Here is a 50,283-nt window from a genome sequence, read left to right as displayed (position 1 = left end):
AAATTCAGTTGAATGGTTCCTATCGTCATTTGCAAAAGTTGCGCGCTCGTTGTGAGCATGTGTTTGCCGAAAGCAAAGTCGTACATGGCTTGGATCGAGCTCGGAGCCGTGGGTTGGACTGCATGCAGGAACAGGCGATACTTACGGCAACGGTTCAGAATCTGAAAAAACTATGCCGGTTTAAGAAAAAACGACCTCAAACCGGTATTTCGGCATGCGAAAAACCGAAATCCGTGATAACGGAGGTAGTGTCAGGCCTGCTAGTTCCAGCGCTCGCTGGGTTGTTCTTCTCATTTTGCACGCCGGTTAGACGGCAAGAACTGACTTAATTCACCGGACTTCTAAATGAGTAGGCCTTTTATCCCGCTCAATAAATCCCAAGTTCAAACGGACTGTCGTTCTCAAGATCCAAGCCCGACTCCTCGTTATATGCGCTCTCGATTAACGCCAATACTTTTTCCGTCGAGCAGACTTACCACCCCGCCGTTCCGCGCCAATTGATCCCGTTCATAAGGGAACAAATTAACCGTGTATTGCTGGGCCGTCCGCAACAAACGAGATAACCCCTCGATCGAATCGTCTTCGCTCAGCTTCGCAATGATCTCTTTGCCCTTTTTCCCATAGGGGACAATAACCGCTGTCGTCAGCTCCTCAATCACCTTAAAATGCTCCGCAGCCGTTCGATGGCTGTCCATCAGGAACAGTGGGAGTTCCTCCTGCGTTCTGCTTGCGTAATCCGTAAAGTACGGATGGCTTCTTCTCGGCATCATTAGCAGATCGAGCATATTCTTTCGCAACTTCGGAATCCAGTAGTTCAGGTTTGTATCGAATTTGCCATACAGCTCCTGAAAATACCGTTCCATAGCCTACCGAGACAATATGTGTCCTCCGTGACTGTTAGGATTTTTCCGAAGATCGATGAAGATCTTTCTGGAAATCTCTTTTCCCTTCTTAATCTCAGGCAAATGGGTTAGGCTCTCCTCCGCGTGATCGATCACATAGACCTGCCGGATTACCGACCTCCCGTGACGGTTGCATCTGCCCGCAGCCTGAGCAATGGAATCGAGACCGGCAAGTGAGCGAACGACACAGTCGAAGCTTATATCCACCCCTGCCTCAATTAACTGTGTGCTGACACAGACCACTTTCTCTTCTTTATCGAGATGTCTTTTGACTTCTTCCAGAATATGCTTCCGGTGCGCCGGGCACATCGAAGTGCTTAAATGATAAAACGGAACGCCGCATGACTCCAATCGGCGATATAATTTCTTGACCACTGTCTTGGTGTTCAGTACGACAAGCACACTCTGAACCTCGTCAAGCTTATCTATGACAAAGTCGGCCAGCTTCTCGGTATCGAATACTTCTTGCGTCGCTCTGTCTACGATTTCCACTCGTTTGAACGCTTCGATCACGTCATCAAGACGTTCGATGATTTCAGCGTTCGACTTAATCTCCAGCTTATGCTCGACAAAATCTAACGCGGGCTGAGTTGCCGTGCATAGAATCAGGCTCGATTGACCGAAGTCGTGAAGGAAGTTCAGCGCGTGATTGAACAGCGAAACACAACGAACGGGTACCTTCTGCACTTCATCGAAAATGATGACCGACTCGCTCAAGTTATGAAGTCTTCTGATATTTCGGCCACCTTTAGCATAGAAAGCATTCAAGAACTGCACCATCGTCGTGAAAATAATCGGCGCATCCCAGTTGTCCCGTGCCAGCTTCCACTTCTGTTGAAGACTCATTGTGCCGTCCTGATTCTCGTCGTCATCGTCCGCATCATCGATTACGTTCGAATGGTGCTCCAAAACATTCTCCTCATCCGACAAAATCTTGCGGACTTCTTCCGCGTTCTGCTCAATAATGGTCGTGTACGGGACGACGTAAACGATTCGCTTCTTGCCGTACTCAAGGGCGTGCCGAAGCGCATATCGCAAGCTCGCCAACGTTTTGCCCCCGCCGGTCGGAATCGAGAGCGAATAGATGCCCGACGGATTCTCCGCATATTGCTCGCATCTGTTCGACATTTCCCTCCTTAGCCGATTGATCGGCGATTGCGCCTCTTCCTCTGCCTGGAAGGAGTCGAGCTTATCCATCAATTTTCGATAATAAGATGTGAACAACTCGTTACGATCCCGCTCCGGTTCGCTGGGCTTATTCTCCTCAAAGAGGCGGGTGTTCGTCCGATCGGCGTCAATTAAGGCGCTGAACACAAATATACTTGATTATCACGGCAAGCGTCTTTAGCAAAGTGCGTTTACATAAGAAAAAGGGACTCGTAAGAAGGTACGTTTTGTAAACGTGTTCTACTTGCGGGTCCGATGGTTGGGAAGTGAGGCATGGGCTAGCAAGCTTTTGACTTCTTCGCTTTCAGCGGGTGTTTCGCTAATAGGTGGCGCTGTAAGAAGACAGCGGTCAGAGGGTATTTGAATCACGCATCCTTGAGGGATGCGACTTAAGGTGACGGTGTACATGACTCACGCATCCCATGCGGGATTCGACAGCGATCCTGTATGAGCCCGAAATGACCTGCTCAGGATAAAAAACACGCAAAAACAAACAAATTACCAACAAAATCAAGTATAAACGCAAACTTTAAAGGCAAACAACCGTTTTTTTCCGGTGTGAATGTCCCAGGAACATCCTGTGCGCTTCACATTCGCACCATACATTCGCCCTGTTAGCCGACATCTGCGGCTTACAGTACGCATTTCGCCGCGACGCAGCCGGGAAGAAGAGGCACTCGTTCCGGAGGCTTCCCGGTTCGTCGACTTCCGGCGCGGCAAATTGGACGTATAGGGGAAAAGGACGGGCCTCATTCGGCCCGTCCCTTTCTTTTTGCCGGCATTCCGTTCTAATTCAGAAATCCCTCCAGCGCGATCGTCGGCTTCATGTCGGCCTGCCAGGCGCCCATGTTGTAGCCGCCGTTGTAGCCCGGCGTCGCTTCCGGCTCCCAATAGAAAACCCCGAGCCCCTTGCCCCCGGACAAATTGCGGATCTTCGTCTTGATGTCGGACACGAAGCTCTTGGCTGCGGACGGCTGATTGTAGTCCATGCCGATCTCGGTGACCATGACCGGCTTGCCGTACCGGGAGATCATGTCGTTCGCGTTGGCGATCGTCTGCGTCACCTTCGACGACCAATCGGACGCGCTAGGATAAAGCGACATGCCGATGATGTCGAACGTGGCACCGTTGGCGATCAAACCGCCGATATTCCAGACGAAGAGCGAATTGTCGTAGCCGTTGGAAAGGTGCACGATCGTTTTCGTGCCGCTGCTGACCGATTTGACCGCGTTGTTCCCTGTGTTGACCAGCCAAGCGTAGTTTTGCATGCTGAGCGATGCCTTGCCGTCGTCCCACAGCATGCCGTTGTTCGTCTCGTTGCCGATTTGCACCCAATCCGGCGTTACGCCGTACGACTGCATCGTCGTCATGACGTCGCGGGTCCAGTTCCACACGGCATCCATCAGCTGCTGGAACGTGTACCCGGCCCACGCCGCCGGCTTCGTCTGCTTGCCGGGGTCCGCCCAGCTGTCGCTGTAATGAAGCGTCAGCATGACGCTCAGTCCCGCATCCTTGGCCCGCTTCGCCAGCGCGGCGGCACGTTCCTTGTTCATGTAGCCGTTCGTATAGCTGCTCGAGGGATTGACCCAAACCCGAATGCGCACCGAGTTGATCTGGTAGTCGTTCTTGAGAATGTCCAGAATGTCCCGCTGCACGCCGTTCTTGTCCTTCCACTTGTACCCTTGCGCTTCCATTCCCGGCACCCAGCTGATGTCGGCGCCCTTGGCGAACGACGGCGCCGCGGCCGCCTTATGGGGCTGAGCCGACGGCGACAGCACGAGGACGAGAACGATGATCAGAGCGAACAATCCCGTTGCCGCTTTCCGCAACATGCGTTCGAACCTCCTTTGATTGAAATGGGAGACGGCTGTCTCCGTTTCAAATTGTAAGCGTATTCCAAGCCCGGGTGATATGGCGGGATTCGAACGATCTTTATGTTTTGGCAACATTCTTCGCTTCGGCCGAAGCCGGAGGGCGATGGGACCGCTTCGAGAGGATGAGCGCCGGCGGGCCGTTGCGGCTACCGCCGTGCCGTCCGCGTCAGCACCCTCGCTCCGTTGGCCGGCAGGTTCAGCCGGGACTCCTCCACCGGCTCGCCGGTTTCAGCGTCGCGATAGGCCCGCCCGTCCAGCGGGACGCTCGTCTCCGCTCCGCTGAAGTTGAGAATAAACACGTAATCCGTCTCCCCGTCCGTCCGCACCTGCGCGGTGACGCCCTCCGGCAAATCCGCTTCGATCGCCCGCGGGATCCCCAAATCTTCTACCAATCTCCCGTATAGAAAATCATAGAACGGCGCTTCGGCGCGCGTCGCCAAGTAATAGGCCTGCCCTTGCCCGAAGCGGTGCCGCGTCAACGCCGGGCGTCCGGCGTAGAAATCTGAACGGTAGACGGCCAGCGCCTCCGCGCCTTCGAGATGGACGAGCTCGCACAGCTCGCCGGAGTCGAATTCGCGCGCCAGACCCAGCGCGTTGTCCGGCACCGGAACGAGCCCGTTGCGCTCCCCGTCGTACAGCGCGTCGATCTCCTCCGCCCAGACGCCGAGCGTCTTGCGCAGCGGACCGGGGAAGCCGCCCAAGTGGCACAGATCGTGCTCGTCCACGACGCCGGACCAATACGTCGCCACCAGCGTTCCGCCGTCCCGCACGTACCGCTCCAGCTTGGCGCCCGCTTCCGCGCGGCACAGATACATCATCGGCGCAACGATGAGCTTGTATCGGCCGAAGTCGCGGTCGTCGTCCGAGCCGACGATGTCGACCGCTACGCCTAGCTCCCACAGCGCCTTGTAATGCTCCATCACCGTCTGCTCGTAATGGACGCCTGCGTTCCGCGGGCCTTGCGAATCCTTCACCGCCCAGCGGTTGTCCCAGTCGGCGATGATGGCGGCGCGGGCCCGGGTGGCGGTGCCGACGACGCCGGCCAGCGCCTTCAGCGTCGCGCCTAAATCCGCCACGTCGCAGAAGACGCGGGTATGCTCGTGGCCGACGTGATCGATGACGGCGCCGTGCAGCTTCTCGCTGGAGCCCCGGCTTTTGCGCCATTGGAAATATTGAACCGTATCAGCCCCGTGCGCGACGGCCTGCAGCGAGGACAGCCGGTGCATGCCCGGCTTCTTCAGCTTGCTGATCGGCTGCCAGTTCGTCAGGCTCGGCGTGCTCTCCATGAGCATGAACGGCTTGTCCTTGAGCGAGCGGAACAAGTCGTGGTTGAAAGCGAACCAGGCCGCCACCCGGCTGTCGTCCCGCGCCTCGTGCCAGGTCGGGTACGCATCCCAGGAGATCACGTCCAGCGCGTCCGCGAACTTGCGGTAATCGAGCCCTTCGTACCAGTCCATCATATTCGTCGTCACCGGCAATTCCGGGTTGACCGCCCGCAGCGGCGCGATCTCGTGCTTGCAGAAGTCCAGCGTCCGGTCGGTGACGAACCGCTTCCAGTCCAAATTGTGCGCGTGCACCATCGTCTCGCCGTGCGGAGCCGGCGATTCGAGCTGCGACCAGTCGGTGTACGTATGCGACCAGAACGACGTCCACCAGGCGGCGTTGAGCGCTTCGAGCGAGCCGTACTTGGCCCGCAGCCACTCGCGGAACGCCTCCTGGCAGTAGCCGCAATGGCATTCCCCGCCGTACTCGTTGGAGATGTGCCAGCCGACGACCGCCGGGTGGAACGCGTACCGCTCCGCCAGCTTCCGGTTGATCCGTTCAACCTTCTCCCGGTAGACGGGCGACGAATAGCAGTGATTGTGCCGATGCCCGTGCAAATTGCGCACGCGGTTCGGGCCGACGCGCAGCACCTCCGGATATTTCGCCGACAGCCAGGCCGGGCGCGCGCCGCTCGGCGTGGCGAGCCAAGCATAGATGCCGTTCGCCGCGAAGCGGTCGAGCACGCGGTCCAGCCATTCGAATTCGAAGCGCCCTTCCTCCGGCTCCAGCGCCGCCCAGGCGAAAATGCCGACGGCCATCACGTTGCAGCCGGCCAGCTTCATGAGCCGGATGTCTTCCTCCAGCACCGCGGGATCGTGGAGCCATTGATCCGGGTTGTAATCGGCTCCGTGCATAAAGCCCGGAATCCGGCTGCTGATCGGCGGAAATTTTGCGTGCATATTCGAAATCCTCCTTGATTTAGTCGAACCGAACGGTTCGGAGACGGCCTTCCGTCATTCCTTCACCGATCCCATCACAAGCCCTTTGACGAAAAACTTCTGCAGGAACGGATACACGATCAGCACCGGCAGCGCCCCGATGAAAATTTGCGCGGCGTTAATCGTCTTCTGGGACAGCAGATCGAACTCTTGCTTGGAGAAGCTCATCGAGCTCATGTCGCGGGAGACGATGACCGTCTGCAAATAAGTCGCCAGCGGATAGTCCTGCTTGTTGCTCAAATACAGAAGGCCGTCAAACCAGGAGTTCCAATGCCATACCATGGCGAAAAGGCCCAATGTAGCGAGCGCCGGCAGCGACACGGGCAAGTAGACGCGCGCGAGAATGCCCAGATGCCCCGCCCCGTCGATCAGCGCCGCTTCTTCCAGCTCCTTCGGAACGCCCCGGAAGAAGTTCATCAGCAGGATGATCAGCCAGACGTTCACGAGCCCGGGGAGAACGAGCACCCAGAACGAATCGATCAGGTGCAGGCTTTGGATGACAATGTAGAACGGCACGAGCCCTCCGTTGAAAATCATCGTGAACACGAACACCCAGGCGTAGACGGAGCGCCCGCGGAATTGCGCATTCTCCTTCGACAGCGGGTACGCCGCGAGGCACGCCACGACGAGAATGCCCGCCGTGCCGATGACCGTCCGTTTGACCGCCACCCACAGCGAATGGAGGAACACCGGGTTGTCGATCGTCTTCTCGTACGCGACGGTCGAGAAGTCCACCGGCCACAGCCCGACCAGATTGCCGTCCGCCGCGGATTTCGCGCTGAACGAGACGGCGAGCACGTGGATGAGCGGAATGACGCACATGAGCGCGACGGCTAGGAGAAAGCAAGTGTTGACGATATTGAAAATGCGGTAAGGTAACGTCTTGTGATACATCGCTGCCCCTCCTCAGAACACCCGGTAATTCGCCAGCTTGTAGGCCAACCGGTACGAGATGACGATCAGAACCATGCTGATGACCGATTTGAACAGGCCGACGGCGGTGGCGAATCCGAACTGGCCGTCGTTGATCGCCGTGCGGTAGACGAACGTGTCGATAATATCGCCCTTGTCCATGACAAGCGAATTGTACAGGTTGAAAATCTGGTCGAAGCCGGCGTTCAAAATGTTGCCGAGCGACAGCGTGCCGACGACGATGGCCATCGGAACGAGAGAGGGGATCGTAATGTGAAGCGTCTGCCGCCACCGGCTCGCTCCGTCCATCTCCGCCGCTTCGTAGAGCGACGGGTTGATGTTCGCGAGCGCCGCCAGGAACACGATCGTTCCGTAGCCGAATTCCTTCCACACCTCGGACACGACGACCGTGAACCGGAACCAGTTCCCGTCTCCGAGGAAGAAGATCGGCTTGATCCCGAACAACTCGTGCAGCACCCGGTTGACGAAGCCGCCGTCGGAAGAGAGGAATTCGACGAGAATGCCGCCGAGGATGACCCAGGACAGGAAGTGGGGCAAGTAGACAAGCGTCTGGATCGTCCGGCCGAGGAACCTCGCGCGCACCTCGTTGAGCAAAATCGCGAAGGCGAACGGCGTCAGCAGATTGAAGACGATCTTGAACACCGAGATGAGGAACGTGTTCCAGATGACCTGCAGGCTGTCCTCCCGTTCGAACAGCGCGCGGAAGTTGTCGAGGCCGATCCATTCGGAGCCGCTGATGTGCAGCCACGGCTTGTAATCCTGGAACGCCATGACGATGCCGCCCATCGGGATGTAATTGAAGACGATCAGCAGCGCAAGCGCCGGAAGAATCATCAGGTGAAAAGGCCAGGTCCGTCTCAAGTAGCGCATCTTGCAGCCTCCTTGTTCGATATACGGTGATTATAGCAACGGCTATCGCGGCGAAGTAGCGAGCAAACGCAACATTGATGGCATTATCGCAACCACTTTCGCGCGCAGCTGCCGGGCGAACGGGCAGAGGGCAGCCGGTGCCCCGGCTGCCCTCGATTGCCTTTTCCGATTACTGTGATTGCGTGCTCTTGTACCAGTCGTTCACTTCTTGCGTCATCTTGTCCCCGCCGGCGGCCTTCCAGTCCGATACGAACTTGTCGAACGCGGAGAGGTCTTTCTTGCCGTAGATGATCTCGTTGAACGTCTGCATCTCGATCTTCTTCAGGTAGTCCTGCTTGGACGTCATCGTCGGCGTCGCCGGACCGGTGAACATATCCTTGTAGGAGATGTCCGGCTGCGACAGCAGCACCTTGGCGGCGGCCGGCGTCTCCGGGCCGTAGTTGTTCTTGACTTCCTTCTCCAGCCGGGTCGTCGGCTCGTTGCCGTCGGCGAGCTTGAGCAGCGCCTTCATCTGCGCGTCCGGAATGCGCGCTCCGTCCTTCACGAGCCAATAGCGGTTGATGTTGACTTCGCCGCCCGGAATTTTGTCCAAGTACACCGGGTTGCCGTTCGCGTCCAGATCGTAGTCGTAGCCTTTGAAAACGCCGATGTCCCACTGGCTGCCCGGCTGCGGGTCGGCCAGGTTCTCGAACAGGTAGTTCTGGTACGTAAACAGCGCTTCGGGATGCTCCATGTTCTTGTTGATGAGCGTCACGCCGCTTGTGAAGTTCGTGCCGTGGCGTCCGGCCTTGCCGTCCGGTCCGGTCGGAATCGCGTAAGGCTTCCATACCGCGCCCGGAACGTTCTTCGCCGTGTCCTGCAGCGGCCAGCCGCTCATCCAGTAAGGGCCGGGGATGATGCCCGCCGTTCCCGCGACCGCGGGCTCGGACGTCTTGTTCTCGTCCCACAGCGCCGCTTCGCTCGGAATATAGCCCTTGTCGCGCCACTCCTTCAGCTTCTGCAGCGCCTGCTTCGCGGCCGGATTGATCGAGCCCCACTCGAGGCTGCCGTCCGCCGCCTTGTTCCATTGGTCCGGAATGGTGCCGTACGCGCCGAACACCCAGGAAGGATCGCCCATCCATGTGTTCATCGTCGTCTTGAAGCCGATGGACAGCGGAATGACTTGATTCGGCTTCAGGCCGTCCGGATTTTGATTTTTGAACGCGTCCATGACTTTCTCCAGCTCTTCCAGCGTTTTGGGCGCTTCGAGATGAAGCTTATCGAGCCAATCCTGGCGGATCCAGAGCAGGTAGTCGTGGTTGTAGGCGTAGTCGAGAACCGGGATGCCCATCCGCTTCCCGTCGCGGGTATACGGGTTCCAGACGTTCGGGTCGAGATTCATCGCCGCCTTCCACTTCTCGTTCGCGTATTGATCGAACAGGGAGCCGACCTCGCGGAACGCGCCCGTATCGATCAGATCCTGCGCCAGCTGGTCGTAATCGCCTCCGGTTCCGATCGTCACGACGTCGGGGAGCTTCTGGCTGGAAGACATGGCGAGCCGCATTTTCGTCACGAAGGCATTGTTCGTATCCGTGACGGACCAGAGCGAATCGATCTTGATGCCGAGCGTGTCGAGCGCCCATTTGGTGGCGACGTTGTTCTCGATCGTTTCGCCGTTTTTGAACTTGAGGGCCGGATCGACGCCCCACACGGTCGTGATCGTCACGGGCGGATCGTATTTGTCCTTGTAGGCGCTTTCGGTCGCGGACGCGGATGCGGACGCCGAAGCCGACGGGCTGCTCGCGGAAGACGGGCTCGAAGAACCTTCTTCGTCCTTGGAGCCCGAACAAGCCGCGAGGCCGGTGGCGGCCAACATCAGAGCGGCAGCTGCGAGCGCGCTTTTTCTGGTCATCGCTTTCATACTCTTCCCCCTAAGGCTTGGATGGCTTGCTAAGGCTAATTATAGGGAAGACCCGTTCGCCAACCTATGTCATTCATCGAAGATTTCTGCACCTTTGCCAACCATTGTCGCCGGAGCCCGGACCGCGAACCGCGCTCAATCCCGGTATTCGTTCGGCGTCATGCCGTAATGCTTCTTGAACATCTTGCTGAAATATTGCGGATTCTGGTAGCCCAGCTCCGCCGTAATCTCGTAAATCTTTTTATTCGTATGCTTAAGCAGATACAGCGCCCGCTCCATGCGAATCCGAATGATGTAGTCGCCCAGGCTTTCCCCGGTCTCGCTCTTGTAAATTTTGGACAAGTACACGGGGTGCAAATAGACCTTCTCCGCGATCGTCTTCACCGAGATGTCGAGCCCGATGTCGCGCGTCACCAGCTCCTGCACTTGCTTGATCAGATGCCCCCGCGCGTAATGATCGGAATCGGACAGCTCCGCCTTCAGCTTCGCGAGCGAATCCAGCGCCCACCGGCGCAGCCGTTCCGGGGAGTGAACCGCGCTCCGGTCGAGGAAAATGTCGAATCCGGCCGGGTCGATCTGCTGAACGAGCACTCCGTGCCGATGGGCGAGATAAAGGCACGCGTTCGCGATCCACAGGTAAACCTCGTACAGATGCTCGCGGGTGGCGGCCGCTTTCTCCGTCTCCAGATAGCCGAACACTTCGGCGATCTTGGCCTCCGCCGCCGCCCACTGCTTCGATTCGAGCAGATGGATCAGCGTCGGCGGCTTGTACAGCGTCTCCAGCGACCGGACGGACGAGGGCGCTGCGGGGTCGTCCTCCTGGAACAGGACGGCGGCCTCCTTCGTCCCCCCGTGCCGGAACAGCGTGCCGAGCGCCCCTCGGTAAGCCGCAGACATGCCTTCCGGAAAGACGAACCACGGGCTGATGACGATCGAGATGTCCCCTTTCAGATAAGAACGGACCTGCTTGCCGACCTCCTGCGCCAGCCGGTTCGTCTCCTCCCGGAGCGGACGTGCGGCTCCGCCGCCCGGTCCGTCGGGATTCGTCGACGCCACCAGCGCGAGGCAATCGTGGGGCGCTTTGCCGTGCCAAACCCTGTACGCGGCCCCGAGCACTTCTTCCGCGATGTTGCCGACGGCATATTCCATCAAGTCGAAGGAATCCGGGTCGTAATCCGAGAAGTGGCTGCCGAGCTGCACGAGCATCAAAAACGAAGGAGCCTCAAGCCGCAACGGAATCTCGTATTTTCGCAGCTTGTCCGCCATCGCCTGCTCCGACAGCTGCCTGCCCAGCAACAGATCGCTGAGCAAATTTTCCGACAGCCGCCGGCGGTCCGACTTCATATCGTAAAGAAGCCGGTGATAGCGTTCCGCCTCCTCCCATTCGTCCTTCAGCGATTCGATTTCGCCCAGAATCGTCCTCATAAACTCGTCGTCGTCCACGGGCTTCAAAATGTAGCCGGACACTTGAAGCTGAATCGCTTTTTTCGCATATTCGAAATCCGAATGTCCCGTCAAAATGAGCCTGCGTACGTTCGGCCAGCGCTCCCCGGCCAGACGGGCCAGCTCCAGGCCGTCCATCTCCGGCATGCGGATGTCGGTGACGAGAATGTCGACCGGCTGCGTCTCCAGTATGGCCAGCGCTTCGGCCGCCGACGCCGCCGTATAAACGCTGCGAACGTTCAGGCTGTCCCAAGGAATCGTCTTCTTCAGGCTCTCGGTCACGTAGGACTCGTCGTCTACCAGCAAAATTTCGATCATGCTCCCACCTCCGCTCCGCCGGCCGGGGCGATCGGCCATTCCAATTCGACCCGCAATCCGCCAAGGTCCGACCGCCCGATCGACACCCCCGCGTCTTCGCCGTACTTCAATTGCATCCGCTGATGGACGTTCCACAGACCGCAGCCCGTCCTTTCGTCCATCGGTTCGGACAGCTTGCGCTGCAGCCGCCGCAGCTCCGTCTCTTCCATCCCCTTGCCGTTATCCTCCACGCGAATGCGAACGCGCCCGTTCTCTTCGGAGACGATCAGCCGAATCAACGCCTCGCCGGCTTTCTCCTCGACGCCGTGCTGCACGGCGTTCTCGACGAGCGGCTGCACGAGCAGCGGCGGAATTTCCAGCTGGCGGAGCCAGGAAGGCAGCTCGACCTCGAAATGCAGCCGGTTCATGCGCAGCCGCTGAATTTCCAGGTAGCTCGTGACGAATTCCAGCTCCTCCGACAGCTTGACGAAATCGCGCTCCTGCCGGGTCGTGTATCGGTAGTAGCTGGATAAATTTTGTGACATGAGGACGATCGCCCGGTTGTTTCCGAGCTTCGCCATGCTGGAGATAAAGGAGAAGCAGTTATAGAAAAAATGCGGATTGATCTGCGACTGCAGCTGCTTGAGCCGGGCTTCCCGCACGTGGATTTTCTCCAGGTAGACCTTGTCGAACAGCTCCTGGATTTGCTCCACCATCGAATTGAACCGCATGAACACGAAGCTGAATTCGCTGCCGCCTTTGGGCACGAGGCGAACCGAGTAATCCTCCTGCTTCAGCCGTTGGAAACTTTGAACGAGCCGTTTCATCGGCACCTGAACCTGGGCGTACAGCAGATAAGCCAAAATGCAGCCCATGATCAGCAAAGAGGCGACCGACATGTAAAAGAGGCGGTTGGACTTCTCGATCGGTCCGATCACGTCGGAGTACGGAATGTAGTCGATCAAATACCATTCCGTCGTCGGCAGCCATTTGGTATTGACCAGATAGTTCTCCCCATCGAGCGCGATCGTCTGGTTGCTGGCGTCCATCAGCTTCTGCTGCTCCAGCTTGTCGACGAGCTCCTTCGCCACGCGCCGGTCCGCGGAGCTGTTGTAGATCATGCCTACCCCTTTTTTGTACAGAAATGGATCGCGCCGGCTGTCGCTCTTGAACTCGTCGAGCATGCGGGCGATATTCTGGCTGTCAAAACGAACCTCGATCACCAGGCCCGCATCCTCGGGGCGGTTGAACGCTTTGTAAGGGGCGGCCGTCAGCAGGGAAAACTCGAACGCGCCGTCGGAAGGCAGAGGTTCGACCTGCCAGCCCTGCTTCATGCGGCTTTTGAGCTCCGCATCGTCGTACTTGATCGCATCGGTATCGGTTACGACCCGGTTCAGCTTCGGCGAATAAATGTAGAGCGAGCTTTTCCAATTAATCGAACTTTCCTGGGTGCTGAGCTTCTGCTGAATGCGCTTAACCAGCGTAATCTCGTCCAGGTCGAGGTAGGAGCCGGCAAGCGGCTCGGCATCCTTCAGCGCCGAAATGTCGGGATCGTGAATAAGGAGATTGGGCCACAGCGATATGGAATCGATGTTCGCGTCCAATTGGGACTGGAAGAAGTCCAGCTTGCTCGTGTTGGACTTGTTCATTTCCTCGCGCAGGACGGCCGTGCTCGTCCGGTTGGAATACGAATAGAGGCCGGCGAGCAGAACGAGCATCGCGGCCAGAACGAGGACGATTTTGCGGAACAAGTTGAATCTGGGCATACGCTGCGAAACCCCTTCCATTAGTCCGGTTGCGAGGGAACGCGCGAATAGGCCGTCCTCCGGAGGAGAACAACCTCAAGCTCGCTCGCATGCTCCATTGTAATGCAACCGCAGCCGTTCCGTCAGCGGCAATGTCGCAACAATTCCGCACTTTTCGCAGCCTGCGCCGCACCGCGTTCGCTCTAGCGCGTTCGCTTTACCGCGTTCGTTCTACCGTGTGAGGAGGCGAAGAGAACCGATAAGCGCCGGGGGAGCGAAAGCTGTTGGCACGGAGCTTCGCTACGTCTCCATAAGAGAAAATGCGAAGCCCCCTCCGGAGTGAGAGGACTTCGCATTTGCAGCGGTTCGAACGGAGCCGCGACAGCGATCGTTACGACGTCTAGGCGTCCTCGCCGTAACGATCGTCCACTTCCTTGGCCATCTTGCGATAGCGTGCCGTCTCCTCCGCGACCGGGTCGAACGTCGATTGAACCCGAATTTCCCAGCGGGGAGAGAGCTTCGCGACCGCTTCCTCCGCGGGATCCTCGGATTCGAACGGACCCTCGGCCAGATACCTGGCCAATTCGGCTTCAGCTGCGGAGGTGTGGGCAAAGGGAGCTTCTTCCTCCCCGGCTGCAGCCGTTCCCGCTAAGTCCACCGGTGCGGCGGACGCTTCCTCTATGTGCGCCCGTGCCGACGCTTCCGCACTCTCCGGCACGGCTTCATTATTCTTCGTTCCTTGCATGCCGGTCTTTTTGCGCTCGTCTTCCTTCATTTGCCGCCCTCCTTGCTTCGATAGGATGGCCTGCGGGGCGATCGAACATGCAGGGCGGTTAAGCTTTCGCCAAAGCTTCCAGCAGCTCGCCGTGAACGAAGCCGTTGCTGGCCGTTACATTCCGGACACCCAGTTGATACGGGGCGCCGGATTGGTCGGTTACTTTGCCGCCGGCTTCTTCCACGAGCAGCGAGCCTGCCGCGAGATCCCAGGCGTTGAGCCCGATCTCCCAGAAGCCGCTCAGCCGGCCCGCGGCTACATAGGCCATATGCAGCGCGGCGGAGCCGGCGATCCGCAGATTGCGGACCTGCGGGGCGAGCGCCTGGATTTGGCGCAAATTCTCGGGGAGCGCCGCTTGATAATCGGCCGGGAAGCCCGTCGCTACCAAGCTCTGGCGCAGCGTCCTCTCGTTCGAGACGTGCATGCGTTTGCCGTGAACGTAAGCGCCCTTGCCCCGTTCGGCGACAAACAGCTCGTCGCGCGACGGATCGTAGACGACCCCGACGATGACTTGTCCCTTATGAGCTAACGCAATCGACACGGAGTAGAACGGGAACCCGTGAACATAATTGGTCGTGCCGTCGACCGGATCGACGATCCATAAATATTCGGCTTCGCTAACTTCCTGAAGCGCCTTGACGGAAGCTTCAGGGCCCGGCTCCACGCCCTCTTCCCCCAGAAAGGAATGGTGCGGAAAATGGGTGCCGATCAGATTCCGGATTAGGCGTTCCGAGCCTTTGTCCACTTCGGTCACCAGATCGTGCATCGATTGCTTCAGATCGGGCTCGGCGAAGTTGCCGATTTTGCTCTTGATCCATTCTCCGGCCTTGGAAGCACAGTTGACGGCAACGGCTGTGAAGCTCTTGCTGCCGATCACTGATTCAGTCTGTTCCATGAACATCCCTCAAATCTTCTATTTAATAGCGAGTTGTGATACTAAGAATTTGTTCTCTTCATTTCTACGTTTGGCGCGATGCAGCGGTTCCGGCCAATGGCATCCTCGATCAGCCTTTTATAGTTCTCTCAGGCCTTTGATAATGAGATAGATAGCCACTACCAGCAGCGTCGCCCGAAGCAGCCACATCAGTTGCTTGCCGGTCAGCTTGGAAGCGATGATGGCGCCGACCCTGCCGCCGATGATCGCCCCGGGCGCCAGCGCCAAGAACAAATACCAGTCGATGTTGCCGTGCCACAAATGGACGCCGCTTCCGAGCACCGACGACAGCAAAATGACGAACATCGACGTTGCCGTCGCCACATGGGGCGGGAAACGGAACAGCAGCACCATGAGCGGAACGAACAGCGATCCGCCGCCGATGCCGAACAAGCCGGACGAAATGCCGACACCCGCGCCGATTAGCAGAGCGAGCGCAAGATTGTACCCGTATGTATAGGCGTGGCCGCTTCCGTCCGTAAAAGAGCGCTGAATGCGCCATTGAATTTGCAGAGGCTTCATTCGCTCGCGCGCAATCATCAATCCGAACATGATGAGCATGAAAATACCGAACGCCAGTTGAAAAGGCCCCTGCGGGATCCAGTTCGTGACGGCGGCGCCGGCCATCGCGGCCGGTCCGCTCGTGGCGAAAAACAGCCAGCCGCTGCGGAAATCGACTTTGCCCTGCTTTTTGTAAATCCATGTCGCCGACATGGCGGTAAAAATCAGAACGGCCAGCGAGGTTCCGACCGCATGCTGCGAAGGAATCGTCTCCCCGAACAGGGAAGGCCCCAGCAGCACGAGCGAAGGCACGATGACGATGCCGCCTCCCAACCCAACGATGCTTCCGAAAATAGCCGATACGACGCCGATCAGCACCATCGATGCCCAAGCCAGCCACATATGTCTTCATCCTTTATGCGTGTTCATTGTAACACAGATAGGCGCTCGTTCCGCCTGTTATCGAAATCATTTTGTCCGACGGTCACGAACCGATCTCCACGGTCGCTCCGTCCACGATCCGAACCGGCCCGCCTGCGGCCGAGACGGCGCGCAGATCGTCCATCAGCTTCAGCAGCGCTTCGTCCTTGCGCTTCGCCTCGATCATTACGTCGACGGCGGGAGTCCCATCCGCGATCGCGACGAGAAAATCGAGCAACGGCCCGGGCTCCACATAATCGGCGTGGCCTCGCGGATCGTTCGCGCTCTTGGGGCTGGACGCGTGAATTTTGGGCGGCAGTGGCGGCGCATTCGCTTCCGGCCGCTGCCAGGTGCGCATAATGCGCGGCCACAGCGCTTCGGCACGCTCACCGCCGCTGTTGACGGCGTGATGGTGGATGTCGAGCACCATCGGCGCTCCCGCCGCTTCGCTGATCACCAGCGTCTCCGCGGCGTTAAACGTTTTGTCGTCGTTTTCGAGCGTGAGCCGCCGCCGAATGCGTCCGTCCAGACCGGCGAAATGCCGCAGGAACCGCTCGCCGGCCGCCGCCTTGTCGCCGTAGGTTCCGCCTATGTGGATGTTGCACGTCGCCCGTTCGTCCAGTCCCATCAGCTCCAGCATGCGGACGTGGTGGTCCAGATCCTTCGTCGAATGACGAAGGACGTCCTCCCGGGGCGTGCTGAGCACCGTGAAATGGTCCGGATGGAACGACACGCGCATCCCCTGCTCCTTGACGAAATCGCCGACTTCGGCGAAGGCCGGAGCGAGCGCCTCGTAAGGCGACCAATCGGCCAGCGCCTCGTGGGTCGCCAGAGGAATGAACTTCGATGTGAATCGGAAGACCTTCACGTCCATATATTTGCAATGCTTCAGCAGGCGAAGCGTATTGCCCAAGTTCTCTTCGGCCAGCCGCTCCAGGCGCCGCAATCCGGCTTCGCGGTCGGCCAGCTTGGCGAAGCTTGCCATCGTCATCGTCCGGGACGGAGACGCATTCTCCAGTTGCATCGACATGGCGACGAATCCGAACCGTACAATCAAGCCGTCCACTCCCGTTCCGCCGTAATCGCATTACGAAGAGTGTGCCCAATCGCCGGGCGGTCAGCCGTTTTCTTTGTCTCCGAAAAACATCTCGTAAGCCAGCGCCGTCTGAACCCGCGACTCTTCCTCGGTCAGGCGCCTGACCAGCTCCATCTCCACTTCCGTCACTTCTTCGCCTTGAAAATTGATTTCGGCGATGGAAGCGAGAATGCGCACGATGGCGACGGCTTTGTTGTCGGGCGAATACGCGATCACTTTCTGCCCCGTCGGGAAGACGCGGAACTGCTTCTTGACCATTTTGCCGCGCCCGTATTCGAGCAGCTCGTACAGCTCTTGCTCCGATTTGAACTTGCACACGGAATTGAATTCGGTCTGAAACCCCATGGCCATCCTCCGTTCGCTTGTTTGTTGCTATTATAAACCAGGCGGTTTGCGGAATGAAGGCCGATACGGCAAAACCCCCATCCGTGTGGCGGCCGATGTTCGATTCTTTTAGGCAACCGCGCCTCCGTAACACCTCCGTCCGAGGCCGTTGTTCGACTTTATCGAACAATGCCCTTCCCGAATGCTCCTCGCCGCCGCTGTTCGATGATTTCGAGCAACGCGCCGATCACACCCCGAATCGTCAGAAGCAAAAACGCCTCCGGCGTTCTTGAACGACGAGGGGCTCTGCGGAGAAGCGAAGCTGCTAACCCCTATTTTCTAACGAACCGTATGGTTCTTAAGAGCGTCGAAACGGGGCATTTTTTGCGCTAACGAACTTCAGACGCGCTATTGCGCCCAAAAATCGAGAAAAAGCCGCCCTTTGCCTCAAATAGCGACGCTGGAGTTCGTTACATTTGGCAGACGCGCTATTTGGACCAAATAGGGTGAGCTGGATTCGTTAGACGTCACCGGTTTTCGCCGCTCGATTCCGCTCACGGAGACAAAAAGAAACCGGCCCCTCTCCCGCCGCCGGGGCGGACAGAGGCTGCCGATCTCGCTTGGCCGCGGTTCGCGGACCGTTTATTCCGTTGCTCCTCCGCCGTAATCAATCGACTGCTTCTCCTCGAACCGTTCGATGCCGAGCCGGATGAGCTCATCGAGCAGCTCGCGGTACGAGAGGCCCGTCTCTTGCCACAGGAGCGGATACATGCTGAACGGCGTAAAGCCGGGCAGCGTGTTCACTTCGTTGATGAACAGGGCGCCGTCGCTTCGGCGGAGGAAGAAATCCGCGCGGCAAAGCCCGGAGCCGTCGATGGCCAGGAACGCCCGAATCGCCATCTCGCGAACCGCCTGCGCCGTTTCCGGAGGAAGATCGGCCGGAATGACCATGACGGATTTGCCGTCGGTATATTTGGCTTTGTAATCGTAAAATTCGTTCGAGCTGACGATCTCGCCCGGCACCGAAGCGCGGGGCTCGTCGTTGCCGAGCACGCTCACTTCGATCTCCCGCGCGTCGATGAACTCCTCCACGATTACTTTGCGATCGTACCTGAAGGCTTGCTCGACGGCGGCCGCCAGTTCGTCCCGGTTGCGCGCCTTCGAGATGCCGACGCTGGACCCCAGGTTGGCCGGCTTCACGAAGCAAGGATAGCCGAGCGATTCCTCAATGTCCGCGATCTTGGTATCCCTGGCGCGGTTCCACTGGAATCGCGTAAAGAACCGGTAATTCACCTGCGGCAACCCGGCTTGCGCGAACATCGTCTTCATCGCGGCTTTGTCCATGCCGACAGCGGAAGCGAGAACGCCCGCCCCGACGTAGGGCAGGCCCGCCATCTCGAACAACCCCTGAATCGTCCCGTCCTCGCCGAATGTGCCATGAAGCAGCGGGAACATGACGTCGATCGCCCGGCCGTCCGCGGCGCCTTCGCCTTCGGCGAGCACCCTCTCCGACATCCCTTGCAGCACCGGCAGCAGCGCGTTCGCCTGCATCTGCAAGCCATCCCCGGACGCGTTCTTCGCCCCGCCGAATTGCAATTCGGCGACCGTCGCAGGGGGCGCCTGCAGCAGCGGTCCCGATTTCCATTGTCCTTTCTTCGTAATATAAAACGGAATGATTTCGTATTTGTCGTAGTCGAACGATTTAAGCACCGCAAGCGCGGTTTGAAGCGAAACTTCGTGCTCTCCCGAGCGTCCGCCGTAGACGAGGCCGACGCGCACTTTATGTCCCATGGTTCTCCTCCAGTACTCAGCTAAGAAATCGTCCCGGCGCGTTCAAAATTCGTCGACGATATGAAAAAAGCGGTATTGGGTGCGTTCCGTCCAGGCGTACGAATCGCGGTAATCCCAATAGCGGTGGCGGCTGCTTATCGTATTGGCGTTCACGAGCGGCATTCCGTCCGGGGTGAACGCGGTCACGACCGTGTTGTGCTGGAACCGCCCGTTGCCGTCCCAGTCGTAACAAATGACGTCGCCCAGCATGAGCTGCCGCGGCGATTCCACCAATTCCGCGCGCAACCCCCAGGAACGCGGCCGCGACAAGTAATTCTGCAAGCCGTGCGCCACCGCCCAGCTGTAGCTCCACAGCTCCTGGCCGTTCACGCGTCCTTTGTACCACCAGCCCGATTCTCTTCTCCCAGTATAGTTCATTGGCGCACCCCCTGCAAAGATGCATTGGGATACGTAGTTGGTGCAATTGACCTCAAAACCCTCGTAGGCGGGGTTATATTCGCCCCACCAGCGGTCCGCGTAGGCAACCGTTTCTTCCCGCCGGTACGGCGTTCCCCTTCGCGACGGATCGAACCAGCCTTCCCCTGGGCCGCCGCCGGCCGCTCCCGGTCCGGCGAGCACTTTGGATTTGAACGCCGTCATCGCGGCGGGATTGATATAAGGCACGGACGGGATGACCGTTCTCCCGCCCCATCCGAACCCCTCTCCCGCCTCCGCTTCGTGTACGGGCCAGGCTTCCTCCCGCCGCTCCGTCGCCAGCGGCTCGATCCGGTCGATGCGCCAGCGGCTGCCCGCCCGGATGAACCGGATCCGCTCCCGCTCCAGCCGCTCCTCCTGCCACGACAGGCTCTCCTGCTCGTACGAATGGAGCAGGTGAAGCTGTACGTCGCACTCGGCCTCCGTTGCCTTCTCGGCTTTGCGGAGCAGCCGCGCGCGAATTTCGCTGCGAACCCGCTTCGCGCGCAACGGCCGCCTCCGGTCCGACGCCGCCTCGTACTTCCGCATCAGGCGGGCCCGGTGCTCCGGATCGGGCACGCGCCGATAAGTTCCGGCCTGTCCGCTTAGCCCGTCCTCGTTTACGGCGTTTACGTAATCGACCAACGCCTGTTGCCAGCCGCTCTCCCGATCCGGCATCCGCCTTCCCCCTCCCGCATGGCGCAGATTGCGTCGATTCATTCTATTCGCCTTGGCGGCGCCGCATGACGGGAATGCGAAGAACGGCCGCCCGACAGCCGCAACAATCCTCACAACCGATACGGATGAACATCGCGCGACATGTGGCATCCTAAGGCAGTCCGGTCAACGTTTGGGAGCTTGGCCCGCGGCGGGGGCGTTCGGTCGGAAGCGCCGGGACGTTCGGCGGACAACGGGCTTGCCGGAACCGGCGCACGGCCGACTTCCGTTTTCGGGATGCAAAGACGTTTAATTCCGCTTCAAGAAGGCGAAATTCGTCTTTACGGAGAACGCGCTTAAAGGTATACTTAGTATCGAAGGTTATTTTTGAAATCGAGTTTCACTCTTTGAAACTCTATCGGGAGGCTGATTGAATTGTCTAACCTGCCTTATCAGGTTCAGACCGACCTGCAAGCCGCCGGTCAGACGTACCGGTATTACGATCTGCAGCGGCTGGAGCAGCAAGGCTTGGGGCCCGTATCCAAGCTTCCGTTCTCCATGAAAGTGCTGCTCGAAGCGGCTATCCGCCAATTCGACGGACGCGCCATTACGCTGGAGCACATCAAACAAATTGCGAACTGGACCAACGGACGCGAGGATAAGGAAATTCCGTTCATCCCCGCGCGCATCGTTCTGCAAGACTTCACGGGCGTTCCCGTCGTCGTCGACCTGGCCGCCATGCGCGAAACCGTCAAGAAGGCGGGCGGCGACCCGAAGCGGATCAACCCGCTCGTACCGGTCGACCTCGTCATCGACCACTCCGTCATGGTCGACGCGTTCGGCACCCCGGACGCGCTGAAATACAACATGGACGTCGAATTCGAACGCAACGAAGAACGCTACCGCTTCCTGCGCTGGGCGCAAACGGCGTTCGATAATTTCCGCGCCGTGCCGCCGGCTACCGGTATCGTTCACCAGGTCAACCTGGAGTACCTGGCATCCGTAGCCGCTACGAAAACGAAAAACGGCGTCACCGAAGTTTACCCGGATTCCCTCGTCGGCACGGACTCCCACACGACGATGATCAACGGTCTCGGCGTCGTCGGCTGGGGCGTCGGCGGCATCGAGGCGGAAGCCGGCATGCTGGGGCAGCCGCTGTACTTCGTTATGCCGGAAGTCATCGGCTTCCGCCTGACGGGCCGCTTGGCCGAAGGCGCTACGGCGACCGACCTGGCGCTGACCGTTACGCAAATTCTCCGGAAGAAAGGCGTCGTCGGCAAGTTCGTCGAGTTTTTCGGCTCCGGCCTGTCCAACATCAGCCTGGCGGACCGCGCGACCGTCGCCAACATGGCTCCGGAATACGGCGCCACGATCGGCTTCTTCCCGGTCGACCAAGAGACGCTCAACTACATGCGCCTGACCGGCCGCGACGAGAAGCAAATCGAGCTTGTCGAAGCCTACTACAAAGCGCAAGGCATGTTCCGCACGGACGATACGCCGGATCCGGTGTTCACCGACATCCTGGAGCTGGACCTGTCGACGATCGTTCCGAGCCTCGCCGGCCCGAAACGCCCGCAAGACCGCGTCGAGCTGACCTCGATGAAGCAGGCGTTCAACGACATCATCCGCACGCCGATCGACAAGGGCGGCTACGGCCTGTCCGAAGAGAAGATCGCGCAAACGGCGGAAGTGAAGCACAAGAACGGCCAAGTGAGCAAGCTGACCACGGGCGCCGTCGTCATCGCCGCGATCACGAGCTGTACGAACACGTCCAACCCGAGCGTCATGCTGGGCGCGGGTCTCGTCGCGAAGAAAGCGGTCGAACGCGGCCTGACCAAGCCGGCGTACGTCAAGAGCTCGCTGACGCCGGGCTCGCTCGTCGTCACCGACTACCTGACCAAGGCCGGCCTGCTCCCTTACCTGGAGAAGCTCGGCTTCTACGTCGCCGGCTACGGCTGCGCGACTTGTATCGGCAACTCCGGTCCGTTGCCGGATGAAGTCAGCCAGGCGATCGCCGACAACGACCTGACCGTCGCGGCCGTGCTGTCCGGCAACCGGAACTTCGAAGGCCGCGTTCACGCGCAGGTCAAAGCGAACTACCTCGCTTCGCCGCCGCTCGTCGTCGCTTACGCGCTCGCCGGCACGGTCAACATCGACCTGGCGAACGATCCGATCGGCTACGACAGCAAGAACGAGCCGGTGTACCTGAAGGACATCTGGCCGACCAACGAAGAGATTCAGGAAGCGATTGGCAAATCGCTGACTCCGGATATGTTCCGCGCCAAATACGAGAACGTGTTTACGCAGAACGAGCAATGGAACAAAATTCCGGTGCCGAAGGGCGAGCTGTACGAATGGGACCCGAAGTCGACCTACATCGCGAACCCGCCGTTCTTCAACGATCTGGGCTCCGAGCCGGGCGACATCGCCGACATCAAGAAAGCGCGCGTCCTGGCGCTGCTCGGCGACTCCGTGACGACGGACCATATCTCGCCAGCCGGCAACATTAAAGTCGACAGCCCTGCCGGCAAATACTTGCTCGAGCACGGCGTAGACAAGAAGGACTTCAACTCGTACGGCTCCCGCCGCGGCCACCACGAGGTCATGATGCGCGGCACGTTCGCGAACATCCGGATCCGCAACCAGGTCGCTCCGGGCACGGAAGGCGGCGTCACCACGTACCTGCCGACCAACGAAGTGATGTCCATCTACGACGCGTCGATGAAATACCAAAGCAGCAAAACGAATCTCGTCGTCATCGCCGGCAAAGAATACGGAACCGGGTCCTCCCGCGACTGGGCGGCCAAAGGCACGTTCCTGCTCGGCGTCAAGGCGGTCATCGCCGAAAGCTTCGAACGGATTCACCGCTCCAACCTCGTCGGCATGGGCGTCCTGCCGCTGCAGTTCCAACCGGGACACAGCTGGAAAACGCTTGGCATTACCGGCCGCGAGACGTTCGATATTACCGGCCTGAACAACGATGTCCAACCGGGCCAAACGGTAACCGTCACCGCCACGCGCGAAGACGGCACCACCTTCGAGTTCCCGGTCATCGTCCGCCTCGACTCGATGGTCGACATCGATTACTACCGCAACAGCGGCATTCTGCAGACGGTGCTCCGTCAAATGCTCGCTCAGCAATAATTTGCGCGGCAACGAACAGCCCGCGGGAGCTTGCCTCCCGCGGGCTGTTTTATTGCCTTAAGGCCAAAGACACGGCCGGTGCTTCCTCGGACGGTGAATCGCCCGCCCGTCCGCCAGACGGACCCAGGTCCGGAAGCTCTTCTCCCCTTGCTTCAGGACGATGACGCGCGCTCCTCTCGGGTACCTTTTCCTCCCGTAGGCTTGATATCCCGTCGCCCTGCCGTAACAAAGCCGGATGCCCGCCAATTCTCCCCAGTAATCGTTCGTATGGTCGTGCCCGCAAAACGTTCCGAGCGCCCCTCCCGTCTCCAGCATCGCCGCGAACAATCCCGAATTGACCTTCGGGCTGGCGGGCTTCTCGTGCCGATGTCCGTAGCAGGTTCGGGTTCGCCATACTTGCTCGTATTCGGGCAGAGGAATATGGAAGAACAGCAGCGAGGGTACCGGCCGTCCCCCGTTCGTCTCGGCCATCGCCCGCGACTGCCGCGCGTACCATTCGATTTGGCCGGATCGGATCCAGTCGTAGCCCTCGATGGACGGAACTTGCGAATAACCGCCGCTGTCGAGAAAAAAGAGCGCGTAGGCCGTTCGCCCGCCCGCATCCGCGATCGCCGCCGCGAAGTTGCCGACGCCGCCGATATCCGCCGGACCGGGCTCCGACAGGCAGTGCGGATGCTCCCGCAGCACGTTCATCAGCTCCGCTCTGTTCAGGGCGCCTTCGTCGTCGTGATTGCCGAATACGGCCGCCCAGGGGATGCCCGCCTCTTCCGCCGGCCGCACCGCCTGGCGCAACGACTCTCCCGGGTTCTTGCATCTGCTTCCGAAGATCAAATCTCCCGTCAACACGACGAGATCGGGCCGCTCCGTCTGCAGCGTGCGCACCATCAACTGCCGGGTCGCCATGTCGTCCTTCTCGCCGTTCTGCCAGTGCAGGTCCGTAAACTGGACAATCTTGAACGTTCCGTCCTCGCGCAGCCGCAGCTGTCCGGTCATCCCCATCCCCCCCGCTTCCCGTGGTCAATCTCATTGTAGCGGCAGAACCGCCCGAGCGCCACGGATTGGCACATTTTGTTTATGCCGAGGCAGATGCGTTATAATGGAGAGCGGAGGTGAAGCCCTGATGGCTGCATGGAGACGCTGGTTAAAACGCAACTGGACAGCCATAGTCGGGGGCCTTGTCGCACTCCTGCTGGTCGTCGCGTTTTTTAAGAGTTGGCCTTATGTCATATATGCGCCGGGATCGGCGGAGCCGGTCCATCCCCGCGTCGAAACCGGACACAAGCTCGAGGAGAAAGGCGCTCTCTTGTTTACGACCGTGTCCACCCGCTCCAAGCCGAATGCGTTCGATCTGCTCTACGCTCGGCTGAACCCGCGAATGGACATTAAGACGGAGGAGACGGCCACGGGCGGAACGGTCAACCTGGAAGCCTACCGAAACCTGCTCGCCTGGATGCGGGACAGCTCCGAAGCGAGCGCCCTGATGGCCGCTTACGGAGCGTTGAAGCGCGATATTCAGGTCGAGGAAGAAGGCGTCATCGTCCGGCAGTTCCTCGAGGGCTCGAAAGCTCCCGAGTACGGATTGCAGGAAGGGGACATCATCACTTCCGTCGACGGGCAGTCCGCGAAGAAGGCGGAGGATTTCAGCAAGATTTTGGCGACGAAAAAACCGGGTGACGTCGTCAAGCTGGCCGGCACGCGCGGAGGCAAGAAGTTTGAGGTGTCGGTGCCGCTGATCAAGATGGAATCGACCGGGAAGGCGGGCGTCGGTTTTTATCGCGATTCGGTGCTGAAGGTGACGGCTCCCGATCCGGTCAAATTCGACTTCAACGATACGGGCGGCCCGTCCGCGGGTCTGATGATGACGCTGGAGATCGTCTCGCAGCTCACCGGCGAGGACTTGACCCGAGGCTACCGCATCGCGGGCACCGGGACGATCGCGGCGGACGGATCGGTCGGGCAGATCGGCGGCATCGAATACAAGCTGATGGCGGCCGACCGGGAGAAGGCGGATTACTTCCTCGTGCCGTACGTCAAGTCGGGCAATTACAGCAACTGGACGGACGCCCAGGCGACGGTCAACAAGCTGAAGCTGAAGCCACAGCTGGTGAAAGTCTCTTCGCTGCAGGACGCGCTTGATTTCCTTCGCGGCCTGAAAGAGAAGAAGTAGCAGGTGGCGCTTTAGAAGGTTCCGGGCACTACCGGACACGGAATCCGCTATTTGCCGATATAACCGCGTTAGCGGTATCGCTCCCGATCACCGGCTCTCTCGCCAGCGTCGGCTCAGCCGAGCAAAGTGCCCATGCGCTTTGCGGCGGCGATAATGTCCGGCGCCACCTCGCGCATCACGTCCGGCGTCAACCGATTGGACGGCCCGGACACCGACAGCGCGGCGTAAAGCTTGCCCGACCGCGCGAATATCGGCGCCGAGATCGCCGCCGCGCCCGGCTCGCGCTCCTCGAAGCTGGTTGCGTAGCCCGCGGCCACGATCTCCCGCAGCTGCTCCTCATACGCGGCTCTGTCCATCGGCGCCGGCCAGACCAGCTCGGACAACAGCGCATCGCGCACGCTCGGCGCCTCGAAAGCGAGCAGCACCTTGCTCGACGCGCCGACGGTCAGCGGGAGCCGGGCTCCGACGGGCGCCACCCGGCGGACCGCTTGCTCGCTCTGCACCGCCTGAATGCGCACCCGGTCCGTCCGGTCCCGCACGTACAGGCTGATCGTCTCGCCGAGCTGATCGCGCAGGCGCTCCATTTCCCCCCGCATGACGACAGCCGGATCGTCCGCGCGCGTGTAAGCGGACAGCTCCAGAATGCGCAATCCCAACCTATATTTCTCCGTCGCCTCGTCCCGGACGACGAAGCCCCGCTGCTCCAATGTAGCCAGCAGCCGATGCACGGTGCTTTTATGAAGTCCGACCCGCTGCGCGATTTCCGTCAAGCCCCACTCGCTTCCCGACGTGAAGACGAGCAGCACGTCCAAAGCCCTCTCGACCGCGCGAATCGTTCGCTTCTCTTCTTCCATTGGATGCCCTCCATTCGTTTCACGGTGTGAAACATCGGTACACTCAGTATAACTCAACCGGCAACGCGAGTAAATGTTGGAAGGCCCGTGTTACAGTTGCATTACGGCGCGCTTACAATTCGACAAGATTTGTTGACGCTTCCACTTTCCGATTTTACGATAAAATTAACGATTTCTAATGAATAGGTTCGATGCAAGCGGAGGTGGATTCCATGAGCGCAACGACGTTAACCCCCTACCCCCTGGATGCCCTGCCGCTGCCCGCTTTGTCCGGAGAGACGTACCCGCTCGCTCCGGCCAAACGCAGAAGCCGCTGGATTTTCACCGTCCTGATCTCCGTCGTCTGCTCCGTCTTTTTTCTCCTGTTCGCTTTCTATGCCGTTGTCGTCTGGGTGCTCACCCACCCGCAAGTGGCCAGGCTGGCCTCCGATCCGATGACCGCCCGGAATCTGCCTTACGACGATGTAACGTTCGCCAGCGCGGACGGCCTTGTGCAAGTGCACGGCTGGTGGATCCCGGCCGGGTCCAGCGACCGGACCGTCGTGCTCAGCCACGGATACGGCGCGAACCGGGAAGAAAGCTGGGTCCCGATGTACGACATCGCCAGCTTGCTGCACGGACTCCAATATAACGTCCTCATGTTCGATTACGGCTATGCCGATTCCTCCGGCCGATTGCCCGCCACGGGCGGCGTCACCGAATCCGAGCAGCTCCTCGGGGCGCTGCGGTTCGCCCGTGCGCAAGGGAGCCGTGAGCTCGTTGTCTGGGGCTTCTCGATGGGAGCGGGAACGGCGCTGCAAACCGCCTTGAAAACCGACCTGATCGACGGCATGATCCTCGACAGCACCTTTATTCCCGACGCCGACTCCATTTATTACAATTTAAAGCGCTACGTCTCTCTTCCCAAATCGCTTTCGATCGAGCTGCTGTCCCGTCTCGTCCCGATGTTCGCCGGCACGCGTCTCGAAGACATACCTTCCTCGGAAGCGATGTCGACCTCCTTCGGCTATCCGGTGCTCGTCATCTACGGCACGGCGGACGACAAATCTCCGGCCAGCATCTCCGAGAGCGTCGCGGCCGCGCAGACGAATCCGTTGTCGCAGCTGTGGACCGTGCCCGGCGCCATTCACGAAATGATATTCCGCACGCACCCCGAAGAGTACGTTCGGCGCACATCCGAGTTTTTGCAGACGATTCATGAGAACGCCCTTGCGCTAAAACAGGCGCAGATCGCGTAGCTCCGCTGCCGGGCATAGGCCAACTTCCTTCGAGCATACGTTGAATACAACGAAACTCATCGTGCCCGATGGAAGGAGGAAGCCGAATGCATCCGTTCGTCGGCGCGGCGCCGGTGCCGCCAGGGTTGCCGGGGAGCGAGAGCTCGCCTTCAACGGGGCCGGCCACTATTTGCATACGCTTTTCTGGGAGGCCATGAAGCCGGATGGCGGAGGGACGCCGCGCGGAGCGCTGTCGGATCGGATCGCCCGCGATTTCGGCGGTTTCGACGCGTTTAAGAAGCAGTTCTCGGAAGCGGCGAACAAGGTGGAGGGGGGCGGTTGGGCGATTCTCGTCTGGAGCCCGCGCAGCCGTCGCTTGGACATTTTGACCGCCGAGAAGCATCAGAACTTGTCGCAATGGGACGTCGTCCCTTTGCTGCCGCTGGACGTATGGGAACATGCTTATTATTTGAAGCATCAGAACAACCGGGCCGATTACGTGAAGGATTGGTGGAACGTCGTCAACTGGCCGTTCGCGGCCGAACGTTTCGAGAAAGCCCGCGCCTTGCAATGGGCGCCTTATTGAACAGCACTGGACCCCTCACCAGCGCCGTCCGACGTCGTCATTTTCGCTTTCTCTGGAGGCTACTCCGCAGCGAAGCATGAGAGCGTTCGGGCCGGAGCTTAGAAGAACCAACGGGAGGCGTTCGGAATGAGCGAGGACAAGCTGGATCTGATTCTTGGCGAGCTGCGGGGCATGCGTGGGGAATTAACCGAAGTCAAGGAAGACGTAAGAGGCCTCAAGAAAGATGTGCAAACCCTCAAGGGCGACGTGCAGACGCTTAAGAGCGATGTGCAAACCCTCAAAAGCGACATGCAGACGCTTAAGGATGGCATGGTTGCGGTCAGAAAGCGGTTGGACAGCCACGAGGACATGCTCGTGCAGCTCATCGGCATCGTCCGGTCGACGAACGAACGAGTCTCGCATCTTGCGGATCTGCAGGAAGCCCATCGCCCGTTCTTCGCGCCTTCCGCGATAGGAAGAGGTCGGACTTCGTTATAAATGCGAGCCGCCCGTCGCGTCCACCATCTGCCCCGTCGCCCAGCGGCCGACGTTCGAAGCCAGAAACGCGACCACATCGGCATTGTCCGAAGCGAGAGAATGCCGAATACCGTCACCGAGCTTTGGGCCGCGGTCGCCGACAAAGCGAGCAGGCCGATCTCCGTCGCCGTATCGAAGCCCAGGCCGAACAAATCCGAGCGGATATACGTGCCAACTGCGTCCGACGAACCGCAGCAGCGGCATCGTTAACCGCGACAGCAAGCCTCCGGACGCCGGGGCGGTGCCGAGTTCGCCTTGCAGGACGGACTGGCGTCTTAATTTGCACCCAGCGCACGGAGAAAGCGATCGCCGCAACCATCAGGAACACCACGGACGAATGCCCGAGCGAGAAATAAAACCCGACCCCGAGCGGATTGCGGTTCTGCTGGGCCAGCTTCCGGACCGTATTGTTGTCGGGTTCGGAAACGTTGTTTGTGCGAAAACGGAGCCGGCGCCCCGGATTGCGCTTCGCTTCGGACGGCAAATAGCCATTTGGCGCTCATTTGGGGGCTTATCCCCGTGGCTCAGAGAACCTAAGAGAACATGCTCGATATGAAAACATCCATTCGTCTTGACGGTCTGCGTTGCAACCGTTGAAACGGTCCATCCGGCATCTCAAGCGGCTTAGGGTTGCGGACTGAGCAGCGGGGATAAGCCCTGAATACGAGGGAAAAAGGAGCCCGAGGTGCCGAATTGCGCAAATAAAGCCGCTCCCAAACGGTCTCGTAAGACCGCCGGGAGCGGCTCGCGCCGCTGCCTGCCCGGATTACAGGCTCCAGTCCAGCTTCACTTCGCCGCCGGTGCGGGAAGATTCGTAGATCGCGTCGATGATCAGGTTGCTGCGCAGGCCGGTCTCCGCGGACGTCCACGGCGTCTTCCCTTCGCGGACGCACTCGAGGAAGTGGCGGGACAACCGAATGCGGCCGCCTTCGTCGTCTTGCGGCGCCACTAGCGGAATGTCGATCGTCTGATCGAAGCGTTCCGTCACGAACTTGCCTTCGTTGCCGCGCAGGAACGCGCCGCCCTCGGTGCCCATCAGATGCACGAACGGGCTGCTGTCCGTATCCATATGGACCGCCCAGCTCACTTCAAGCGTAAGCGATGCGCCGTTATCCATCTTGATGATGGCGGTCGCCAAGTCCTCGACGTCGTAAATGCCGTTCCAATCCGGCTTGCCCCAGCTGCCGATGCCTTTCTTGCGGGGGCCGAACTCGGCGTAGGTCGAGCCGTACACGGATACCGGCTTCGGCTCGCCCATCAGGTGGAAAGCCAGGTCGAGCATATGCACGCCGATGTCGATCAGCGGGCCCCCGCCGGATTCGGCATGCCGGGTGAACCAGGTTCCCCAGCCCGGAATCCCTTTGCGGCGGTACCAGCCGGTCTTCGCCGTATAGATGTTGCCGAGCTCGCCGCGTTCGATCTGCGCCTTCACCTGCAGCGGCAGCCACTCCCAACGCATTTGGTGAGCGACCATCAGCGTCTTGCCGGTGCGCTTCTGCGCGCGGACGATGTCCTTCGCCGCCGCCGAATCCAGCCCCATCGGCTTCTCCAGCAGCACGTGCTTGCCGCTCTCCAGCGCCAGCACCGCCAGCGGCGCATGGTATTTGTTCGGAACCCCGATAATGACCGCGTCGATGTCGCTGCGCGCGATGAGCGCCTCCGGGGACGGAGCGACCGCCCCGATGCCGTACTGCTGAGCCCGCTGTTCCGCAAGCGGCAAATAGGCGTCCGTAATGGCGACGATCTCGCATTCCTTGTCCAACTTGCCGAATTCCTGCAAATGCACATTGCCGATATTGCCCGCGCCGATCAGGCCGATGCGGATTTTGTCAGAAGAACCCATGGAAGTACCTCCGTTGCGATGAAGTCGCGCCGCCGGCCGAACCACGGCGAAAGCGCTATACCGCCATCATACTGCAAGGTCCGGGGCAATACAGTGTCCGATTTGGCTCTTTTTATATCCGACATGGGCATCCTTGCCCGCATCGGCCGCATTCCCGGCGTCTGGCCGCTTCCACGATCGCCGCCGCCCGTTCCGCGTCCTTCTCGTCGGCCGCCCTCACGCCATCCAGGGGGTACGCCCGGCCAAGCTCGGCCCATTTGTACACGCCCATCCGGTGATAGGGAAGCAGCTCCAGCTTGCGCACATTGCCAAGCCGTTCGATAAACCGTCCGAGCTCGGACAAGTCCGCGGCATCGTCGGTGATGCCGGGCACGAGCACGCGCCGGATCCAGACCGGCGTCTCCCGCTCCGCCAGCCTGCGCGCGAAAGCCAGAATACGGTCGTTGGGCTGGCCGGTCAACTCGATATGCCGCTGCCGGTCCATCAGCTTCAAGTCCAGCAGGACGAGATCGGTCGCGTCGAGCAGTTCCTCCGCATGGCGCGGATCGCAGAAGCCCGACGAATCGAGCGCCGTGTGCAGCCCCCAGCGCCGCTTGCATTCCGCGAACAGCCGGGCGACGAAGGGAGCCTGGAGCGTCGGCTCCCCGCCCGTCACCGTAAGGCCGCCGCCCGACCGCACGTAATAAGGAACGTACGGCTCGATCTCCGCGAGCACCTGCTCTACGGACATCGGCCGGCCCCCGTCCGTATTCCATGTGTCGGGGTTATGGCAATAGGCGCATTGCAGCGCGCACCCTTGCATGAACAGAACGAAGCGGATGCCCGGGCCGTCCACGGTGCCGCAAGTGTCCATCGAGTGAATTCGCCCTTGGGATAACATGGCGCCACGCTCCTCTCCGCCGCCGTGCGCGAATTGACCTTTCCGATTTTGCAAACAAGCCTTAAATGCTGCCGTGGAACGTCCGGTTGACGACGTCGAGCTGCTGCTCCCGCGTCAGCTTGATAAAATGAACCGCATAGCCCGACACCCGGATCGTCAGCTGCGGATACCGCTCCGGATGCTCCATCGCGTCGAGCAGCTGCTCCCGGTTGAACACGTTGACGTTCAAGTGATGGCCGCCGCTGACCGAATAGCCGTCGAGCATCGAGACGAGATTGTCCACCCTTGCCTTCTCCTCGCGCCCGAGCGCCTTCGGAATGATCGAGAACGTGTTGGAGATGCCGTCCTGGCAGCTGTTATACGGAATTTTGGCGACGGAGCCGAGCGAAGCGAGCGCTCCCTTGCGGTCGCGACCGTGCATCGGGTTGGCGCCCGGCGCGAACGGTTCGCCGGCTTTGCGGCCGTCGGGCGTGCTGCCCGTTTTTTTGCCGTAGACGACGTTGGACGTAATCGTCAGCACCGACAGCGTCGGGATCGCCCCGCGGTAAGTCCGGTGCTTGCGCAGCTTGGCCATGAACGACTCGACCAGCTCCACGGCGATGCGGTCCACCCGCTCGTCGTTGTTCCCGTATTGCGGATAGTCGCCTTCGATCGCGAAGTCGACGGCGATCCCCTTCTCGTTGCGAATCGGCCGCACCTTGGCGTACTTGATGGCGCTGAGGCTGTCGGCGACGACCGACAAGCCCGCGATGCCCGTTGCCATCGTACGGACGATGTCGCGGTCGTGCAGCGCCATCTCGATCCGCTCGTAGCAGTATTTGTCGTGCATGTAATGAATGACGTTCAGCGTATTGATGTAGAGCCCCGCCAGCCACTCCAGCACCGCGTCGTACCGCTTCATCACTTCGTCGTAATCGAGCGCGTCCCCCTCAAGCGGAGAAACGCGCGGCCCGACCTGGATGCCGAGCTTCTCGTCCACGCCTCCGTTGATGGCGTACAGCAGCGCCTTGGCCAGGTTGGCGCGGGCGCCGAAGAACTGCATCTGCTTGCCGATCCGCATGGCGGACACGCAGCAGGCGATGCCGTAGTCGTCCCCGAACAGCGGCCGCATCAGCTCGTCGTTCTCGTACTGGATCGAGCTCGTCTCGATGGACACCTTGGCGCAGTACCGCTTGAAAGCATCCGGCAGCATCTCCGACCAGAGCACCGTCAGGTTCGGCTCCGGCGCCGGGCCGAGATTGTAGAGCGTATGCAGGAAGCGGAAGGAATTGCGCGTCACGCGCGTCCGCCCGTCCAGTCCCATGCCGCCGATCGATTCAGTCACCCACGTCGGATCTCCGCTGAACAGCTCGTTGTAGTCCGGCGTCCGCAGAAACTTCACCAGCCGAAGCTTCATGACGAAGTGGTCGACCAACTCCTGGGCTTCCTCCTCCGTCAGCGCCCCTTCCGCCAAATCCCGTTCGATGTAAATGTCAAGGAAGCTGGACACCCGGCCGAGGCTCATGGCCGCCCCGTTCTGCTCCTTGATCGCCGCCAGGTAGGCGAAATAAAGCCATTGGAACGCCTCGCGGGCGTCCGAAGCCGGCCGGGAAATATCGAAGCCGTAGGTAGCCGCCATCTCGGCGAGCTCGCCAAGGCTGCGGATTTGCTCGGACAGCTCTTCCCGCAGCCGGATGACCTCCTCGGTCATCTCGCCGACCTCCAGCTCCTGCAGCTCCTTGCGCTTCTCGGCCTTGAGCCGGTCCACGCCGTACAACGCCACCCTCCGGTAGTCGCCGATGATGCGGCCGCGGCCATACGCATCCGGCAAGCCGGTGATGATGCCGGCTTTGCGGGCGGTTCGCATCTCGGCTGTGTAGGCGTCGAACACGCCCTGGTTATGTGTCTTGCGGATGTCGGTGAACAGCCGCACGATCTCGTCGGGCAGCTTGTAGCCGTAGGCTTCGCAAGCGTCGACGACCATCCGGATGCCGCCGAACGGCTGGATCGACCGCTTCAGCGGAGCGTCGGTCTGCAGGCCGACGACAGCTTCCTTCTCCTTGTCGATGTAGCCCGGCGCATGGGACGTTATCGTGGACACCGTCTTCACGTCCACGTCGAGCACGCCCCCGTTCTCCCGTTCGCGGCGCATCAGCTCCAGCACTTGCCGCCACAGCGCCGCGGTCGCTTCCGTCGGCGGCGCCAGAAACCGCTCGTCGCCCGTGTAAGGCGTCACGTTCAGACGAATGAACTCCGCCACGTCCACCCGCTCCTGCCACGCCCCTCCCGCGAACTTCCGCCACGGGTTGTCCACGGCCAGCTTTCTCCTCGCTTCGTCTTCCAATTTCGCCATTGTCAAGCACCTCCGATGGGTTGGATTCGCCCGCGATCCGGCCTTCTGTGCCGCTTCGTCCGCCCGTATTACGGCATAAGCCGCCGGGTCGGCCGGCGCTCAGAACCTGCCGTAGAACGCGTTGCGGTAAAGCTCCGCGAGCTCCGTCACGAGCGGCATGCGCGGGTTGGCCGTCGTGCATTGGTCCTCGAACGCGCGGTCGGCGAGCTCGTCGACGCGCGCTTCGAAGTCGGCCGCGTCAAAGCCGAGATCGGCGAACTTCTCGGGAATGCCGAGCGACGCGTTCAGCTTCCGGACGGCGGTAATGAGGCTGCTCACGCCTTCCTCCGTCGTTCTCGCCGGAAGGCCCAGCATGCGGGCGATCTCCGCGTAGCGAACGTCCGCGACGAAATGGCCGTATTTCGGGAACGAGGCGAACTTGGTCGGCTTCTGCGCGTTGTACTTAATGACGTGCGGCAGGAGGATCGCGTTCGTTCGGCCGTGGGCCGTATGATACTGCCCGCCCCACTTGTGCGCCAGGCTGTGGTTGATGCCGAGGAACGCGTTCGCGAACGCCATGCCGGCGATCGTCGAGGCGTTGTGCATTTTCTCGCGGGCGACCGGATCGGCCGTATGGTACGACTTCTCGAGATGATCGAACACGAGGCGAATCGCCTGCAGCGCCAAGCCGTCGGTGTAGTCGTTCGCCATGACCGAGACGTAAGCTTCGATCGCATGCGTCAGGACATCCATCCCCGTGTCCGCGACCGCCGTCTTCGGCAGGCTGTAGACGAATTCCGGGTCGATGATGGCCACGTCCGGCGTCAGCTCGTAATCGGCGAGCGGATACTTCGTGTTGCCCTTGTTCTTGTCGGTGATGACCGCGAACGACGTCACCTCCGAGCCCGTGCCCGACGTCGTCGGAATCGCCACGAACTTGGCTTTGCGGCCGAGCCGCGGATATTTGTAGACCCGCTTGCGAATGTCCAGAAACTTCATCTTAAGCGAATCAAAGCTGGTGTCGGGATACTCGTAGAAAAGCCACATCGCCTTCGCTGCGTCCATCGGCGAGCCGCCGCCGAGGGCGACGATGCAGTCCGGCTGGAACGCGGCCATGAGCGCCCGGCCCTTCTCGACCGTATCGGTCGAAGGGTCCGGCTCGACGTCGGAGAACACCTCGAGGTACACCGGCGTTTTCCGTTTGCGAAGGTAATATTCCAGCTTCTCGACATACCCGAGCTTCACCATCATCGCGTCGGTCACGATCATAATCCGCGAGATGTCCGGCATTTTCTCCAAATACTGCGTCGCGCCCCGCTCGAAGTATACCTTCGGCGGCACCTTGAACCACTGCATGTTGACCGTTCGCCTCGCCACCCGTTTCACATTGATCAGATTGACCGCCGTTACGTTGGCCGTCGTCGAGTTGCTGCCGTAAGAGCCGCAGCCTAGCGTCAGCGAAGGGAGGTTCGTGTTGTAGATGTCGCCGATCGCGCCGTGCGTCGCCGGAGCGTTGACGATGACCCGTCCCGTCTGCAGCCTGGCGGCAAAAGCGGCGATGACGGATTCGTCGCGCGAGTGAACGACCGACGAGTGCCCCATGCCGCCGTAGGCGACGACTTCGGCCGCCCGCTCGATCCCCTGCGCGGCTGTTTTGACCTTATAACAGGCGAGCACCGGACTCAGCTTCTCGGCCGACAGCGGATACGCTTCGCCCACGCCCTGCAGCTCGGCGACGAGAATCTTCGTGTCCGCCGGCACCGCAAGCCCCGCCATCTCCGCGATTTTGACCGCCGGCTGCCCTACGATGACCGCGTTGACGGCGCATTTCTCGGGATTGATGACGAGCTTGGAGACCGCCTCCGTCTCCTCCTTGTTCAGGAAGTAGCAGCCGTTGTCCTTCATCAGCTTCTTGACCTGATCGTACACCGGCTCCTCGACGATGACCGCCTGCTCCGAGGCGCAGATCATGCCGTTGTCGAACGTCTTCGACAGAATCAGATCGGTCACCGCTTGCTTAAGATCCGCCGTTTTCTCGATCAGGCACGGCACGTTGCCGGGGCCGACGCCGAGAGCCGGCTTGCCCGTGCTGTACGCCGCCTTCACCATCGCGGAGCCGCCGGTCGCCAGGACGAGCGCTACGCCCGGATGATTCATGAGCAACTGCGTCGCTTCCACGGACGGATGCTCGATCCATTGGATCGCGTGCTCAGGCGCACCGGCCCTCACCGCCGCGGCGAGCAGCGTCTTCGCGGCTTCCGAGCTCGAATGCTGGGCCGAAGGATGGAACGCGAAGATGATCGGATTGCGCGTCTTCGCCGCGATAAGCGACTTGAACATCGTCGTGGACGTCGGATTCGTCACCGGCGTCACCCCGGCGATGACGCCGACCGGCTCGGCCACCTTCTGGTAGCTCTCGTACGGATTGTCTTCGATGACGCCGACCGTCTTGTCGTACTTGATGCTGTGGTAAATGTATTCCGTCGCGAACAGATTCTTAGTGATCTTATCCTCGTAAACGCCTCTGCCCGTCTCCTGGACCGCCAGCCTGGCCAGTTCCATATGCCTCTCCAAACCCGCCAGCGCCATGGCCTGCACGATGGCGTTCACCTGCTCCTGATTCAGCTTCAGATACGCTTCCTGCGCCCGCTTCGCTTTCGCGACCAGCGCCTCGACTTCCTCAGCTGCGGTTACGGCATGTTTGACTTGACTCTCTTTGACAGCCATTCGCTTCTCTCCCTCCGAACGATGATGGGTCCATCCGGCTCCAGCGTACGCTTCGAACCTCCCGCCAGCTATGAACGGAGTCACAGCCCGAATTTCTTGCCGCCAAACCCCGTTTCAGCGAACGTCATGCAGCGGTTCGAGCGCCAGGCGGCTGCCGTCGATCGTCGAGACGAATTCGAATCCGATTCCGAGCCGCCCGCACTCCCCTTCGGTCAGCTCCTCCCAGGCCAGGCTCCGCGGCAGCTCCGCCAGCGACGTCCGCCCCTCTTCGACGAGCGCCGCAACCCGGGGAGCGCACCGGCAGTCGTAGACGCCGTGCAGCGGGTAAAGCCCGTTCGCGTCGGAGGGCCATACCGCTTCGACCCCGGGAACGAGCTTCTTGAGCATGCCGACGGCAGCGTCCGGCGACAGAAAGGGCATGTCGCAGCCGACGACCCAGGCGTAGGGCCGCTGCGCCAGCGACAGCCCCGCCGCGATCCCGCCCAGCGGGCCGGCGCCGCGCCGGTAATTCGAGACGATTCGCACCGGCGGCGCCACGCACGACAGGTAAGAACGCGGCGAGTCCGTCACGACGACGATCTCTTCGCATAACCGCCGCAGCAGCCGGATTTGCCGCTCGATCAGCGTCTCACCTTCGAACGGGTACAGCGACTTCATGCCGCCGCTTAGCGCGCGCCTCTCGCCGTCGGCTATAATGATGCCGCTCAGCATATCCGCCCACGCTCCTTCTCCCGCCAAATCATCACTCCGCTTTCGCCCAAGCGACATCGCCTTCCTTTCCCCCGAATTCGGAACCGAATGCGGCCGGCCGGCCGCTTCATCCCCATTGAACAACGGGCGGGGGAGTGCCGCAGTGATTTAGGTCATGATCGGAGATCCCGGAGCAAAATCAGGGAATTTCCCCCTGCAAGTTCAGTCAATCCCCTCATCCTCCTGAGCCGACCGGAACGTTACAATATAGCTATCAAGACCGACGAGGAGCGTGCCCGCATGAATGCGACAACCCCCGAACCGACGGCCCGGCTGCCCATATCGAACGATCCCTTGGACGGAACCGCCCGCTTCTTCTCCGCCGACAGCTTCGCGAAGCTGCAAAGCATCATGTACCGCAAGCCGATCGAGAAAGGGAGCGTGCTGTTCTGGGAAGGGGATGCCGCGGAGAAGCTGATCTTCGTCCGGAGAGGACGCATCCGCATTACGAAAACCTCGGACAGCGGCCGCCACATCACCCTTTACCTGCTCCAAAAAGGCGATCTGTACGGCCAGCCCGATCCGTTCCAGAATCCGTTGCACGCCTTCAACGCGGAAGTGCTGGAGGATGGGGAGATCGGCGTCATGCAGATGGCCGACCTGGAGGTGCTGCTCTGGCAGCACGGCGATCTCGCGATCGAGTTCGTGAAGTGGATGGGGCTCATGCACCGGATGACGCAGACGAAGTTCCGCGATCTGATGCTCTATGGCAAGTCGGGCGCGCTGTGCTCGCTGCTCATTCGCTTGTGCAATTCCAACGGAACGCAGGAGGAGGAAGGCACGCGGATCACCCTTCGCGTCAACCATACCGAGATGGCTGATATGATCGGGGCGACGCGGGAATGCGTGAACCGGATGCTGTCGGAGCTCCGCAAAGACGGCATTATCGCCGTCAAGGACGGGCATCTGGTCGTCAAGGACATCGACTATTTGCGCGGCGTCTGCCGCTGCGAGAATTGCCCGAAGGAGATTTGCCGGATGTAACGAAATTGCCCCCATACCTTGAGCGGGATGGGGGGTCATTCTTTTTTGGTAGTCGGGGGCTGCCCTTGGCTCTAGCGGACAGAGGATCCGTCATCTCTCGCCTGGAAGCCTGTTTGGAAATTTAACGGACAGACGATCCGCTATTCGCTTCAAATGGGGCCCCAATCGAGGAAAATCCGACGGATAACGGAACCAGTGTCCGTTAGAATGTGAGAAACGCGTTTTTTTGGAAAATAAGGTCCTGTGTGTCCGTTAGCGGTCGGCTCCTACTGGGGGAGGTGCCAAAACTCTCGCGACGTAACACGAAAAAAGCACCCTAAATTGGGGAATCTTATGATGATATAATAGTTTTAAGTACATAGATGGCTGTGAGGGCGGTCTGGCTTATCTCTCGGAAGGGAGGTGAGACCATTTAACGTTAATGATTTCTTTTTCAACGTTGATACTTTCGTTCCACAAACGGAAATGACCGCCCCTCCCAAGGATCGCGGTCATTTCCGTCCGTCATTCCTAAAGCCTAACCGCCCCTAGAAGCGGCTATGTGCCCGAGCCGTGATGTTCCAGCATCATGGCTCTTTCTATTCATAAGCATAACACAGCCGAATTATACGTAGCAATATGCTATGTCACTTAGAACTACATTAGAAAATGTCATAGTTTGGGTGCCGGTTGAAACCGATCTAATAGAATCATTGAAATCGTCCGCTTTGTCATTTAAATCGTTTTGTAAAGTGTGGGAAATCGCTACATCTATAAACGTCGGAGCTTCGCAAGGGCGTCATTATCGCCATCAAGGACATCGATTATTTGCAAGGCGTCTGCCGCAGCGAGAATTGCCCGAAGGAAATTCGCCCCCTTGCGAAGCGACGGCACGGCAGTTGCCTTCGAAATGGCCGCGATAGAGCGCGGCTATGTCGGGCTGTACGACATCGTGGTTCGTCCGGACGGCCGCAATCGGGGCGTGAGCGAGCAAGTGCTGCTTCATCCGTCGAACTGGGCGAAGCGCAAGGGGCTCATTCAAGCTATTTGCAGGTGATGCAAGCCAACGCCCCGGCCATCCGCCTGTACGAGAAGCCCGGGTACGAAGAACTGTACCCTTATTGGTACCGCGTTCAAGGCTCCGTCCCGATGCAGACGGTCACGATCGCCGTGATCGCGTTCATGTCGGGCAGCTTGCGCATGGGCTTGGACATGTCGGCGATTCCTCTTATTTGACTGCGCCCGCCGTTATGCCGCTCGCGATTTTCCGTTGGAATAGAATATAGATCACCAAAACCGGGACGATCGTCACCATCAGCGCCGCGAACAGCGGTCCCCATTCGGTCCGGTACTGCATCTCCGCTTGCATGATCCCGATTTCCACCGGCAGCGTGTAATGCTTCGGATCGTTGATCAGAATCGTGCCGACGATGTATTCGTTCCAAATGTTCAGCACGTTGACGATGGCGACCGTCACGAGCCCGGGCTGCGACAACGGCAGCATGACGCGGAAGAACGTGCCGTAATGGGAAGCGCCGTCCATGATCGAAGCCTCTTCGAGCTCCTTGGGCAGCGACTTGAAGAACCCGACGAGCACGAAAATGCCGAACGCCAGCACGCTGGACGCGTAGACGAAGATCAGTCCGATCGCCGTGTTGATCAGATGAAGCGAGTTCATCAGGAAAAACAACGGAATGAGCGCCAGAATGAACGGCACCATCATCGACGAAATGTACAGCAGGTAGAGCGCGTTGCTTCCTTTGAAGCGGTATCTGGCGAGCACGTAGGCGGTCGAAGCGGACAGCAACAGTCCGAGCAGCGTAGACCCGCCCGTGACGACGATGGAATTGAGGAAATATTGATTGAAGTTGTATTTGTTCCACACGTACGAGAAGTTGGACCAGAGCAGCGGCATGTCCGGCAGCGCCCACGGCGAATGGAGAAGGAATTGCTCGTTGTCCTTCAAGGCGTCGAGCAACGTCCACAGCAGCGGATAAAGGACGGACAGTCCCCAGAGGACAAGAATAGCGTAGAAAATGATTTTGACAACGGGATTGCGGATGCCGGCTTTCATTCGGTCGCCCTCCTTTAACTAAGCTCGACGGTCTCTTGATGGAGCAGCCGTTGAAGCACGATCGTCGTAATCAGGGACAGCACCAGAATGAGCACGCCGATCGCGGCCGCGAAGCCGAAATGATATTGCCGGAACGCCATCTGGTACAAATACGATCCCATCACCTGCGTCGAGTTGTCGGGGCCGCCTTCGGTCATGATCCAGACGATGACGAACGAGCCGTTCAGCGTCGTCATCATAATGTTGATGATCGACACCTTGAGCTGCTCCCAGACGAGAGGCACCGTGATCGTGCGGAACTGATGCCACTGCCCCGCTCCTTCCAGCTCCGACGCTTCGTAGAAGGATGCCGGTATATTTTGAATGGCCGCGATGATCAAAATCATATAAAACCCGATCCCCGCCCAGATGGCCGGGGGCAGCAGCATCCAGATCGTATGCGAGGTGAACCCGAGCCAGGCGATATCGACTTTCTCCTTCGTGAACAGCGACAGGAACGCGTTCAGAAAGCCGATCTGCGGATTGTAGATGAAGTTCCACAAGACGCCGATGACGACGACCGAGATGACGTTCGGAATGAAGAAGATGGACCGGAAGAAGCCGGCCAGCTTGAAGTTGAACCGCGTCAGGGCGACGGCGAAGAATGTGGCCAGAATCATAATGCCGACGATTTTGCCGGCGACCAGGAAGTAGTCGTTGCCGACGGCCCGCCAGACGATCGGGTCGCGGAACATGTCCTTGAAGTTGTCGAACCAGATGAACGTCTTGTTCTCCGACATGCCGGACCAGTCGAACAGGGAGTAATAGAGCGCTTGAACGACCGGATAGATCGTAAATATGCAGAAAAAAACGAACGTGGGGACGATGAACGTGCCGATGAACAGATTGCGCTGCCACTTGACGGTTACCGGCTTCATCCGACCGCTCTCCTTTCCGATAAATTCGCGGAGGCGACCGCAGACCTAAGCCTGCCGGTCGCCCTCCGCTTGCGGGGTTTGCTGCGAATCGGGTCGGTTACTTCTGCACTTTGGCGACGACGTCGGTGACCCGCTTCACCCATTCCTCCGGCGTAATCTTGTTGATCGTCAGCGCGTCGGTCGCGTCCTGCATCGCCTTGTCGACGTCGGCGTTGAACGTGATCGTCGGAATGACGACCGTATTCGGGTCCGTCAGATACTTGGCGGCGTCCTTGACGAAGTTCGGCGCATTGGAGTTGCTGATGTCGCCCTTAATGTTGGAAGGCGCGCCGCTCAGTTCGGCCCATTGGGACGCTTGCGCCTTGGAGAAGATGAACTGCAGGAACGCTTTGGCCGCCTCTTTGTTTTTCGCCTTCTTGGCGATCGCGACAGTTGCCGTGGACGTGTTCGCGACCACTTTGCCGCCCGCTTTCTGCGTGATCGAAGGAATGAAGCCGAAGTCGAAGCCCTGCGGCACGTCCTTCGCCATCTCGTTCGGCAGCCACAGGCCGTTCGGGATGAACGCGTCCTTATGCTGCAGGAACAGCATTTGCGAGTCGGTATGGTTAATCTGGATGGAAGCTTTGTCGATGAAGCCCTTATCGCGCAGCTGCACGATCTGGTTCAGCGCGGCGAGAACGGCCGGGCTCTTGTAGGCGTCGATTTTGTTGGCGGCCATGTCCTGCAGAATGGTGTAATCGTCGTTGTTGTTCGAGACGATCGCCGGATACAGGAACGCCCCGTTAATGTAGTAAGGGTATTTGCCGGTATGGATGAACGGGGTGATGCCGTCTGCCTTGATCTTGTCGCTCGCTTGCAGGAACTCGTCGAAGTTGGCCGGTTCGGTCCAGCCCTTTTCCTTGAACAGCGCCTTGTCCCAGAAAATGCCCCAGGAGTTCAGCACGAGCGGGATGTTGTAGATTTTGCCGTCGTATTGCTGCGGAGCTTGCGCGAGAATGTCGAGGATTTTGTCACCGTCGATGTTCGTAGCCGTTTGCAGCCATTCCGTCAGGTCTTCCAGTTGGCCGTCTTCGACCATTTGGCGGTCGTTCAGGTTCGGACCGTCGATGTAGACGAAGTCGGGCGGGTTGCCGCCGATCCAGCGCGGCTTATTCTGGTCGTTGATCTTGGGGCCGCCGTCTTCGATGACATTCAGATCGGGATTCGCCGCTTTGAAGTCGGCGATGACCTTCTTCCACCACTTGTCGCCGTAGCCGCCGACGAAGTATTGGATCTCGAAGTCGCCCGTCAGCTTCGTCTGGGATGCGCTGGGGCTCGCGCTTGCCGATTCGCTCGGCGACGCGCTCGCGGATTCGCTTGGAGACGCCGAAGCCGAAGGCGAAGGAGAAGACGATCCGGACGCGCCGCCCGCGTTGTCGTTATTGGACGAACCGCAGCCGGCCAGCGGCATTAAGGCGACCATCGCAGCGATGCCGAGAGCTGCCGTTTTTCTGTTTAACGCCATAAATGCAAAACCCTCCCCGTTAGATGTTGGTAAGCGCTTCGCGGCGCCTGTAACCATCATAGAGGGGAGGGAATGTTGTCTCTATCGAATATCTTCCAAATAATCTTGACTATTTTCTTTTGTCAGAGCTCAGCGGAACTGCTGCTCGCTCGGGGCCCTTCGCAACCGCCTCGCGCATCAACATGGCCCTTTTGGGGCCTTGTTCCACTCGCGCACCAGCCTCGCGCCTCAACATGGCCACTTTTTGGCCTTATTCCACACACCGCATCAGCCACGCGCCTCAACAAGGCCACTTTTTGGCCTTATTCCACACGCCGCATCAGCCTCGCTCCCCAACAAGGCCACTTTTTGGCCTTGTTCCACTCGCCGCATCAGCCTCGCTCCCCAACAAGGCCACTTTTTGGCCTTGTTCCACCCGCCGCATCAGCCTCGCTCCCCAACAAGGCCACTTTTTGGCCTTGTTCCACCCGCCGCACCAGCCTCGCGCCTCAACAAGGCCCTTTTGGGGCCTTGTTCCACGCTTCCCCGGCCCGAGCGCCGTCGCCCCCCTTCGCCTGCAGGAGCCGCTCACTTCGCGCTCCGCTCCACCGCGAATTGCTGCAGCTGATCGAGCGCGTCCTGCGGCGACAGATTGTCGTACAAGACGGCGTCGCCCATCTTGCGGCTCGTGTCCATGACCGCCTGCCAGGCCGGCTCCTGGATCGGATAGAACTTCGCCTTGCCCAGCGCTTCGATATTGCGCCGCATATCGTCGTCGCTTTGCGACAGCTTGCCGCCCACCGAAGCGGTGACCGGGATGAAGCCTTCGCGGGTCGTCATCTCCTCGTAGTTCCGGTCGTCGTACAGGAAGTCCAGAAACTTCGCCAGCGCCACCTTGTCCGTATGATCCGTCTTGAACGACACGATCACGTCCTGAACTCCGAACGTGATCGGCGGCTCGCCGTCCTGCACCGGAATCGGCCCTTTCCCCCACCGGACGCCCGGAAATTCCCGCGGCACGACCTGCGTGAAGTAGTTGCCCGAAATCATCATGCCCAGCTTGCCGTCGCCCAATATCCGCTGCTTCTCGTCCCGGATCGTCACCGTCGGCTCCGGATCGGTCAAGCCTTCGCTGAACAACCGCTTCAGATACGTCAAGCCTTCCACGTTGTCCGGCGAGTTGATCGTCCACTTGCCGTCCCGAACCCATCCGCCTCCCGAGCCGAAGAAGAAATACGACAGATACGCCTGAATCTCGTCGTCCGTCAGATCGAGCCCGAAGCCGAACGCCAGGCCGGTCTCCTTGATTTTGCGGGCGTCCTTCTCCAGCTCCGACCAGGTGGCCGGCGGGCTCGCAATGCCCGCTTGCTCGAACACCGCCTTGTTGTAGTATAGGTTGCGAATGGTCGCCACGTAGGGGAGCGCGTACTGGACGCCGCCGATCCGGTCCATCTGCATCAGGTTCGGATACATTTTGCCTCTTAACTCCGGCGAAATAATATCGTTCAGATCGTTCAAAATGCCGGCTTCGGCAAAATGTGCGTAGACGTTCGTAATGAGCAGGTCGGGCGGCTGGTTTTTGCTGATCATCGACGTGTAAATGCCGTCGAGCACGTTCCAGTTGGCTACTTGAAGCTCGACGAGGATGTCCGGATTTTTGAGCTCGAACTCGCGCACCAGATTGTCGAGGAAAGGCTTCGTCTCGGTGCTGTATTCCGCGGCGACGAACCGGATCACCGATTGCTTCTCCTCCTGGGAGAGGACGACCGCCTCCTCCTTCCTCGAACAAGCGGACAGCAGACCTGTGAGCAGCATCAGGGGCAACAGCGTTCCCATCCCCTTTGTCAAGCGCGTCTCCCCCAATCCTTTCTATTTGAACGGAAAAAGCAGCTTTTGATTTTCCGGTGAGTACATATTTTCCTTCGTCACGACAAGCGTATCGATCCAGGTCTCCTGCGCGATCCGCTTGCCTTCCAGTTGCCGAAGCGCGTTTTTGACGCCCAGGTAGCCCATGTTGAACGGCCTCTGGACGATGATCGCGTTCAGGCTGCCTTCCTCCAGCAGCTTAATCTCGTAGAGAGAGCTGTCGAAGGCGATCAGCCGGACGGTTCCGGTCCGATGCGCTTCCTTGAGCGCTTTGGCCGCACCCAAGGCGGCCGGCTCGCATAACGCCATCATCACGTTGACGGGCGGCTGCGCGGCCAGAATTTTCTTGGCCGCCAGGTAGGCTTGATCCTCCGAATCCCCGATGTAATACGTATCCGTATAGCTGTCCGGTGTGATCGCCGACTTGATCCCCATCTCCCTTTCGATCGACACGCCCGAGCCGGCGTAGTCGCTGATGATCGCCACGACCGGCTGCCCGCCGGTCTCCTGGGCCGCGAACCGCCCGGCTTGCCGGCCGGCCTCGCGGTGATTGCCGGACACGCGAGCCGGGTTCCCTTCCATTCGCAGCGGCGTATCCATGACGACCAGCTCGATGCCCGCCCGCTGAATTCGCCCGAGCATGTCCAGCACGCCGTCATTGTTGATCGGAGCGACCACGACGGCGTCCGGCTTGCTCGCGAGCGTCTCTTCCAGCAGCTGCAGCTGCGCAGCCGTGTCGTTCTCCTGGAGCGGGCCGAGCACTTCGAGCTTGGCCCCCGCTTCCTTCGCCGCCGCCTCCGCCCCGTAGCTGACCGTCTGCCAGAAGTCGGACCGGACGTTGGACGTCTTGAGCATGACGACGACCGTTCGCTCGCCCGCGGGGCCGACATGATACAGATTGAAATAGAAAACGAAGAACAAGGCGGCGCCGATGAGAACAAGAGCAAGCGCCACTGTAAAACGTTGAACCTTCACGGCGTCTTCACCCCTGAATCGGCAGTTTGGGAGTCGTGCCGGACGCGGAGGCCGCGACCTCCGGCGGCAGCTTGGGGATCGCAATGGTGACGCAGGTCCCGACGGCCAGCTCGCTTCGAATTTTGACGCCATAGGCGTGCCCGAAATAAAGCTTGATCCGCTCGTCGACGTTGCTGATGCCGATCCCTTTGCGCCTCAGCTCGCCGCCCGGGGGTTCCCAAATCCGCTCCAACTGCTCCTCGGTCATGCCGAGCCCGTCGTCTTCGACCTCGAACACGAGTTGGTCATCCTTCTCCATGCCCCGGATCGTGATCGTCCCGATGCCCGGCTTGTTGCGAATGCCGTGATAAATGGCGTTCTCTACGAACGGCTGCAGCAATATTTTCAGCGTCCTGTAGCCGAACGCGGCTTCCGCGATCTCCAGCCGGTAGTCGAGCTTGTTGCTGTACCTCATTTTCTGGATAAGCAAGTAATTGGTAATATGCTCGATCTCCACCCGCACCGGAACGAGCTCCTGATCCTTCGTAATGCTGGCCCGGAAAAGCTTCGCCAAGGCGGACGTCATGAGCACCACTTCCTCGTGCTGCTTCTGCTCCGCCATCCAGACGATCGAGTCGAGCGTGTTGTACAGGAAATGCGGGTTGATCTGGGCTTGAAGGAGCTGCAGCTCGCTCTTGCGTTTGTATTCCTGCGTGTCGATGATCTCCTGCATCAGGTTTTTGATTTTCCCGACCATCATGTTGAACGTCCGGGCGAGCTGGCCGATCTCGTTCATCTGTCCCACCTCGGCCTTGACGTTGAAGTTGCCTTTCTCCACCATCCGCATCTTCCTCTGCAAATTGCGGATCGGACGGGACAGGCGATGGGAGAGCACAACGGAGATCAGAAGCGAGATCGCGATGCCGACGACCGTGAGGAGAATCGTGTTGCCCAGCGTGCTTTTGTACCCGATCAGATCGTCCTCATAAGCGACGCCGACGATTTTCCAGCCGAAGCTCGTAGCCTTCACCGAATAGAAGCGCTTGCCTCCGTCGTCGTCCACCTTGAAGGTCGTTCCGCTAGCCGCGCTCCTCACCTCTTCGATGGGCTCCGTGCGCAAGTTGCTGTAAATCAGCTGCTGCTGCGGATGATAGACGATGTTGCCGTCCTGATCGACGATGAAGACGTAGCCTTTCCGCCCGAGATTGATCTGACTGCAAAGATCGTTAATGACATTTAAATTCATGTCCACGAGGAAAATGCCGTCCGCCGTCAGCCCGTCCACATTCTTGAGCTCGCGGCTCAGGGAGACGACCCAGCGGTATTCGTTCTGGAGAATGTTCTGCACGTGGGGGGCAGAGATGACCGATTTGCCGCCGGCCAGCTTCGCGTTCTTGTACCACGCCTGTTCCTCGAGCTTGGCGTTCGGGTTGAGCGTGGTGATCCGCCGGTCAGAGACGAAACGGCCGTTGTAGCCGAACACCATAATGGAGGCGATGTCCTTGCGCGTATACAGAATCGACTGGAACAGGTCGGAGATGCGCTTCTCGTAGGGCCGCCGCTCCCCGTCGACGATGAAGCTGCTGCTGGAAATGTAGTATTTGACGTCCTTGTTCGTCATCGCGAGCAAGGAGATGTTTTCCATATTGTCCACATAGGACTGAATGTTGGTGTTGACCTGGTTGATGACTTCCTTGATATAGCCCTTCGAATTGTTCTCGACCGCGGCGACGGAGAGCCGGTAGCCGATCAGACTCGTCGCCGCGATCGCGATCAGAATGAGGCAAGAGAACGCAAAGACGATGCTCGCCTGAATGCTCTTGAGCGGAAAAAGCGGAAATACCGGTCTGCGTTCGATGAACATCTCATAGCACGCTCTCTTTGGCCTGTTTCTCCCGGAAATTCCGAGGCGTCGTGCCGGTATGCTTCTTGAACAGAATGCTGAAGTAGTTCGGGTCCGCGTATCCGACCCGGGAGGCGATCTCGTAAAATTTCAAGTCGGTGGAGAGCAGCAGCGCCTTCGCCCGTTCGATGCGGACGCGGGTCAGGTACTCGACGAACGTCTCCCCGGTGTATTGCTTGAACACGAGGCTGAAATAGCTGGTGCTCATCAGCACGTGGCGGCACAGCTCCTGCAGCGACAGCTTCTCGTCGGCGTAATGCGCTTCGATGTAGTCCGTCGCCCGGGCGATCTGCATGCGGGTGTAATGGCTGCGGTTGTCCGCGACTCCCGCCATGACGGAGCCGACGATCCGCTTGAGCCAGTTCTCGATCTCACCCAGCGTCTTGAAGCGGTAAATTTCCGTCAGCCACAGCTGCCCGTCCTTGGCCGCCCCCTCCGCGTCGTCCGCGAAGCCAAGCTCCTGCACGGCGTACATCAGCGCGAGGACGATTTTTTGCATATGGAGAAAAGTCGTTTCGATCGGGAGCCGGGAGGCTCTCAGCTCCGCGACCAGCTGCTCCACAAGCCGCTGCGCTTCCGCTCCGGCTCCGGTCTTGACGGCCGCGATCAGCTTGCGGTCCCAATCGCTCCGGAAGGGGAAGACCGCCGCCGCCGTTCCTTCCAGGTCCGTAATCGTCAGCACGCGATTTTTCCCGTGCAGGAACCGGTAATCGAGCGCCGCCAGCGCGCTCTTGTACGATACCGGCAGCTGCTCCGCCGACGAGCAGACGCGGCCGATGCCGATCGTCACCGTAAACTTCAAATACTTCTCGACATGGTGCCTTCCTTCTTCCGCCATGCCGATGGCCCGGTCGTAAAGCTCGTTCTCGTTCTCCGCTCCGCTCGCGAGAATGACGATCTTCTCCTCCCGAGTCCGGAACAGCAAGGTCCCCGGGCGGGCGGATACCGTCTCTTCGAAAATATTAAAAACGGCAAAGCGCAAAAATTCCGCGTCGTGTCCGTCGTCCATCCATTCCTCGCGCTCGCCGAAGTCGTCGATGTCGGCCACCATGACCAGGTAAGGCGGCGCGAGCGGCGGCAAACCGAAAAAAGCGAACCGCTCCTCGATTTCCGGCTTCCCGAGGCCGAGCGCGACAAGCCGCTCCAGGAAGCGCTCCTTCAGCAGCGGCAGGCTTTGATGGAGCTGGCTGTGCAGCCGGCTCCAATCTTCGAGCCGCCTGGCCTCCTCGTCCATCTCGCGGCGCACCTTGTCCAGCAATTCGCGCATTTCCCGAGCCGTAATCGGCTTGAGAACGAAGTCCTGCACCTTGAGCCGGATCGCCTGCTGGGCGTATTCGAACTCGTCGTATCCGGTCAGAATCATAACCTTCATATAAGGATAGTTCGCCGCGACTAGCCGGGCCAGCTCGAGGCCGTCCATGAGCGGCATGCTGATGTCGGAGACGATCAGATCCGGCTTATGCAGCTCGATCGCCTCCCACGCCTCGCGCCCGTTCTCGTAATCGCCGATCAGCTCGAAGCCGTGGTCGTTCCACGCGATCGTTCTCCGCAGGCCGTCCCGCACGACCGATTCGTCGTCTACGACGATGACCTTGTACATCGGCAAGCGCCCCCAGTAGACCGTTGACGCCGCTGCGTCACGGCCGATCTCTTGGTGATGGATGATTCCATCATAATAGAACCGCCGTGGGGGAATAGGGATACAATTCGCCAACGCAGGGATATTTTTCGCTTCTCTGGCGAGCGGGCTTTAATTAGAGTTGCGTTCAAGGCGATTGTCGCCCCTTGCGGCACGGTTACGGCTCGGCTAACGAATCCAGGAACCGTTATAATGCCGAAATCGGGCAGATGAATAATCTAACGAATCCTACAGTCGCTATTTCGCCGATTCAGCCAAAATCAGAGGGTCTGGACTGCAATTAGCGACATCTGGATTCGTTAAATCCGAAACGAGCCCGATTTCTCGGAAATAACGACTGTCAGGTTCGTTAAACTGTTGGCAGACGAAACGCCGTCCTCTAAGCAGGAGTGGCCCGCAGCGATGCCCATTTCCTGGGCAATTTGCAGTGCGCTGTAGTTTCGCAGCCAGCCGTAAGCCGCTTCCTTCTCCCGAGGGGGAAGCTTTGAATAGGCGACTCCTATAAAAAACTCCCGCACCGATCATAACAATTAACGTGATTGAGTTATTAGCAAAGGGGACATCCGTCATCCTATTCAGCAAGCGGATAAACGATAAAGCGCATATAAAGAGTATGCCGTAAAACTCAGGTCGAGTCTGTCTTTGTTTTCCACATAATCGTACCCTTACCGTTATATAAAGGCGGATCAACTGCCGCGCTGTAGTCGGTACGATCGTTGGCGGAGTTACGGGTCAATTTATTGGCGGAGCCGTTGGTGGAGCCATTAGTTTCTTGGGGAATGCTTTGGAGGCCGGAGTGGCAGAGGCAGTGCAAATACTGCCTCTGTTTCAGATTGGAGACGGTTTTTCCAACGTATCGACGACGCTCAAAAGGCTATCGAGACTCATTTGAAACTTCCCGATTTACAATTCGACAAAGTTATCGTCGTCGGTCATAGCGAGGTGCAATCATTTCCGGCATGCTCGCACATTACCGCCATGGGGGAGCCGTTAATATGCATCTTGTTGTTTTCCCATTAATTAGGGCTTGCTGAACAAGATCAATTTAAGCTGCTCCCAACGCATGAGCCTAGACCGTGATTTTCTTTGCGGTTTTCATGCAAAAAATCGGACGGAACGCAATGAATCTGAAAAAAGAGAAAAAAA

Annotated in this window: 37 protein-coding genes and 3 pseudogenes; 9 read left to right on the top strand and 31 right to left on the bottom strand. The window is 59.5% G+C overall.

Features of this window, described 5'->3' with window-relative positions:
- Window positions 1-329, top strand: a 329-nt coding sequence (locus tag G485_RS28990; protein WP_205620138.1) for a transposase, incomplete at its 5' end; no start/stop codon positions are given.
- A gap of 38 nt (window positions 330-367) precedes the next feature.
- Here the strand turns inward: G485_RS28990 and cas3 are convergent.
- From cas3 to G485_RS0110285, 15 genes and pseudogenes are all read right to left on the bottom strand, one after another.
- Window positions 368-2,219 (bottom strand): annotated as a pseudogene (gene cas3 / locus G485_RS25940) (CRISPR-associated helicase Cas3'); the annotation flags it as partial.
- A gap of 638 nt (window positions 2,220-2,857) precedes the next feature.
- On the bottom strand, window positions 2,858-3,901 hold the full coding sequence (locus tag G485_RS0110350; protein WP_027092499.1) for a glycoside hydrolase family 53 protein: 1,044 nt from the start codon (window positions 3,899-3,901) through the stop codon (window positions 2,858-2,860).
- Between the two features lie 188 nt (window positions 3,902-4,089).
- Complete coding sequence (locus G485_RS0110345; RefSeq protein WP_027092498.1) at window positions 4,090-6,165, bottom strand: beta-galactosidase; 2,076 nt, start codon at window positions 6,163-6,165, stop codon at window positions 4,090-4,092.
- Between the two features lie 54 nt (window positions 6,166-6,219).
- Window positions 6,220-7,098, bottom strand: a complete 879-nt coding sequence (locus tag G485_RS0110340) for a carbohydrate ABC transporter permease (protein WP_027092497.1) — start codon at window positions 7,096-7,098, stop codon at window positions 6,220-6,222.
- A gap of 12 nt (window positions 7,099-7,110) precedes the next feature.
- A complete protein-coding gene (locus G485_RS0110335; RefSeq protein WP_027092496.1) occupies window positions 7,111-8,007 on the bottom strand; it encodes an ABC transporter permease in 897 nt (298 codons plus the stop codon).
- Window positions 8,008-8,176: 169 nt separating this feature from the next.
- Window positions 8,177-9,907: a type 2 periplasmic-binding domain-containing protein gene (locus G485_RS0110330; RefSeq protein ID WP_027092495.1), complete on the bottom strand. Its 1,731-nt coding sequence runs from the start codon at window positions 9,905-9,907 to the stop codon at window positions 8,177-8,179.
- A 135-nt stretch (window positions 9,908-10,042) separates the two neighbouring features.
- Entirely contained in the window at window positions 10,043-11,668 is a 1,626-nt protein-coding gene (locus G485_RS0110325; RefSeq protein ID WP_027092494.1) for a response regulator, read from the bottom strand.
- Window positions 11,665-13,413: a sensor histidine kinase gene (locus G485_RS0110320; protein ID WP_027092493.1), complete on the bottom strand. Its 1,749-nt coding sequence runs from the start codon at window positions 13,411-13,413 to the stop codon at window positions 11,665-11,667. Before G485_RS0110320 ends, G485_RS0110325 begins: the two co-directional genes overlap by 4 nt.
- Before the next feature lie 379 nt (window positions 13,414-13,792).
- Window positions 13,793-14,167, bottom strand: coding sequence for a hypothetical protein (locus tag G485_RS30890; RefSeq protein WP_240489117.1), 375 nt, complete (start codon window positions 14,165-14,167; stop codon window positions 13,793-13,795).
- Between the two features lie 58 nt (window positions 14,168-14,225).
- Window positions 14,226-15,062: an inositol monophosphatase family protein gene (locus G485_RS0110310; RefSeq protein WP_027092491.1), complete on the bottom strand. Its 837-nt coding sequence runs from the start codon at window positions 15,060-15,062 to the stop codon at window positions 14,226-14,228.
- 117 nt (window positions 15,063-15,179) lie between these two features.
- Window positions 15,180-16,004, bottom strand: coding sequence for a sulfite exporter TauE/SafE family protein (locus G485_RS0110305; protein WP_027092490.1), 825 nt, complete (start codon window positions 16,002-16,004; stop codon window positions 15,180-15,182).
- A gap of 82 nt (window positions 16,005-16,086) precedes the next feature.
- Window positions 16,087-17,079, bottom strand: a complete 993-nt coding sequence (uvsE, locus tag G485_RS0110300; RefSeq protein ID WP_027092489.1) for a UV DNA damage repair endonuclease UvsE — start codon at window positions 17,077-17,079, stop codon at window positions 16,087-16,089.
- Between the two features lie 60 nt (window positions 17,080-17,139).
- Entirely contained in the window at window positions 17,140-17,463 is a 324-nt protein-coding gene (locus G485_RS0110295) for a hypothetical protein (RefSeq protein ID WP_027092488.1), read from the bottom strand.
- A 621-nt stretch (window positions 17,464-18,084) separates the two neighbouring features.
- Window positions 18,085-19,233: a D-alanine--D-alanine ligase gene (locus tag G485_RS0110290; RefSeq protein ID WP_027092487.1), complete on the bottom strand. Its 1,149-nt coding sequence runs from the start codon at window positions 19,231-19,233 to the stop codon at window positions 18,085-18,087.
- A 42-nt stretch (window positions 19,234-19,275) separates the two neighbouring features.
- Window positions 19,276-20,406, bottom strand: a complete 1,131-nt coding sequence (locus tag G485_RS0110285) for an amidase domain-containing protein (protein ID WP_051318165.1) — start codon at window positions 20,404-20,406, stop codon at window positions 19,276-19,278.
- 366 nt (window positions 20,407-20,772) lie between these two features.
- Between G485_RS0110285 and acnA the strand changes: the two genes are divergently transcribed.
- Window positions 20,773-23,487 carry an aconitate hydratase AcnA gene (acnA, locus tag G485_RS0110275; protein ID WP_027092485.1) on the top strand — a complete coding sequence of 905 codons (2,715 nt, stop codon included), beginning with the start codon at window positions 20,773-20,775 and terminating at the stop codon, window positions 23,485-23,487.
- A gap of 57 nt (window positions 23,488-23,544) precedes the next feature.
- Here the strand turns inward: acnA and G485_RS0110270 are convergent, their stop codons facing one another.
- Window positions 23,545-24,480, bottom strand: coding sequence for a metallophosphoesterase family protein (locus G485_RS0110270; protein WP_027092484.1), 936 nt, complete (start codon window positions 24,478-24,480; stop codon window positions 23,545-23,547).
- Window positions 24,481-24,607: 127 nt separating this feature from the next.
- On the opposite strand from G485_RS0110270, the gene G485_RS28985 reads away from it, so the two are divergent.
- Entirely contained in the window at window positions 24,608-25,654 is a 1,047-nt protein-coding gene (locus tag G485_RS28985) for a YlbL family protein (RefSeq protein WP_051318164.1), read from the top strand.
- Between the two features lie 113 nt (window positions 25,655-25,767).
- On the opposite strand, the gene G485_RS0110260 is transcribed toward G485_RS28985, so the two are convergent.
- Window positions 25,768-26,508 (bottom strand): IclR family transcriptional regulator, encoded by a 741-nt coding sequence (locus tag G485_RS0110260; RefSeq protein WP_027092482.1) that lies wholly within the window; start codon window positions 26,506-26,508, stop codon window positions 25,768-25,770.
- A 212-nt stretch (window positions 26,509-26,720) separates the two neighbouring features.
- On the opposite strand from G485_RS0110260, the gene G485_RS25935 reads away from it, so the two are divergent.
- From G485_RS25935 to G485_RS25930, 3 genes and pseudogenes are all read left to right on the top strand, one after another.
- The gene (locus G485_RS25935) at window positions 26,721-27,746 is read left to right on the top strand and encodes an alpha/beta hydrolase (protein WP_035155600.1); all 1,026 of its coding nucleotides are present in this window, start codon (window positions 26,721-26,723) and stop codon (window positions 27,744-27,746) included.
- Window positions 27,747-27,876: 130 nt separating this feature from the next.
- Window positions 27,877-28,311, top strand: a pseudogene (locus tag G485_RS0110250) (superoxide dismutase); the annotation flags it as partial.
- A 126-nt stretch (window positions 28,312-28,437) separates the two neighbouring features.
- Complete coding sequence (locus tag G485_RS25930) at window positions 28,438-28,788, top strand: hypothetical protein (RefSeq protein ID WP_051318163.1); 351 nt, start codon at window positions 28,438-28,440, stop codon at window positions 28,786-28,788.
- On the opposite strand, the pseudogene G485_RS31335 reads toward G485_RS25930, so the two are convergent.
- From G485_RS31335 to mobA, 7 genes and pseudogenes are all read right to left on the bottom strand, one after another.
- Window positions 28,783-28,878, bottom strand: a pseudogene (locus tag G485_RS31335) (short-chain dehydrogenase); the annotation flags it as partial. The gene G485_RS25930 and the pseudogene G485_RS31335 overlap by 6 nt on opposite strands.
- Window positions 28,879-28,900: 22 nt before the next feature.
- Window positions 28,901-29,311 (bottom strand): HoxN/HupN/NixA family nickel/cobalt transporter, encoded by a 411-nt coding sequence (locus tag G485_RS31465; protein ID WP_084423243.1) that lies wholly within the window; start codon window positions 29,309-29,311, stop codon window positions 28,901-28,903.
- 282 nt (window positions 29,312-29,593) lie between these two features.
- Window positions 29,594-30,670, bottom strand: coding sequence for a Gfo/Idh/MocA family protein (locus tag G485_RS0110235; RefSeq protein WP_027092479.1), 1,077 nt, complete (start codon window positions 30,668-30,670; stop codon window positions 29,594-29,596).
- Window positions 30,671-30,782: 112 nt separating this feature from the next.
- Complete coding sequence (gene pflA / locus G485_RS25925) at window positions 30,783-31,550, bottom strand: pyruvate formate-lyase-activating protein (protein ID WP_035155596.1); 768 nt, start codon at window positions 31,548-31,550, stop codon at window positions 30,783-30,785.
- A 61-nt stretch (window positions 31,551-31,611) separates the two neighbouring features.
- A complete protein-coding gene (pflB, locus tag G485_RS0110225; protein ID WP_027092478.1) occupies window positions 31,612-33,882 on the bottom strand; it encodes a formate C-acetyltransferase in 2,271 nt (756 codons plus the stop codon).
- A 99-nt stretch (window positions 33,883-33,981) separates the two neighbouring features.
- Complete coding sequence (gene adhE, locus G485_RS0110220; protein WP_027092477.1) at window positions 33,982-36,588, bottom strand: bifunctional acetaldehyde-CoA/alcohol dehydrogenase; 2,607 nt, start codon at window positions 36,586-36,588, stop codon at window positions 33,982-33,984.
- A 114-nt stretch (window positions 36,589-36,702) separates the two neighbouring features.
- Window positions 36,703-37,356, bottom strand: a complete 654-nt coding sequence (mobA, locus tag G485_RS25920) for a molybdenum cofactor guanylyltransferase (protein ID WP_084423242.1) — start codon at window positions 37,354-37,356, stop codon at window positions 36,703-36,705.
- Between the two features lie 222 nt (window positions 37,357-37,578).
- Between mobA and G485_RS0110210 the strand changes: the two genes are divergently transcribed.
- The 3 genes from G485_RS0110210 to G485_RS28315 all read left to right on the top strand — a co-directional run bounded on the left by G485_RS0110210 (window position 37,579) and on the right by G485_RS28315 (window position 39,537).
- Window positions 37,579-38,322 (top strand): Crp/Fnr family transcriptional regulator, encoded by a 744-nt coding sequence (locus tag G485_RS0110210; RefSeq protein WP_084423241.1) that lies wholly within the window; start codon window positions 37,579-37,581, stop codon window positions 38,320-38,322.
- 889 nt (window positions 38,323-39,211) lie between these two features.
- Window positions 39,212-39,358 (top strand): hypothetical protein, encoded by a 147-nt coding sequence (locus G485_RS25915; RefSeq protein ID WP_156922257.1) that lies wholly within the window; start codon window positions 39,212-39,214, stop codon window positions 39,356-39,358.
- On the top strand, window positions 39,349-39,537 hold the full coding sequence (locus G485_RS28315) for a hypothetical protein (RefSeq protein ID WP_156922255.1): 189 nt from the start codon (window positions 39,349-39,351) through the stop codon (window positions 39,535-39,537). Before G485_RS25915 ends, G485_RS28315 begins: the two co-directional genes overlap by 10 nt.
- Here the strand turns inward: G485_RS28315 and G485_RS0110195 are convergent.
- The 7 genes from G485_RS0110195 to G485_RS0110165 form a co-directional block, all read right to left on the bottom strand.
- Complete coding sequence (locus G485_RS0110195) at window positions 39,530-40,375, bottom strand: carbohydrate ABC transporter permease (protein WP_027092473.1); 846 nt, start codon at window positions 40,373-40,375, stop codon at window positions 39,530-39,532. The genes G485_RS28315 and G485_RS0110195 overlap by 8 nt on opposite strands.
- 14 nt (window positions 40,376-40,389) lie before the next feature.
- Entirely contained in the window at window positions 40,390-41,292 is a 903-nt protein-coding gene (locus G485_RS0110190; protein WP_027092472.1) for a carbohydrate ABC transporter permease, read from the bottom strand.
- Between the two features lie 97 nt (window positions 41,293-41,389).
- Window positions 41,390-42,796 carry an ABC transporter substrate-binding protein gene (locus tag G485_RS0110185; RefSeq protein ID WP_027092471.1) on the bottom strand — a complete coding sequence of 469 codons (1,407 nt, stop codon included), beginning with the start codon at window positions 42,794-42,796 and terminating at the stop codon, window positions 41,390-41,392.
- Window positions 42,797-43,363: 567 nt separating this feature from the next.
- Window positions 43,364-44,623, bottom strand: a complete 1,260-nt coding sequence (locus G485_RS0110180) for an extracellular solute-binding protein (protein WP_156922253.1) — start codon at window positions 44,621-44,623, stop codon at window positions 43,364-43,366.
- Window positions 44,624-44,644: 21 nt separating this feature from the next.
- Window positions 44,645-45,616: a substrate-binding domain-containing protein gene (locus G485_RS0110175; protein ID WP_027092469.1), complete on the bottom strand. Its 972-nt coding sequence runs from the start codon at window positions 45,614-45,616 to the stop codon at window positions 44,645-44,647.
- A 7-nt stretch (window positions 45,617-45,623) separates the two neighbouring features.
- Window positions 45,624-47,459, bottom strand: coding sequence for a cache domain-containing sensor histidine kinase (locus G485_RS25910; RefSeq protein WP_051318161.1), 1,836 nt, complete (start codon window positions 47,457-47,459; stop codon window positions 45,624-45,626).
- 1 nt (window position 47,460) lies between these two features.
- Window positions 47,461-49,098 (bottom strand): response regulator, encoded by a 1,638-nt coding sequence (locus G485_RS0110165; RefSeq protein ID WP_027092468.1) that lies wholly within the window; start codon window positions 49,096-49,098, stop codon window positions 47,461-47,463.
- Window positions 49,099-50,283 lie beyond the last annotated feature (1,185 nt).

The organism is Cohnella thermotolerans DSM 17683 (assembly GCF_000429825.1).
Lineage (GTDB): Bacteria > Bacillota > Bacilli > Paenibacillales > Paenibacillaceae > Cohnella > Cohnella thermotolerans.
Note: the sequence above shows the minus strand (reverse complement) of the source record. Positions and strands in the feature narration are given on the sequence as shown.

Coding starts and splice junctions, on each gene's coding strand:
- G485_RS0110350 (WP_027092499.1), bottom strand. CDS start 3,901: ATGTTGCGGAAAGCGGCAACGGGATTGTTCGCTCTGATCATCGTTCTC.
- G485_RS0110345 (WP_027092498.1), bottom strand. CDS start 6,165: ATGCACGCAAAATTTCCGCCGATCAGCAGCCGGATTCCGGGCTTTATG.
- G485_RS0110340 (WP_027092497.1), bottom strand. CDS start 7,098: ATGTATCACAAGACGTTACCTTACCGCATTTTCAATATCGTCAACACT.
- G485_RS0110335 (WP_027092496.1), bottom strand. CDS start 8,007: ATGCGCTACTTGAGACGGACCTGGCCTTTTCACCTGATGATTCTTCCG.
- G485_RS0110330 (WP_027092495.1), bottom strand. CDS start 9,907: ATGAAAGCGATGACCAGAAAAAGCGCGCTCGCAGCTGCCGCTCTGATG.
- G485_RS0110325 (WP_027092494.1), bottom strand. CDS start 11,668: ATGATCGAAATTTTGCTGGTAGACGACGAGTCCTACGTGACCGAGAGC.
- G485_RS0110320 (WP_027092493.1), bottom strand. CDS start 13,413: ATGCCCAGATTCAACTTGTTCCGCAAAATCGTCCTCGTTCTGGCCGCG.
- G485_RS30890 (WP_240489117.1), bottom strand. CDS start 14,167: ATGAAGGAAGACGAGCGCAAAAAGACCGGCATGCAAGGAACGAAGAAT.
- G485_RS0110310 (WP_027092491.1), bottom strand. CDS start 15,062: ATGGAACAGACTGAATCAGTGATCGGCAGCAAGAGCTTCACAGCCGTT.
- G485_RS0110305 (WP_027092490.1), bottom strand. CDS start 16,004: ATGTGGCTGGCTTGGGCATCGATGGTGCTGATCGGCGTCGTATCGGCT.
- G485_RS0110295 (WP_027092488.1), bottom strand. CDS start 17,463: ATGGGGTTTCAGACCGAATTCAATTCCGTGTGCAAGTTCAAATCGGAG.
- G485_RS0110290 (WP_027092487.1), bottom strand. CDS start 19,233: ATGGGACATAAAGTGCGCGTCGGCCTCGTCTACGGCGGACGCTCGGGA.
- G485_RS0110285 (WP_051318165.1), bottom strand. CDS start 20,406: ATGAATCGACGCAATCTGCGCCATGCGGGAGGGGGAAGGCGGATGCCG.
- G485_RS0110270 (WP_027092484.1), bottom strand. CDS start 24,480: ATGACCGGACAGCTGCGGCTGCGCGAGGACGGAACGTTCAAGATTGTC.
- G485_RS28985 (WP_051318164.1), top strand. CDS start 24,608: ATGGCTGCATGGAGACGCTGGTTAAAACGCAACTGGACAGCCATAGTC.
- G485_RS0110260 (WP_027092482.1), bottom strand. CDS start 26,508: ATGGAAGAAGAGAAGCGAACGATTCGCGCGGTCGAGAGGGCTTTGGAC.
- G485_RS25935 (WP_035155600.1), top strand. CDS start 26,721: ATGAGCGCAACGACGTTAACCCCCTACCCCCTGGATGCCCTGCCGCTG.
- G485_RS25930 (WP_051318163.1), top strand. CDS start 28,438: ATGAGCGAGGACAAGCTGGATCTGATTCTTGGCGAGCTGCGGGGCATG.
- G485_RS0110235 (WP_027092479.1), bottom strand. CDS start 30,670: ATGGGTTCTTCTGACAAAATCCGCATCGGCCTGATCGGCGCGGGCAAT.
- pflA (WP_035155596.1), bottom strand. CDS start 31,550: ATGTTATCCCAAGGGCGAATTCACTCGATGGACACTTGCGGCACCGTG.
- pflB (WP_027092478.1), bottom strand. CDS start 33,882: ATGGCGAAATTGGAAGACGAAGCGAGGAGAAAGCTGGCCGTGGACAAC.
- adhE (WP_027092477.1), bottom strand. CDS start 36,588: ATGGCTGTCAAAGAGAGTCAAGTCAAACATGCCGTAACCGCAGCTGAG.
- mobA (WP_084423242.1), bottom strand. CDS start 37,356: ATGTCGCTTGGGCGAAAGCGGAGTGATGATTTGGCGGGAGAAGGAGCG.
- G485_RS0110210 (WP_084423241.1), top strand. CDS start 37,579: ATGAATGCGACAACCCCCGAACCGACGGCCCGGCTGCCCATATCGAAC.
- G485_RS25915 (WP_156922257.1), top strand. CDS start 39,212: ATGGCCGCGATAGAGCGCGGCTATGTCGGGCTGTACGACATCGTGGTT.
- G485_RS0110195 (WP_027092473.1), bottom strand. CDS start 40,375: ATGAAAGCCGGCATCCGCAATCCCGTTGTCAAAATCATTTTCTACGCT.
- G485_RS0110190 (WP_027092472.1), bottom strand. CDS start 41,292: ATGAAGCCGGTAACCGTCAAGTGGCAGCGCAATCTGTTCATCGGCACG.
- G485_RS0110185 (WP_027092471.1), bottom strand. CDS start 42,796: ATGGCGTTAAACAGAAAAACGGCAGCTCTCGGCATCGCTGCGATGGTC.
- G485_RS25910 (WP_051318161.1), bottom strand. CDS start 47,459: ATGTTCATCGAACGCAGACCGGTATTTCCGCTTTTTCCGCTCAAGAGC.
- G485_RS0110165 (WP_027092468.1), bottom strand. CDS start 49,098: ATGTACAAGGTCATCGTCGTAGACGACGAATCGGTCGTGCGGGACGGC.